This is a genomic window from Streptomyces sp. NPDC047002 (assembly GCF_040704505.1).
Classification (GTDB): domain Bacteria; phylum Actinomycetota; class Actinomycetes; order Streptomycetales; family Streptomycetaceae; genus Streptomyces.
Genome location: NZ_JBEYWC010000021.1, coordinates 1 through 57,391, shown reverse-complemented (window position 1 = coordinate 57,391; position 57,391 = coordinate 1). Strand labels below are relative to the sequence as shown.

Genomic DNA, 57,391 nt, shown 5'->3' with positions numbered 1-57,391 from the left:
ACCATCTTCCTGGAGTGGACCGGGTGCTGGACGCGGTCGCGCGGCTCCAGTGGGAGGCGGAGAGCCGATGAGCGAGGTACGGGAGTTCAGGCTGCCCGACCTCGGCGAGGGACTGACCGAGGCGGAGATCGTGGGCTGGCTCGTCGCGGTGGGCGACGTGGTCGCCGTAGACCAGCCGGTGGTGGAGGTCGAGACCGCGAAGGCACGGGTGGAGGTGCCCTGCCCGTACGGCGGGGTGGTGACGGCCCGCTTCGGCGAGGAGGGCACGGAACTCCCGGTCGGCGCGCCCCTGATGACGGTCGCGGTCGGTGACCCGGCCGCTCCGGAGGGCGCGTCCCCCGCCGAGGCGGGCGCGGGCGCCACGTCGGGGAACGTGCTGGTCGGATACGGCACGGCGCCGCCCGCCACCCGCCGCCGCAGGGTCGCCCCGCGGGGTCTCCTCGACGGCGCGGGCCCCGGTGCGGCAGGCGGGCGGTCCGGGCAGCGCCCGGAGCGTGAAGGACACGCCGCCTTCGACGGGAACGGGCGGCCGGGGGCCGGGAACGGTTCGGGGCCCGGCCGCCGCGGCTCCGGAGCAGCCGGGCACGAGCCCGGTACGGACGGGACCGGGGCGGACGGCGCCGAGCCGGATGCCTCAGGGCCGGACGGCGCCGAGCGGAGTGGCTTCAGCGTCGGTGCGGACGGGCACGGTGCCGGGGCGGGGTACGGCGCGCGGGTGGGCGCGGGGCCTGTGCCCGTGGTGTCGCCGCTCGTGCGGCGGCTCGCCCGGCAGCACGGGCTCGATCTGCGGCAGCTCGACGGCTCGGGTCGCGAGGGGCTGATACTCCGCGTCGACGTGGAGCGGGCGATCGAGCGGGCTGCCGGGGGCGCCGCGCAGGCTCCGGCGGCGGACTCCGCCGCCGGCCGGGACGTGGCGGCGGAGACGGCGCGCGAGGGGGCCACGGCGGTGCCCGACGGTGCCGTGCGGGTGCCGCTGCGGGGCGTGCGGGGCGCGGTCGCGGAGAAGCTGTCCCGCAGCAGGCGCGAGATCCCCGAGGCCACCTGCTGGGTCGACGCGGACGCCACCGAACTGCTCGCGGCCCGCGCCGCGATGAACGCGGCGGGCGGCCGGAAGATCTCCGTACTCGCGCTGTTCGCCCGGATCTGCACGGCCGCGCTCGACCGCTTCCCCGAGCTGAACGCCACGGTCGACCAGGCGGCCAGGGAGATCGTCCGACTGCCCGCGGTCCACCTCGGCTTCGCCGCGCAGACCGACCGCGGCCTCGTCGTGCCCGTCGTACGGGAAGCGCAGGCGCGCTCCGCCGAGTCGCTCACTGAGGAGTTCGCGCGCCTCACCGGCCTGGCGAGGGAGGGCGCGCTGACGCCGATGGACCTGACGGGCGGGACGTTCACGCTCAACAACTACGGCGTGTTCGGCGTGGACGGGTCCACCCCGATCATCAACCACCCGGAGGCCGCCATGCTCGGCGTCGGCAGGATCGCGCCCAAGCCGTGGGTGCACCAGGGCGAGCTCGCGGTGCGGCAGGTCGTGCAGCTCTCCCTGACGTTCGACCACCGGGTCTGCGACGGGGGCGTCGCGGGCGGCTTCCTGCGGTACGTGGCGGACTGCGTGGAGCAGCCCGCCGTGCTGCTGCGCACGCTCTGAAGCGCCGCGGCCCGCGCGGCCCGGTCGCCCGGAGCCGCGCGGGCCGGGGGAGCGCGCACCCGGCGTGCGTGGGGCGGTCGGCCACGGACGATACTTCAGCCATGGAAGCCGCGAGCCACGCCCACGCCGCCCGCGCGCCGCGGCCGGCGCCCGGCTACGACGCCGTGGTGCTCGCGGGCGGCGCGGCCAGGCGCCTCGGCGGCGCCGACAAGCCGGGCGTGCGCGTCGGCGGCCGCACCCTCATCGACCGGGTGCTCGCTGCCTGCGCGGACGCCGGGCGCACGGTCGTCGTGGGTGGCAGGCGGCCCACCGCGCGGCCGGTCCAGTGGACGCGGGAGCAGCCGCCGGGCGGCGGGCCCGTGGCCGCGCTCGGCGCGGGCGTGCGCGAGGTCGCGGCGGATACCGTCGTGGTGCTCTCCGCCGACCTGCCGTTCCTTGACACCGAGGCCGTGCGCCGCCTGCGGGAGGGGCTCGCGGCGGGCCCGGCTGAGGCCGCGTTCCTCGTCGACGCCGACGGCCGCGACCAGCCGCTGGTCGCCGCCTACCGCACCGAGCCGCTGCGCCGGGGCCTCGGCCTGCTCGCCGCCGAGTACGGCGGCCTCGCGGGCCTGCCGCTGCGCCTGCTCGCGCACGAACTCGACCTTGTCCGGGTGGATTCCGGTCCCCTCGCCGCCTTCGACTGCGACACCTGGGACGACATCTCCACAGCCCGGACGCGCATCAGGGAGCATGGGACCGTGTTGGACGAATGGATCACCGCAGTCAAGGACGAGCTCGGCATCGAGCTGGACGTCGACACCACACTGCTCCTGGACCTGGCGAGCGACGCCGCGCACGGCGTCGCACGGCCGGCGGCCCCGCTGACGACCTTCCTGGTCGGCTACGCGGCGGCCCGCGCCTCCGGGCAGGGCGAGCAGGCGGTCGCCGAGGCGGCTGCCAAGGCGTCGGCGCTCGCCCGCCGTTGGGAAGAGGAGGGGGCGGGCGGCCCCGGGCCGGACGCCGGATGACCACGCGGAACAGGGCGGCCGAGGGCGCCCGCGGCGCCCGCGGCGGCGAGGGCCGCCCCGGCGGCACGAACGGCGCAGGCGCCGCGCGCGTCGGCGGGTCCGGCCCGGCCGACGGGCCGGGGGGCTCGGGCAGGGACGGCGGCGCGGACGCGGACGGCGGGCCCGACGGCTTCGACGACGCCCTCGCGCTGGTCAGGGAGTTGCCGGCGCGCGGCTCTTCCGACGCGCCCGCACACCCGCACCGCCCGGTCTCCTGGGCCGAGGCGCGTGCGCGCGCGGCGCGTGCGGGCCGGGCGGCCCGTGGCGCCCGCTCCCACCGGGTGCCGGGCGGCCGCGCTCTCGGCGAGGCCCTCGCGGAGCCGCTGACCGCCCTCACCGACCTGCCCTCCTTCGACACCTCGGCCATGGACGGCTGGGCCGTCTCGGGCCCCGGCCCCTGGACGGTCCCGGCCGAGGGGTCGGTGCTCGCGGGGCGCGCCCACCCGGGCCGCCTCGCGGACGGCACGGCCGTACGGATCGCGACCGGCGCGCGCGTGCCCGCCGAGGCCACCGCCGTCATCCGCAGCGAGCACGCGCGCACCGACGAGGCCGGGCGGCTCCACGCGGAGCAGCGCGTCACCCAGGGCCAGGACATCAGGCCCCGGGGTCAGGAGTGCCGCGCGGGCGACCAACTGCTGGCCGCGGGCGCCACGGTCACGCCCGCCGTGCTCGGCCTCGCCGCGGCGGCCGGGTACGACACCCTGCACACCGTGCCGCGCCCGAGCGTCGAGGTGCTGGTGCTCGGCGACGAACTCCTGACGGAGGGGCTCCCGCACGACGGCCTGATCCGGGACGCGCTCGGGCCGATGGTCGCGCCCTGGCTGCGCTCGTTGGGCGCCGAGGTGCTCGCCACGCACCGGATCCGCGACGACGCCGACACCCTGCACGCCGCGATCACCGCGTCACGGGCCGACCTGATCGTCACCACCGGCGGCACCGCCGGGGGCCCCGTCGACCATGTGCACCCGGTGCTGCGCGCGGCGGGCGCCGCGCTGCTGGTGGACGGGGTCGCCGTGCGCCCCGGCCATCCGATGCTGCTGGCGGAGCTGGACGCGGGGCGCCATCTGGTCGGGCTGCCCGGCAACCCGCTGGCCGCCGTGTCCGGGCTCCTCACGCTCGTCGAACCGCTGCTGCGCGAGCTCGCGGGGCGCCGCGCGCTCGCGCCGTACCATGCGCCGGTCGGAGAGGACCTGCGCGGGCATCCGCACCACACCCGCCTGGTGCCGTTCGTGCACCGGGACGACGTGCTGGAGCCGGTGCACTTCAACGGCCCGGCGATGCTCCGGGGCATCGCGATCGCGGACGGACTCGCGGTGGTGCCCCCCGGCGGCGTGGATCCGGGAGAACTGCTCGAAGTGCTCGACCTGCCGTGGACGGCGCCGGTCGAGGGAGGGTGTTTCACGTGAAACTTCCCGGCCATGACGCCATAGCGCGCAACGCCGAAGAACATCTGATCAGCGCCCGGGTGAGCCTGCCGCGGAGGACGGTCCAGGGGCCCCTGCGGCAGGTGCTGCGCCGGCTGGCCATGGCGCTCGCCGTGCTGTTCCTGACGGTCCTGATCGTCTGGATCGACCGGAGCGGCTACCACGACAACGCCGACGGCGCCGTGGACTTCCTTGACGCCGTCTACTACTCCACCGTGACGCTCTCCACCACGGGATACGGTGACATCGTCCCGTACAGCGACGGTGCGCGGCTGGCGAACGTGCTGCTCGTGACGCCGCTGCGCGTGCTGTTCCTGATCATCCTGGTCGGCACGACTCTCGAGGTCCTCACGGAACGCACCCGGGAGGAGTGGCGGCAGAACCGCTGGAGGTCCACCTTGCGCGACCACACCGTGGTCATCGGCTACGGCACCAAGGGCAGGTCGGCGGCGCAGACGCTGTGCGCCACCGGGCTGCGCAAGGAGCAGCTCGTCATCGTCGACCCGTCGGGCAAGGTGATCGAGGCGGCCAACGCGGAGGGCCTCACGGGCGTCATCGGCGACGCGACCCGCAGCGACGTGCTGGTACGGGCGGAGGTCCAGCGCGCCCGGCAGATCGTCATCGCCACGCAGCGCGACGACACCGCGGTCCTGGTGACGCTGACCGCCCGCCAGCTGAACAAGAAGGCGAAGATCGTCACCGCGGTCCGCGAGGAGGAGAACGCGCCGCTGCTGCGCCAGTCGGGCGCCGACTCGGTGATCACCAGCGCCAGCGCCGCCGGGCGGATGCTCGGCCTCTCCGTGCTCAGCCCCTGGGCGGGCACCGTGATGGACGATCTGATCCAGCAGGGCAGCGGGCTCGACATGGTCGAGCGGCCGGTGACCAAGGCCGAGGTGGGCCGGGGCGTGCGCGAGACGGACGACCTGGTCGTCAGCGTGGTCCGGGGCCACCGCCTGCTCGGCTACGACGACCCCGAGGCGAGCCCGCTCCAGCCCACCGACCGGGTGATCTCCATCGTCCGCGCCCGCACCGAGCCCCCCCTCGGCCCGGGCAAGGGCATCTCGCTCACCTAGCCGGTGTCGCCGCCACCGCCCCGTCCGGGGCGGTGGCGGCGCGGCTCAGGGTGCGGCCGGGCCGGTCAGCAACCGCCTGCGTTCCACGGCCCTTTTGTGTGTGCGGGTCACCCGGAAGCCCGTCCGACGGCCAAGAGGTGTGAGCTGCTCGCCAGAAGTTCCGGGTACGGCTCTGCCATCCTGGCGGCCGTCAGTACCGACTCGAAGAGCTCCTCGCTGGGGTCCGGCCCCGCATGCTGCTCCACCGCCTTCAGAAGGGACCAGGCCGGTCCCTCCACCCCGAAGACCTGCACCTCGACCAGTCCGGCTGCGCGCATTTCGTCTGCGAGCTCTTCGGCGCGGTGGAAATAGGCCAGGGTGAAGCCGCGCTTGCCGTCGTGGACGGCCGTGCGAAGGATCGTCGAAATGGACGCCTGCATCCGCTCGGTGTGCAGGTGGGCCAATGATGTGTGCTCGAAGAGCGACGAATAGCGGTTGATGGCGGCCGCCGCGACGAGCCCGCCGGGCCGCACGACGCGTCGTGCCTCGGCGAGCGCCCGGCGTCGGTCCGAAGGATCAGGGAGGTGGTACAGCGGTCCGAGCAGCTGCACGACGTCGAAGCTGGCATCCGCTGCCGGCAGGGCGCGAGCGTCGCCGACGGAGGCCGGACAGACGAGTGCCGCCTTGTCGACGTGCCGGGCAATGGGGTCGATCAGCTCGACCTTGTAGCCGTCCTCGACCAGCCATCGGGCATGGACACCGGGCCCGCCTCCCACATCCAGCACGCAGGCGGGGGCCGGCGGGAGGAAGCGCCGCATGATCTCCTGCGTGCGGATCAGTTCGAGGCGTCCGTCCGCCGACAGGCTCAGCCGGCCGTCCTCGTCGATGATCTCGGAGTAGAAGCGTTCGATCTCGGGCGCTAGCTCAGGGCTCTCCATGACCGCAGTATGGTGTGTACCGGTGGACCAGTCCAGCAGAGCGCCCTTCAAGAGGAGCCATGGCACTGCTCAAGTACGAAGAGATCGCGGAGTCCCTGCGCGCTCGCGTCGCCGCAGGGGAATTCGAGCCGGGAGACGTCGTTCCCTCGGGGCGGGACCTGGCGGAACAGTGGTCCGTGTCGCGAGCCACCGTCATCAAGGCGATGGACGTCCTGCGGAACGACGGCGTGGTGGAGGCCCGGCAAGGAACGGGTTTCGTCGTCACGCAAACGCCTGTCGCACGGCCCGCGGGAGGCCGGCGAGCCGGGTCGAGCCGCGTCACCGGTGGCATGCCGTTCCTCCGCGTGGGGACGCCCGACTGGGCCGTCCCGCCGACGCACGTCGCCGCGGTCCTGAAGCTGGATGAAGGGGCGGAGGCTCTGCGCCGGGTACGCGTCATGCAGCTTCCGGACGGCAGCGCGTACAGCTATGTGGTGGCCTGGTTCCCTCCGGATGTCGCCACTGCCGCCGCACGGCTCGCGCGCACTGCCCCGATCGAGGAGGGGACCACGCGCTACGTCCGTCGCACGACGGGCCGCTTCCCCGTGGAGGGGCTGGACGTGACGACGGTCCGCCTGGCGACGGACGAGGAGGGGCGGCACCTGGGCCTGGCTGGGCCCACCGCCGTGGCCGTGGTCCTCCACGCGGCGTACGACCGGGAGCGGCGGCCGCTTGTATGCGAGGAAGGCGTGACCCCCTCCGCGTACTACGAGCAGGCCGACACGTACGAGATGTAGCGCCCCGACGCCTTTGAGGCCGGACCGGTCCACTGGTCCGGGCCTTTTCTCCCCGCGCACCCGGGCATCCATCTGCGGATATCCCTGCCGCTCGACGTCAAGACGCCGCAGCGGGACTTGACTGGACCGGTCCACCGGTCCAGTCTCTTGGGTGTGGCAACAGCCCAAAGACGAGAACGCGCGTGCCGGCGGGCGGCAGCCACCCGGTACCGGTGAGGAAGACCGACATGGCAGCCCCCGAGTTGCATGCCCTGGTCGCGCCGCGCGTCGGCCCCGTGAGCCCGGTTGCGTGCTCCGTCTGCAGAGAGCTGAAAGTGCGCGTGACGAGTGTCAGGACGCCTGAGGAGCTGAGGCCGGTGTTTGCTGCGATGCTCACCCACAAAGAGTTCGGGCACCCCGACGATCCCCGTGGTCCCTGAGTCATCTCCTTCCCGACTCGGGGGCGGCGTCAACGTTCTGTGGGGGCGGGAGCTGGTGGGGCGTGGGTGGGGTCTGGGGGCGGGAGTAGCCTCACCGCCATGCATGCGATCACGATCCCGGAACCCGGTGGACCCGAAGCACTGGTGTGGTCGGAGGTGCCCGACCCTGTGCCCGGCGAGGGGGAGGTGGTGGTGGACGTCGTCGCGAGCGCCGTCAACCGCGCCGATGTGCTCCAGCGCCAGGGCTTCTACGACCCGCCGCCCGGCGCCTCCCCCTATCCGGGCCTGGAGTGCGCGGGCCGGATCTCGGCGGTCGGCCCCGGAGTGGCGGGGTGGGCCGTGGGCGACGAGGTGTGCGCGCTGCTGGGCGGCGGCGGATACGCGGAGAAGGTGGCGGTCCCCGTGGGCCAGCTGCTGCCCGTGCCCGCCGCGATGGAGCTGGTGGACGCGGCCGGGCTGCCCGAGGTGGTCGCCACGGTCTGGTCGAACGTCTTCATGATCGCCCATCTCCGGCCGGGCGAGACGCTGTTGGTGCACGGCGGCGCGAGCGGCATCGGCACGGCCGCGATCCAGATGGCCGCCTCGGCGGGAGCGCGGGTCGCGGTGACGGCGGGCGGCGCGGACAAGCTCACGCGCTGCCAGGAGCTGGGCGCCGAGATCCTGATCAACTACCGCGAGCAGGACTTCGTGGAGGAGATCAAGGCGGCGACGGACGGGCGCGGCGCGGACGTCATCCTCGACATCATGGGCGCCAAGTACCTGGAGCGGAACGTGGACGCGCTTGCCGTCAACGGCAGGCTCGCCGTGATCGGGATGCAGGGCGGCGTGAAGGGCGAGCTGAACCTCGGCGCGCTGCTGGCCAAGCGGGGCGCCATCACCGCGACCTCGCTGCGGGCCCGCCCGGCGAGCGAGAAGGCCACGATCGTCTCGGCCGTGCGCGAGCACGTGTGGCCGCTGGTCGTCTCGGGCGACCTGCGGCCGGTGATCGACCAGCGGCTCGCGATGTCGGACGCCGCCGAGGCGCACCGGGCACTCGACGCGGGCAGCCACGTGGGCAAGATCCTCCTCCTGACCTGAGCCCGCACGCCGCACGCCGAAAGGCCCCGGCCGGTGCCCCCTCGTGATCGAGGCGGCACCGGACGGGGCCGTCGGGCCCCCGGGGGCTAGAGGTACGGGCCCGAGCGGACCGCGCCGTGGCCCGGGGCGCCTTCGGCCTCGTCGTCGGGGACGGCGCCGGGCGGCAGCGCCCTGCGCATCTGCTCCAGCTGCGCCCTCGCCGCCATCTGCTGCGCGAACAGGGCGGTCTGGATCCCGTGGAACAGGCCTTCGAGCCAGCCGACGAGCTGGGCCTGGGCGATCCTCAGCTCCGCCTCCGACGGCACCGCCTCCTCCGTGAAGGGCAGCGAGAGCCGTTCGAGCTCCTCCACCAGCTCGGGCGCGAGACCGTCCTCCAGCTCCTTCACGGAACCGGCGTGGATCTCCTTGAGCCGCACCCGGCTCGCCTCGTCCAGAGGAGCAGCGCGTACCTCTTCGAGCAGCTGCTTGATCATGCTGCCGATCCGCATGACCTTCGCGGGCTGTTCGACCATCTCCGTCACCGGGCTCTCGCGCGGTGCGTCCTGCGCGTCACCGCCACCGAGAGCCATCCCGTCCTGCCCCACCACGAGAACGTGGGGGCTCTCCTGCGACCGTTCGTTGCTCGGCATCTCCATGTGCCCAGTGTCTCGCACGCCGAGCGGAGCCGGTCAGGTAGCCGCCCTTCTGGACAGGGAGCGCTGCGAGCGGGTGACCGCAGCCGCGAGGAGCGCGGCGCCGACGGGCACCGCCACGAGCAGCAGCGCGAGGGTCCCCCAGGGGACGACGATCGGCACGTGCGGCAGCGTCCCGTCGCCGAGGCCCTGCGCGAGGTCGCGTCGGTATCCGGCCAGTGCGGTGCGCCGCTCGGTCAGCCGCAGGCCGATCGACGGCAGCACGCCGGCGAGCGACCCGAGCACCACCCCCATCGCCGCGACCACCCCGCACTGGAACCCGCTGAGGGTCCTGCGCACCCGGTCGGGCGCGCCGACCGCGGCCAGCGTCTTCAGGTCGGCCTCCGCGTCGGTCTGTGCGAGGCCGGTGGCGATGCCCGCGGCGCCCAGGGTGATCAGCCCGGCGAACAGCCCGAGGGAGAGCAGCACGATGCCGTAGTGGCTGGTGTAGCCCTTCTCGATGTGCAGCGTGACCGAGCTGCCGAGGTCGGCGACGGCCGCGTCGGCGCGCTGCTGCTGTGCGCCGGTCGGCGGGGAACTCGTCGTGTAGTAGCCCCCGTACGGCACGGTGCCCAGGTGCGCGGCGCGCGCGGCCGCCGGGCTCATCAGCAGCTGCACGCCGTAGGTGGCCGGGTGCCCCGCGACCTCCGTGGCGGGCAGCCTGACCAGGGTGCTCTCCGGCGTCTCCCCCTTGTCGAGTGCCGCCTGCGTCTTCGCCATGTCGGCGTAGACCCGCAGGACGACCGTGGTGCCGCCGTCCGCGGAGAGGTTCCGCCGCGTCAGCGAGACGGCGCGCCCCGCGGCGAGCGCGTGCTCGGCCGCCGGGTCGCGGATGCCGAGGACCCGCAGCAGGTTCGCGTCGCCGACCAGGATGCCGCCCGCCACGTCGCTGCCCGCCTCGTCCTCGCACCGCGGGTCGGAGGCGTAGGCGCGGCGCTGCGCCGTGGTGAGCCGGACCTCGGGGGCGGATTCCCCGTAGGTCCACATCGGGCACCTGTGGGCCTTCGGCACGTCGATCTCGACGTGTCCGCAGCCGGGCTCGTAGGAGTACTCGTCGCACGACCTCGCGCCGATCTGGACGCGGTCGACGTCGGCGCGCAGCCGCACGGGCAGCGACTTCACCACGGCGGTGCGGGCCGCGGCCGCGTCCCGGCCGCCGCCCGAGCCGGTGAGGACGGAGACCGCGCCGTGGGGCAGGGCCGGCTGGTACGCGGCCCGCTCCTGGGCGTCGCTGCTCGCCGCGTACGTGGAGACGGCGACGGTGCCGGCGACCGCGGCGAGCACCGCCGCGACGGCGGGCGCCGTACGGCCCCGGTTGCGCACGGCGTCACGCAGCGCGAGCCGCGGCGACAGCGGCAGCAGGCGGCCGAGCCGGCCGAACAGGCCGACCAGCGCGGGCGTCAGCGCCACGCAGCCCAGTTCGGCGAGGGCGCTCCCGGCGACCACGACGGCGGGTTGGCTCGACACGGCGGAGCCGTACACCGCCACCGCGGCGCCGAGCGCCACGGCGGCCAGACCGAGCACCGGCAGGACCCGGCTGCTCCTGCGCACCCCGCGGCGGCCGGTGAGCGAGGAGAGGACCGTCTGCCGGGACGCGGTGACCGCGGGCACGATCGCCGCGAGCACCCCGGTGAGCACGGCGAGCCCCGCGATGGCCAGCAACTCGGCAGGGTGGACGGAGAAGTGGCCGAACCGCTGCCCGATGGCGCCTTCGAGCACCGGGCGCAGCGCGAAGGTGAGGGCGACGCCGGCGAGGGTGCCGACGACGGCCGAGGCCGCGCCGATCACCACGCCGCCGCCGAGGACGACGGCGCGGATGTGCCTGCGGTCGCCGCCGTTGGCGCCGACCAGGCCCAGCTGGCGGCGGGAGCGCCGCGCGCCTACCGCGAAGGCGGGCCCGGCCAGCAGGCAGATCTCCAGCATGGCGAGGCCGACCACGGTCACCAGGATCGAGGTCACGACCACCCCGTCGCCGCCGGAGGACGGGCTGTTGTGCCGGTAGTACGGCACGTCGGCGCGGGCGGGCGGGTGCAGCACCACGGCGCGGGAGAGCGCGGAGAAGCCGTGCGCGTTGGCGCCCCGCACCATGTTCCACGTGAAACCTCGCCCGCCCGGCACGCCGACCAGACGGGAGGTGTCCGGGGTGAACGGCGGCAGCCCCTTGGCCGCGAGCGCCGCGCGCAGCGGCGCAAGCAGGGCGCCGGGCCGCAGGTCGACCTGGTCGGCGCCGAGCGTGTCGGGCAGCTCGTACGAGCCGACGATGCGGTACTTCGTGCCCAGGTCGCGCGCGGTCAGCTCCGAGCCCACCCTGAGCCCACTGGCCTTCAGGAAGTGCGTGGTCGCCGCGACCTCGTGCGCCGTGGCGGGGAAGCGGCCGTCGACGGGCCGCAGGATGCCCTTGGCCAGCGGATCGTCCGCCGCCACCTCCCGTACCTCGGTGTCCAGGATGCCGTGCGTGGTCCGCAGGCTGACCCGTGCCGACGTGTCGGGGATCGTACGGGCCCCGGCGGGCAGCGCCTTCGCGAGGTCGCCCGCGCCCGAGGGCCACGCCCCGTCGCCGTAGTCCTTCGCCGTCGTGTAGGACTGGGCGTCCGCGGGGTCCTGGAGGACCGGGACGCCGCCCAGGTCGAGGTCCTTGACCCGGGCGTCGGCCCCGCCGATCTGCCGCGTCAGGGACTCGGCGGGCGAGAGCTGGGCGCTGCGCAGCGTCAGGTCGGCGGCGCTGACGCCGAGGATGGGCAGCGCGATCATCGCGAGGACCAGGAAGCTGCGGCCCTTGAAGCGCCACGCGTCGCGGCGGGCGATGCGCAGCGCCACGCGCCAGGAGCGGTACCAGGCCCTCACCGCTCGGCCACCCCGCCGCCCAGCAGGGACTCGGCCCCGGTGCGTGCGGTCTGGTCCACGACGGTGCCGTCCCGCAGGAAGACCACGCGGTCGGCCCAGGCGGCGAAGCGCGGCTCGTGGGTGACGAGGATGCCGGCGGCGCCCGCGTCGCACCGGGTGCGCAGCAGCGCGAGCACGGACTCGCCGGTCTCGGAGTCGAGGGCGCCGGTGGGCTCGTCGGCGAGGACGAGACGGCGGTCGCCTACGAGGGCGCGGGCGATGGCCACGCGCTGCTGCTGGCCGCCGGACATCTCGTCGGGGAACCGGTCGGCGTGCTGGTCGAGCCGCATCTCGGCGAGGGCCGCCCGGGCCTCGGCGCGTGCCGCGCGGGCGGAGACGCCGTCCAGCTCGCGGGGGAGTGCGATGTTCTCGACGGCGGTGAGCGCGGGCACCAGGTTGTAGTCCTGGAAGACGTAGCCGATGCTGCGGCGGCGCATGGCGGCGAGCCGCTTGCGGCTGATCGCGGTGAGGTCCGTGCCCTCCACGATCACCTGGCCCGACGTGGGGGTGTCGAGGCCGCCCGCGAGGCTGAGCAGGGTCGACTTGCCGGAGCCCGAGGGGCCCATCACGGCGACGAGTTCGCCGGGGAGCACGTCGAGGTCGACGCCGCGCAGGGCGTTCACCTCGGTGGCGCCCGCGCCGTGCACGCGGGTCAGCTCGACCAGGCGCAGGACGGGCTCTGCGGACGGGTGCCCGCCGGGCGCGGGCGGCGGGCCCGGCTGGGGTATGGCGTGGGGCATGGGGCGGTCTTCTCCTCGGGACAGGGGTGGCTGCGGGTGGGCGGGCCCGGCGGCGGGCCGGGGGCGGCTCAGGGCGCGGAGGGGCCACGGCGGGGGCGCGCCCGCGGTGCCGTCCCGGCGTCGGCCGCGTACGGGTCACGGGCGGCGGACGGGTGCCCCTCGGCCGGGGGCAGCGGCAGCGCGGAGAGCCGCACGAGGCGGGCCTCGCAGTGGTCGAGCCAGCGCGCCTCGGCCTCGGTCTGGAAGATGAGCTGTTCGAGCACGAGAAGCCAGGCGATCTCCTCGCGGGCCCGCGGCGGCGGCTCCAGGGCCTGCGCCTTCAGCCGTGTGTAGTCCTGCATGGCCTGGAGGGTGTGGTGGCGTTGGGCCTGGATGACCTCGCGGATGTCCACGCCGGGTGCGCCCACGGCCATCGCGAGCTTGATCGCGAGCTCGTCGCGCGGCGGGTTGGTCCGGTCGACCGGCCTGCGGAACCAGGAGGCCAGCTCGTCCCGGCCCGGTCCTGTGATCGTGTAGAGCGTGTGGCCGGCGTCGTCGGAACCCTCGTGGGCGACCATCCCGTCCCGTTCGAGGCGGTTGAGGGTCGTATAGACCTGCCCGACGTTGAGGGGCCAGGTGGCACCCGTGCGGCTCTCGAAGTCCGAGCGCAGCTGCGAGCCGTAGCGCGGGCCCTCTTCGAGCAGGGCAAGAAGCCCGTGGCGAATCGACATACTCAGTATGTATACCCGGTATGTTGGTGGCCGCAAGCGACTGTGGACGGACCTCCTGGGTCCCCCTCACGTCGTACGGGCGCGGTGAATGCGCAGGTCAGAGGCGTCGCGTGGGGGTGAGTGGGCGGGCCGTCACCTGCGGCGCAGGCGCAGCGCGAGGAAGGCGAGACCGAGGCCGAGCAGCATGATCCCGGCGCCGAGCGTCGCCACGGAGGGGCGCGGGGGCTCGTGCGTGCGCCCGGAGGCGACCCGGCGGTCGCCCGGCGGTCGCCCCGCGTCCTCCGCCGTGCCCGCCGTCGCCGAGCCGCTCTCCCGGGTGCCGGTGGCGCGCGGCGCGGTGGAGGTGCCGGTCCCGCCCCGCGTGGCGGAGGGGTGCGGCGCGGGGCTGCCGGTGGACGGCGGGTCGGAGAGCCGGGCGGGCGCCGGGCCGGACGGCGCGGGCCCGGACGGCTCCTGCGGCCGTCCCGGGCGCTCCCTGCCCTCGCCCGCCGGCCGCCCGGCGAGCCCCGAGCCGACGTGCGGCGAGGGCGGATCGCTGACCGGCGCGCCGGGGCCGTCGGCCCGCGCGGCGGGCGCGGCGAGCAGCAGCGAAGCGACGGCGAGAGCACAGGGGGTGCGCAGCCTCGGGATCACCGCCCCAGCGTCACACGCCGGAACAATCCCGGCATCCCCACCAAACCCACCCGAAGCACGCCGGCCGCTCTGAGCGCCCCACGGGCGACCGGCCCCCGCCACGCGCCCCCGGCAACGCAGCCCGCGCAGTCCCGGAGGGCGCCCCGGCCACGCAACCCCCAGCCGAACGGCCCCGGCAACGCAGCCCCCGGCCGAACAGTGCCGCCGCACGGCCCCGGCGGCGCCGGCCGCGCCGCCCCCGCCGAGCGGTTCCGGGCAGCGGCTCCAGCTGCGCGGCCCCCGCCACGCGCCTCCGGCAACGCGGCCCGCGCAGTCCCCGCCGCCGGAGGCGGTTATTCCGAGCGGCCTGTCGATACCTTCAGGTCGAAGACCTGGTCCTTCGGGTCGACCGGGTCGCCGGGGGCCGGGTACTGCTCCAGGATCTGGCCGTCCGCGAAGGCGCCGTTGTCGACGTCCGTCTCCTTCACCGACCAGCCGACCTTGTTCATGCACGCCTTCACCGAGCGGATGTCCTTGTAGCGGAAGTCCGGGGCGTCGACCTTCTTCGGGTCGTCGTAGTCCTTGTAGGCGTCCGTGCAGGCGTCGGCCTGCATGGTGCGGTTGGGGTCGGGCGGCCGGTAGCTCGCCGTGGACGGGCTCTCCTTGGCGGTGGGCGACGCGTGGTGGCCGGGGTCGCCGCCGCCCGACCGGATCGCGGCGACCGTCCCGCCGACCGCCGCGAGCACCACGACCGCGCCCACCACGATCAGCGGGGTGCGCCTGCGGCGCCCGCCCCCGCCCGCGGCGCCCCCGCCCTGCCCCGGCGCGATGGTGTACGGGGGCGGCGTGGGCGGCAGGCCGCCCTGCGGGTAGCCGTACCCCTGCGGCGGGGTGGCGGCCGGGGGGCCGGTCACGGGCCCCGGGCCCGAGCCGTAGGGCCCCGGCTGCCCGTAGGGCGCGGGAGTGCCGTAAGGGCCTGGTGCGTGGCCCGTCGCGGGCGGCGCGGGCTGGGCCTGGTCGACCGGAGGGAAGACGGCGGAGCCCACCCCCGAGCCGCTGGCCTGCGGCGGCGCGCCCTGCACGAGGGCAGGCGCGGCCGCCTGCCCTGCGGCCGGCATCACCCGCAGGCACTCCTCGCGCATCGCGGCGGCGCTGGGGAAGCGCTCGTTAGGGTTCTTCCGCAGGGCGCGCGCGACCAGCGCGTCGGCGCCGGGACCCACCGACCTGTTGATGCCGGAGGGGACCGGCGGCTCCTCCTGGACGTGCGCGTACGCGATCGCGAGCGGCGAGTCGGCGTCGAACGGCAGCCGGCCGGTGAGCAGTTGGAAGAGCATGATCCCGACCGAGTACAGGTCGGAGCGCGCGTCGACGCCCCGCCCGAGCGCCTGCTCGGGCGAGAGGTACTGCGGGGTGCCGACGACCATGCCGGTCTGCGTCATCGACGTGACGCCCGACTGCATGGCCCGCGCGATGCCGAAGTCCATGACCTTGACGACACCGCGGCGCGTGACCATCACATTGCCCGGCTTGATGTCCCGGTGGACGAGCCCCATCTCGTGGCTCGCGTCGAGCGCGGCGAGGACGTCGGCGGTGATCGTGAGGGCCTTCTGCGCCGGCATTGCCCCGTACTGCGCGATGTCGGCCTGGAGCACGGAGCCGAGCGGCTGCCCCTCCACGTACTCCATGACGATGTACGGCATCACGGTGCCGTCGCGCTCCTCCTCGCCGGTGTCGAAGACGGAGACGATGTTCGGGTGCGAGAGCTTCGCCACGGACTGGGCCTCGCGCCGGAAGCGCTCACGGAACGACTGCTCGCGGCCGAGCTCGGAGTGGAGTGTCTTGATCGCGACCTGCCGGTCGAGCGAGGCGTCGTGGGCGAGATGGACGGACGCCATGCCGCCCTGCCCGAGCAGCCCGCGCAGCTGGTACCGGCCGCCCGCCAGGGACGCCCCCACTTCACGGCCCCGTGCGCCGTCCCCGTCCTGGCTCATGGCTGTGCTTCCCCCTAGACGGCGGCGGCCGCCCCGGCCCCCGCGCGGTGCAGAACATTCCTGACAACACGGGCCCGGCGGCCGTCCACGCGACACCGTGCTCGCGGAAATCGGCCATCCGATCCCCTTATTACGGGCCAAGTCTGCCGGAGGGCACAGACACGTCAAGCGGGCATCCCCGTTCCGTGACCGTACGCACAGCAACCGTCTCGCAAGCGTTACACGGGCGGCCGGGAATGTGCCTCGCGCAGGCCGCAGCGGGTTGGATGGCCGGTCCGCCCGGGACAGGCGGGTCGCACGGACCCTGTAGCGTGACGGGCACACAGCCCCTTGGGACATTCTCCCTTCCACCACCCCCGTGATGCGCGCGGCGGACGACCCGTGGCGACCCGCGGACAGAAGACGACGGCGAGGACTGATGGCACCCGAATCCGGAGCAGGCGGCGGCGGAACGCCGGATGCTGGGGACTCCTGGGGCATCGGCGGGCTGGTCGGCGACGGCCGGTACCGCATGACCCACCGCCTCGGGCGCGGCGGCATGGCGGAGGTGTTCGCGGCCGAGGACGTACGGCTCGGCCGCACCGTGGCCGTCAAGCTGCTGCGCTCCGATCTGGCCGAGGACCCGGTGGCGAAGGCGCGCTTCACGCGCGAGGCGCAGTCGGTGGCCGGGCTCAACCACCACGCCGTCGTCGCGGTGTACGACTCGGGCGAGGACGTCGTGGGCGGCAGGACCGTCCCCTACATCGTGATGGAGCTCGTCGAGGGCCGCACCATCCGCGACCTGCTCCTCAACGCGGAGGCCCCGCCGCCGGAGCAGGCGCTGATCATCGTCTCCGGCGTCCTCGAAGCGCTCGCCTACTCGCACCAGCACGGCATCGTGCACCGCGACATCAAGCCCGCCAATGTGATCATCACGGACACCGGCGCCGTCAAGGTCATGGACTTCGGCATCGCCCGCGCCCTGCACGGCGCGCAGTCGACCATGACGCAGACCGGCATGGTCATGGGCACGCCGCAGTACCTCTCCCCCGAGCAGGCGCTCGGCAAGGCCGTCGACCACCGCAGCGACCTGTACGCGACCGGCTGCCTGCTGTACGAACTGCTCGCGCAGCGCCCGCCGTTCGTCGGTGAGACGCCGCTCTCCGTCGTCTACCAGCACGTCCAGGACACCCCGGTGCCGCCGTCCGAGATGACGGCGAACTGCCCGCCCGAACTGGACGGCCTGGTGATGCGGTCGCTGGCGAAGGACCCCGACGACCGCTTTCAGAGCGCGGAGGAGATGCGCGGGCTCGTCCAGTACGGCCTCCAGATGCTCCAGCAGCAGGGCGGCTGGACCGGCTCGTGGAACACCGGCGCGGTCGCCGCAGGCCCCGCCGCGACCGCCGCGCTCGGCGCGACAGGCGCGACGGCGGCGATGGGCCAGGGCGGCGGCTACGGGGCGTACGGCGACACGGCGCAGCGCCCGATGCTGCCGCCGCTCAACCCCAACGACGGCGGCTACTCAGGCTACGACGAGGGCGGCGCGGGCCGCTCACGCGGCCGCGGCAGGATGGCGCTGTTCGTGGCGCTCGCGCTCGTCGCGATCGTCGGCGGCGTGGCCTTCGCGCTGAGCAGCATGAACACGGGCACCAAGAAGCCCGACGACAAGAGCCCCGCGCCCACCGTCTCGCACTCGCGGACCACGGACTCGCCCTCCCCGGGGGACGAGGACACCGCGGGCGACGGCCAGTCGGACGAGTCCACGGACGGCGGCGAGCAGAACGGCTCCGGCTACACCTCGTCGGGCGACCAGCCCTACCCCTCGCAGACGGACGACGAGAGCCCGTCGGGCCGCCCCTCGCAGCCCAGCGACTCCGGCACGACGGGCGGCGGCTCCGGCGGCAGCTCGTCGGGCGGCACCTCGTCCCCGCCGTCCGGCGGCGACGGCGGCTCGTCCGACTCGGGCGGCTCGTCGAGCACCGGCGGAGGCTCCGGCTCGTCGGGCGGCGGCTCGGACGACGGCGGTACGGGCGACAACGGCGGTACGAACACGGGCGGCGGCTCGGGCACCGACGGCGGCGGGAACGGCGGCGGCGACACCGGCGGCGACGGCGCGGGCGGCACCACCCAGGGCGGCGCGCTGGGTGGCTCGCTCCCCAGCGGCGGCTGACGCGGCCGGCGGCGGGGCGCGGTCAGCAGGTGAAGGCCGCGCGGACCGCCTCGTACTCCTTCGTCCACCACACCGCGAGCGCGGAGACCGCGGCGAACTGCGGGTCGGCCCTGCGGTCGTGGCGCACGTAGCGCCAGCGCAGCGTCCAGAAGTCGTTGAGGCGCTCCCACCACACCCGGTGGACGGCGGCGGCGAGCTCGCGGGCGTCGGCGCCCGCCGCGCGCCGGTACGCGGTCGCGTAGGCGCGCACCTTGGGGAGTTCGAGCTCGCCCGTCGGGCCGACGAAGAAGATCGCGGCGGCCCGTACGGCCTCCTCGGCGCGCGGCTGGACCGCGAGCCGGTCCCAGTCGACGATCGCCGCGGGCTCGATGCCCCGGTAGAGCAGGTTCAGCGGGTGGAAGTCGCCGTGCACCCAGCCGGGCGCGGGCTCGGCGCCCGGCGGCGGCCTGCGGTGCGCGTGCCGTTCGAGCAGCGCGCGCCGCTCGGTGAGGCGGTAGGCGGCCAGCTCGTCGAAGGAGTCGCCCGGGCCCTGGCCGCGGGCGAGGGCGAGCAGCTCGGAGATCTCGCGCAGGGTCAGGGCCGGGTCCCGGCTCTCGTAGCGCGGGGCGGCGGCGCCCGCGGCCCCGGGGTCCATCACATGGTCGAGGCAGGTGTGGACGAGCCCGAGCAGCCCGCCGAGGTGCCGGGAGGCGCGGACGGTCAGCTGGGCGCCGTCCCGGTGCCTGCCGTCGACCCAGGGGTGCAGCGCGTAGCAGCGGCCGCCGACGACCGCCACGGTGGCGCCGTCCGCGCCCTCGACGGCGGGGGCGACGGGCACGCCGAGCTCCTGGAGGCGCCGGGTCGCGCGGTGCTGGCGGACGATCGCCTCGCGGTCGCCGTCGAGGTGGTGCTTGAGGAAGTACGTGCCGCGGGTCGTCGTGACCCGGTAGCCGCGGTTGAGCAGCCCCTGGGTGACCGGCTCGCAGGACAGGGCCTCGCCCGCGCTGCCGAAGTGCCGTAACAGGGCGCCGAGCGGGACGTCGGCGAGCGGGCCGGGGTCCTGCGGGGGGTCAGGGGCCCGGTCGTGGGCGGGGTCTGCGGGGCGTACGACGGCGGGCGGGGCGAGGACAGATGAGCGCTGCACTCGTCAGATGGTAGATGACGCTGCGTGTCGATCCGGTCGCGCAGTGGAGGCGGTGGGCGCAGCGGGTGCCCCGGTCCCGTGCCCGGGCAGCAGGTGGTGCACGGTGGTGAGTTCGGGCACGAGCCGCAGGTAGACGGGGTCGAACGGCTCGCCGTCCACGACGCCGCCCGCCTCCCCGAAGAGGGCCTCCTCTGCCTGGGGCGGCCGCACGATCGAGGCGGTCCCGATGCACTGCACGGACCACCGGTCGGAGTCGCCTGGCCGTGGCGCCAGGTCGTCCGCGCCGTACGCCACGACGGTGCCTGCGCAGGCGCGGTGGTAGCCGAGCCCCCGGTGCATGCGCAGCAGCAGCGCGTCCGGCAGGACGACATGGCGGGCGGGGGCGACGAACGGAAGGGCGCGCAGGGTCGCGGCGAGCTTTCCGTACGGTACGCGGGCCAGGAGGGCGGTCGCCTCGGCCGTCAGGGGTGCGTCGGTGGACATACCACGACTCTGCGTCACCGCCACGCCCCGGCGACAGAGCAGACCGCCCCCACATGAGGGGCCCTAGGTCCCGGTTGAACCGGGCCCCGGCGGAACCGCCCCGGTCGAACCGGTCCGAGCTGAACCGGGTCCCGGCGGAACCGCCCGGTCGAAGGGGGTCTCGGCGGAACCGTCCGATCGAACCGGGTCTCGGCGGACCCGCCCGGCCGGGATCCCGCCCGCGCCGTGGCGGCGTCAGCGCTTCTCCGCCTGGAGGCGCGCCACATACGCCGCCGCCTGGGAGCGCCGCTCCATGCCCAGCTTCGACAGCAGGCCGGAGACGTAGTTCTTGATGGTCTTCTCCGCGAGGTGCAGCCGCTCGCCGATCGCACGGTTGGTCAGGCCCTCGCCGATCAGGTCGAGGATCCTGCGCTCCTGGTCGGTCAGGTTCGCCAGTTTGTCGTCCGCCCGGGGGCCCGCGCCGCCCCGCAGCCGCTCGAGCACCCGGGCGGTCGCCACCGGGTCGAGCAGCGAGCGGCCCGCCGCGACGTCGCGCACCGCGGCGAGCAGCTCGCTGCCGCGGATCGCCTTGAGCACATAGCCGGAGGCCCCGGCCATGATCGCGTCGAACAGCGCCTCGTCGTCCGCGAACGACGTCAGCATCAGGCACTTGATGTTCTCGTCGCGCGACCTGATCTCCCGGCACACCTCGACCCCGCTGCCGTCCGGCAGCCGCACGTCGAGCACCGCCACGTCCGGATGGGTCGCCGGCACCCGCACCAGCGCGTCGGCGGCCGTGCCCGCCTCGCCCACGACCTCGATGTCCTCCTCGACGGACAGCAGCTCGTGCACCCCCCGCCGGACGACCTCGTGATCATCCAGCAGGAAAACGGTAATTTTGTCAGTTTTATCCATTTCTCCCACAGTCGCAGTGTCACACATCCACCCCTTCCGCGCCGCCGAGGGCCCGGGATAACGTGCCGTTGTCCCGGCGGCCTGCGAGGCTGTTGCCGAAGCCCTGACCAGCGGCTGTGCCCCCGTCCCGCCGATTTACTTGGAAATCCAAGGAAAATCGCAGGTCAAGCGGGGTTTCACAGTCACGCTGCACTCTGGGTAACGTGCCTTTTCGAAGGTGCTCGCCGGGGCACCTGTCACGTCCGGGGCCTTCGCGTTCCCGCACACACCCCGTGCGGCCGGAGGAACCGGGCGGAACCGCACTGGTACCCGGCAGATCCCGGGTGGCCGGACAGACGGAGGGACACGCACGTGACCGTGGAGAGCACCACCGCGCGGAAACCGCGAGGCGCCGACAAGGCGCCGAGCGCCTCGGCGAGCGCGAAGACGCCCCGGGCGACCGGAGCGGCGAAGACGGCGAAGACCGGCAGGTCGGGCGGCCAGGGCAGGACCGCGGCGCGCGGCACCGGCCGCACCCGCGCCACCGCGGCCCGCAAGGACGCGAACCCCGCGGAGCGCCCCGACGACGACCTCGTCCAGCTGCTCAGCCCCGAGGGTGAACGCGTCGCCCGTCCGGACTACGACGGCTACGTCGCCGACCTGACGCCCGAGTCGCTGCGCGGCCTCTACCGCGACATGGTGCTCACCCGCCGCTTCGACGGCGAGGCCACCCAGCTCCAGCGCCAGGGCGAGCTCGGCCTGTGGGCCTCCCTGCTCGGCCAGGAGGCCGCCCAGATCGGCTCGGGCCGCGCGCTGCGCGACGACGACTACGTCTTCCCGACCTACCGCGAGCACGGCGTCGCCTGGTGCCGCGGTGTCGACCCGGTGAACCTGCTGGGGATGTTCCGCGGCGTCAACAACGGCGGCTGGGACCCCAACAGCAACAACTTCCACCTGTACACGATCGTCATCGGCTCGCAGACCCTGCACGCCACCGGCTACGCCATGGGCGTCGCCATGGACGGCACGGACTCCTCCGTCATCGCGTACTTCGGCGACGGCGCGTCCAGCCAGGGCGACGTGGCCGAGTCCTTCACCTTCTCCGCCGTCTACAACGCGCCGGTCGTCTTCTTCTGCCAGAACAACCAGTGGGCCATCTCCGAGCCCACGGAGCGCCAGACCCGCGTCCCGCTCTACCAGCGCGCCCGCGGCTACGGCTTCCCCGGCGTGCGCGTCGACGGCAACGACGTGCTCGCCTGCCTCGCCGTCACCCGCGCCGCCCTTGAGCACACCCGCGGCGGCGCGGGCCCGATGCTGGTCGAGGCGTTCACGTACCGCATGGGCGCCCACACCACCTCCGACGACCCGACGAAGTACCGCTCCGAGGAGGAGCGGGAGGCGTGGGCCGCGAAGGACCCGATCCTGCGGCTGCGCCGCCACCTGGAGCGCGAGGGGCACGCGGACGAGGCGTTCTTCGCCGCACTCGAAGAGGAGAGCGAGGCGCTCGGCCGGCGCGTGCGCGACGCCGTGCGCTCGATGCCCGACCCGGACCCGATGGCGGTCTTCGACCACGTCTACGCGGACGGCAGCGCCCAGGTGGACGAGGAGCGCAGGGAGTTCGCCGCGTACCAGGCGTCGTTCGACGACGCCCCGGCCCACGCCGAGGGAGGCAACTGACATGAGCGCCCGCAAGCTCCCCCTCGCCAAGGCGGTCAACGAGTCGCTGCGCACGGCTCTGGAGAACGACCCGAAGGTCCTCGTCATGGGCGAGGACGTCGGCAAGCTCGGCGGCGTCTTCCGCGTCACCGACGGCCTCCAGAAGGACTTCGGCGAGAAGCGGGTCATCGACACCCCGCTCGCCGAGTCCGGCATCGTCGGCACGGCGATCGGCCTCGCGCTGCGCGGCTACCGGCCCGTGGTGGAGATCCAGTTCGACGGATTCGTCTTCCCCGCGTACGACCAGATCGTCACGCAGCTCGCGAAGATGCACGCCCGCTCGCTCGGCACGGTGAAGATGCCGATCGTCGTGCGGATCCCGTACGGCGGCGGCATCGGCGCCGTCGAGCACCACAGCGAGTCCCCCGAGGCGCTGTTCGCGCACGTCGCCGGGTTGAAGGTCGTCTCCCCCTCGAACGCCTCCGACGCGTACTGGATGATGCAGCAGGCCATCCAGACCGACGACCCGGTGATCTTCTTCGAGCCGAAGCGCCGCTACTGGGACAAGGGCGAGGTCGACACCGACGCGATCCCCGCGCCGCTGCACGGCGCGAAGGTGGTGCGCCCCGGCGAGCACCTGACGCTCGCCGCGTACGGCCCGATGGTGAAGGTCTGCCTCGAGGCGGCCGACGCCGCGGCGGAGGAGGGCAAGTCGCTCGAGGTCGTGGACCTGCGGTCGATGTCGCCCATCGACTTCGACACCCTGCAGGCGTCGGTCGAGCGCACCCGGCACCTCGTCGTGGTGCACGAGGCGCCCGTCTTCTACGGTTCGGGCGCGGAGATCGCCGCCCGGATCACGGAGCGGTGCTTCTACCACCTGGAGGCGCCGGTGCTGCGCGTCGGCGGCTTCCACGCGCCGTACCCGCCGGCCCGCATCGAGGACGAGTACCTGCCCGGCCTCGACCGGGTGCTCGACTCCGTCGACCGCTCGCTGGCGTACTGAGGAGCCGCACCATGACGACTGACATGTCCGCCGCCCCCGCGCGCGAGTTCAAGATGCCCGACGTCGGCGAGGGGCTCACCGAGGCGGAGATCCTCAAGTGGTACGTGCAGCCCGGCGACACCGTCACGGACGGCCAGGTGGTCTGCGAGGTGGAGACGGCCAAGGCGGCCGTCGAGCTGCCGATCCCCTACGACGGCGTCGTACGCGAGCTGCGGTTCGAGGAGGGCGCGACCGTCGACGTCGGCGTCCCGATCATCACGGTCGACGCGCCGGGCGCCGCGCCCGCGGAGCCCGCGCAGGAGACCGGGGCGGAGGACGCGGAGCAGACGGCCGCGCCCGCGCGCACCCCCGTCCTGGTCGGCTACGGCGTCGCCGAGTCCTCCACCAAGCGCCGCCCGCGGCGGGGCGGCCCGGGGGTACCCGGCCAGTCCGCGCCCGCGGCGCCCGAGCCCGCGCCCCGCGCCGAGCCGGCGCCCGCCGCCGACCGGCCGCTGGCCAAGCCGCCGGTGCGCAAGCTGGCGAAGGACCTCGGCGTGGACCTGGCGGCGATCGCGCCGAGCGGGCCCGACGGGGTCATCACCCGCGAGGACGTGCACGCGGCGGCCCCGGCGGCCGCACAGCCGCAAACGCCCGTCAACGGCACCGCGGCCGCGCGGCCGCAGCCGGAGCAGCAGCCCGGCGCGCGCGAGACCCGCACCCCCGTCAAGGGCGTGCGGAAGGCCACCGCGGCCGCCATGGTGGGCAGCGCCTTCACCGCGCCGCACGTCACGGAGTTCGTCACGGTCGACGTGACGCGCACCGTGAAGCTGGTCGAGGAGCTGAAGGCGGACCCGGAACTCGCGGGCCTGCGGGTCGGCCCGCTGCTGCTGATCGCGCGGGCGCTGCTCGTCGCGATCCGCCGCCACCCCGCCGTCAACGCCGCGTGGGACGAGGCGAACCAGGAGATCGTCACCAAGCACTATGTGAACCTGGGCATCGCGGCGGCCACCCCGCGCGGCCTGATCGTGCCGAACATCAAGGACGCGCAGGACAAGACGCTGCCCGAGCTGGCGGCGGCGCTCGCCGAGCTGGTGTCCACCGCGCGCGAGGGCCGTACGGCGCCCGGCGCGATGCAGGGCGGCACGGTCACGATCACCAACGTCGGCGTCTTCGGCGTCGACACCGGCACGCCCATCCTCAATCCGGGCGAGGCGGCGATCCTCGCGGTGGGCACGATCAAGCCCCAGCCGTGGGTCCACAAGGGCAAGGTCAAGCCGCGTCAGGTCACCACGCTCGCGCTCTCCTTCGACCACCGCCTGGTCGACGGCGAACTCGGCTCCCGGGTCCTCGCGGACGTCGCCGCGATCCTCGAACAGCCGAAGCGTCTGATCACCTGGGCCTGAAGGACCGGCGCGCGCACGGCCCCCGCCCCCTGACCTGCGAGCCGGGTCCCGCGAGGGGACGGGGGCCGTCCGCGTGCCCCGGGCGCAGCGCCGTCGAAATCCGGTGGCGGCCCGGCGGACCGGGTCAGCACACTCGTCCCTGCGGGGGCGTGCCGCAGCCGGGCGGCACGGCGCGCACCGCCAGGAGGGGGCGGCCGCTTCGAGCGCGCGCAGGCGCGGGCCGCTCCCTCGCCCAGCTCCTCGGGGCCGAGCGCCTTGCTCCCTGCGGCCGAGCGCCCAGCCGCTCCCGGCCCGGCTCAGGCCGCGGGGGCGAGCAGGCGCTCCAGCACGAGCGCGATGCCGTCGTCCTCGTTGGACGCGGTGACCTCGTCGGCGGCGGCGAGCAGCTCGGGGTGGGCGTTGGCCATCGCGACGCCGTGCCCGGCCCAGGCGAACATCGGCAGGTCGTTGGGCATGTCCCCGAAGGCGATGGTGTCCCTGGCCGCGAGGCCGAGGCGCCGGACAGCGAGCGAGAGGCCGCGCGCCTTGGTCAGGCCCACCGGCACCAGCTCCACCGTGCCGGGGCCCGCCATCACCACGTCCGTGAGACCGGCGACCACCGGGCGGGCCGCCGCGACCAGGGCGTCGTCGTCGAGCTGCGGGTGCTGCAAGTAGACCTTGTTGACGGGCGCCGTCCAGAACGCGTCCGCCTCGGTGACCACGGCGGCCCGGTCGGACGTGCTGCCGCCCAGCGCGTAGCGCTCGTCGGTCAGCACCCGCCCTTCGGTGCCGTCCTGGCTGACGGCGAGCGCGAGCGGGCCGAGCTCGGCCTCGATCTTGGCGACCGCCAGCCGTGCGACCTGCCGGTCGAGCGTCAACGAGGTGAGCAGCCTGCGCTCGCCCGCGTGGTAGAGCTGCGAGCCCTGCCCGCACACGGCGAGGCCCTCGTAGGACAGGTCGGCGAGCACGCCCCTGGCCCACGGCACGGACCTGCCGGTGACGACGATGTGCGCGGCCCCGGCCGCCGCCGTGGCGCCGAGCGCCGCGCGCGTACGGTCCGAGACCGTGCCGTCGCCGCGCAGCAGCGTCCCGTCCAGGTCGGTCGCGACGAGCCGGTACGGGAAGCCCGCGGCGCCCGCGGTGTGGCGCACGTCCGCGCTCACTTGGCGACCGGCTCCAGCAGCTCGCGGCCGCCCAGGTAGGGGCGCAGCACCTCGGGCACCCACACCGAGCCGTCGGGCTGCTGGTGGTTCTCGAGGAGCGCCACGATGGTGCGGGTGACCGCGCACAGCGTGCCGTTGAGCGTGGCGAGCGGCCTGACCTGCTTGCCGTCGCGCATGCGCACGGAGAGCCTGCGCGCCTGGAAGCCGTCGCAGTTGGAGGTGGAGGTCAGCTCGCGGTACTTGCCCTGGGTGGGGATCCACGCCTCGCAGTCGTACTTGCGGGACGCCGAGGCGCCCAGGTCGCCCGAGGCCACGTCGATCACCTGGAAGGGCAGGCCGAGGCCGAGCAGCCACTCCTTCTCCCACTCCAGCAGCCGCAGGTGCTCCGCCTGGGCGTCCTCGGGCGCCACGTACGAGAACATCTCGACCTTCTCGAACTGGTGGACGCGGAAGATGCCCCGGGTGTCCTTCCCGTACGTGCCGGCCTCGCGGCGGAAGCACGAGGAGTAGCCCGCGTACCGCAGCGGCAGCCGGTCGGCCTCGATGATCTCGTCCATGTGGTACGCGGCGAGCGGCACCTCGGACGTGCCCACCAGGTAGGCGTCGTCCTGCTCCAGGTGGTACACGTCGGCGGCGGCCTGGCCGAGGAAGCCGGTGCCCTCCATGGCCTGCGGGCGCACCAGCGCGGGCGTGATCATCGGGGTGAACCCGGCGGCGGTGGCCTGCGCGACCGCCGCGTTGACCAGGGCGAGCTCCAGCAGCGCGCCGACGCCCCTGAGGTAGTAGAAGCGCGAGCCCGACACCTTCGCGCCGCGCTCCATGTCGATCGCGCCGAGCGCCTCGCCGAGCTCCAGGTGGTCCTTGGGCTCGAAGCCCTCGGCGCCGAAGTCGCGGATCGTGCCGTGCGTCTCCAGGACGACGAAGTCCTCCTCGCCGCCGACCGGGACGTCCTCGTGCACGACGTTGCCGAGCTGGAGGAGGAGCTTCCGCGCCTCTTCGTCGGCCTCGTGCTGCGCGGCGTCCGCGGCCTTCACATCGGCCTTCAGCCGCTCCGCGCGCGCCAGCAGCTCCGCCTTCTCCTCGGGGGACGCCTTCGGGATCAGCTTGCCGAGCGACTTCTGCTCGGAGCGCAGTTCGTCGAAGCGGACGCCGGACGACCTGCGGCGCTCGTCGGCGGAGAGCAGGGCGTCGACGAGGCCGACGTCCTCTCCACGGGCGCGCTGGGAGGCGCGGACACGGTCGGGGTCCTCACGGAGCAGGCGAAGGTCAATCACCCGGCCAAGGCTACCGGTGCGCGCGCCCGTGGCTCACCCCGTATCCGCGGCGTATCCATGGCGCAGGACCGCCAGGTGATTGTTCCTCTTTGCCCTAATTGGCGTTATTGGGGCAATTGGCAATAATGCCGGAATGTGATCACGGGTGGGTCCGGTGGAACCGGGCCGGGGAGAGCGCCGCCCATTGCGTCGGCCTTACTCCTGCGCCATGTCAACCGGCCACCCGGAATTCCCCGGCAGGAGGTGTGCGCGCCACCTCACCTTGACTCACATCCCTTGCATGGAGCGGTACTTGGCGCGCCTTGTCCACAGTGGGGAAAGGCCCCGGGGGTAGTTATCCACAGGTCGGCGCGTGACGCTGTGGACAATGGGCTTGATCATTTTTCCGGAAGGGCGGCCGCCGGACAAATCTGCTGCTAAACCTGCAATTCCCACTCCTTCGAGTGGGAATTGGCCCTCCTGCATGGACGATCACCGCGGGTGAGGGTCATGTGAGGGCTTGGCAACGCCCCACACCCTGTGGACAGCGAACGAGTGACTCGGGAGATTTGTCGATGTATCGGACTCGCCTTGTCGACTTGTCCTCAGGTCGAGATCTATTCCTGTGGATAACTTGCATAGTTATCCACAGGCTGAGTGGAACTGTGCACAAAGGAGCCGGGCACCCAGCGGGCGAGCGGCTCAGGAGCGTCCGTCCTGGCTCCGCGCGAGCCACTCGGCCGCCGCGATGAAGTCGGCGTCCGACGTGCCGGGCCGCGGCGGCGGCACGTCCGAAGGCGCCACCCCCGCACGCGGGTACGAGCCGAGGAAGCGCACCTTCGGGCAGATCCGCTTGAGCCCCATCAGCGCCTCCGCCACCCGGCGCTCCGCGACATGGCCCTCCGCGTCCACGGCGAAGCAGTACCTGCCCATGCCGGCGCCGGTCGGCCTCGACTGGATCTGGATCAGGTTGACCCCCCGCACGGCGAACTCCTGGAGCAGGCCGAGCAGCGCACCCGGGTGGTCGTCGCCGAGCCAGATCACCAGCGACGTCTTGTCGGCGCCCGTGGGCGCCGCGGGCCGTCCCGGGCGCCCGACGAGGACGAAGCGCGTCACCGCGTTCGCCGCGTCGTGGATGTCGGTGACCAGCGGTTCCAGGCCGTACGTCACCGCGGCGAACACCCCGGCGAACGCGCCGTCGTACTTGCCCTCGCGCACCAGCCGCGCGCCGTCGGCGTTCGAGGCGGCCGACTCCCACACCGCCTCGGGCAGCCGCTCCCGCAGCCAGTCGCGCACCTGCGGCTGCGCCACCGGGTGCCCGGTCACCGTCCGCACGTCGGTGAGCGCGGTGCCCGGCCGTACGAGCAGGGCGAAGGTGATCGGCAGCAGCACCTCGCGGTAGATCATCAGCGGTTCCCCGCCGGTGAGTTCGTCGATGGTGGCGGTCACACCGCCCTCCACCGAGTTCTCGATCGCGGCGAACGCGCCCGCAGCCTGCCCCGACCGGACGGCGTCGAAGGCCGCGGGCACCGACACCATCGGCGTCAGCTCTCTGGTGGCGGCTTCCGGCAGGGTGCGCAGGGCGGCTTCCGTGAAGGTGCCCTCGGGCCCGAGATACGTATAGCGCGTGGCCGACATGCGGCCCACCCTAGCGGCCCCGCGATAGGGCGGCGGCGGGGCCGCCGTCCCCTCAGGACTCCACGTGCGCGGCCGGGCGCGGGCGGTCAGGACTCCAGCAGCCGCTGCCCCACGTACTCCCCTTCTGCGGCCCCGCCGGGCACCGCGAACAGGCCGCTCGCCTCGTGCCTGATGAACGCCGAGAGCGCGTCGCCGCGGTCGAGCTTGCGCTGCACCGGCACGAACCCCTTCAGCGGGTCGGCCTGCCAGGCGACGAACAGCAGGCCCGCGTCAGGGGCGCCGTCCGCACCGATCCCGTCCTGGTAGGAGAACGCCCTGCGCAGCATCGCCGCCCCGCCGTTCGCGCTCGGCTGCGCGATCCGCGCGTGCGCGTCCGCGGGGATGACGAGCTTCCCTTCGGGTCCTGTCTTCGTCAGGTTCATCGCCGTGCGCTCGGTGCCGCCGGTCAGCGGGGCGCCGTCCGACTTGCGGCGCCCGATGACCTTCTCCTGCGCGTCGACGGAGAGCTTCTCCCAGTCGTCGAGCAGCATCCTGATCCGCCGCACCACCGCGTACGAGCCGTTCGCCATCCACGCAGGACTGGCGAGCGGGCCGCCGCCCGCCGACGGCTCGGCGGGCACGAAGACCTGCTCGTCGAAGCGGGGCGCCGACTGCTGCGGGTTGCCCGTGCCGTCGATCTGGCCCATCAGGTTGCGCATGGTCATGGGGTGCGCGGTGGCGCCGGGGGAGCGGTTGAAGCCGCTCATCTGCCACCGCACGCGCGCCGTCGCGCCCGCCGCCTTCTGCAGGGCACGCAGCGCGTGGAAGGCGACGAGCGCGTCGTCCGCCCCGACCTGCACCCACAGGTCGCCTTCGCTGCGGGCCGGGTCGAGGTGGTCGGAGGAGAACGCGGGCAGCGGGTCGAGCTGCACGGGGCGCTGCTTCACCAGGCCCGTGCGGTCGAAGAAGCTGCGGCCGAAGCCGAAGGTGACGGTGAGCGAGGAGGGGCCCGCGTCGAGCGCGACGCCCGTGTCGTGGTCGGGCGCGGGCCGCCCCTCGGCCATCGCGGCGGCGCAGGCGGTCCAGCGGCGCAGCAGCGCCACCGCCTGCGCGCGGCCCGCGCCAGGCGCCAGGTCGAAGGCGGCGAGGTGGCCCGCGGCCTGCAGCGGGGTCGCGATCCCCGCCTGGTGGGTGCCGTGGAAGGGGACGGCCCGCGCGCCGAGCCCGGTCAGCGGCGTGGGCGCGGCGGGCCGGGTCGCCGCGTAGGCGCCCGCGCCCCCGGCCGCGCCGACGACGAGACCGCCGGCGCCCGCGGCCCCCGCGGCACCGAGCAGCCGCCGCCGGGAGACGCCGCCCCCCGCGGCGTCCGCCGCCGGGGGCGGGGTGGTGCGCGCGCCGTTCTTCGTGGGGTGCTTGGAGGTGTCGGTCACTGGCTCAGCCGATCGTGATGTTCTTGTAGACGGTCGTCTCGTCGATGTCGGACGTGCGGACGGTCAGCGCGAGCTGCCAGGTGCCGGGCAGCGGGATCTGCACGTGCTCCGCCGCCCAGTGGCCGGGCGCGAACCGCTCGGGGGTGATCGCGAGCGGCCCGATGCCGCGCGACTTCAGGGTGAGGCTCGCCTTCACCTCGGGGACGTCGAGGGGCCGGTTGTCGGGGCCGTTGACATAGAGGTGCATCAGGTTCTGGCCGCCCGCACGCGCGGGCTCCAGGTAGAACTCCGCCACGCCCTTGCCCTGCCGGCCGCCCGTGTCGAACGGCAGCGACAGGTCGACGGGGCCGCCCTTCGGCACCGCGGCCGCCGCGGCGCCCGCCGGGGTGTGCGCGGCCGCCTGCGCGGTACGCGCCGGCTCCGTGTCGGAGAGGATCACGGCGAACACCAGCACCACGACCGCCACCGCGGCCTCGGCAAGCACCGACCTGCGCAGGCCGCCGCGCGCCGGGTCCGCGTCGCGCACCCGCTTGGTGCGCGCCGTGTCCACCGCCGCCCGCTGCCGCGCCAACTGCACGGCCCGCGCCTTTGCGCCCGCGCCGGAAGCATCGGTGTCTGTGCCGGACCCGGCACCCGCGCCGGCCCCGCCGTCCCCCGCAGGGGACTCCGCTCCTGACGCCGCGCCCCCCTCGGGCCGCGTGCCCGCAGCACCCGAGCCCGCACGGGACTTCACACCGGACCCGGCGCCCGCACCGGAAGTCCCCGCACCCGCTGCGGATCCCGCGGCGGCCGCCCCCACCGGGAGCGGCTCGGCCGCTCCCGCCTCCGCGGCAGCGGCGGACGCGGACGCGTGCGGCGCCTGCGCGAGCCGCGCCGTCCAGCGGCGGGAGAAGTACGCGATCACCACGATCACCACGACCAGGCCGACCTTGATCATCAGCAGCCGCCCGTACGAGGTCGACGCCAGTGCGGAGAACGTGCCGACCTGCCGCCACGCCTGGTAGAGGCCGCTCGCCACGAGAGCGGCCACGCTCCAGAACGCCAGCGCCGAGAACCGCCGTACCGCCGCCGCGTCCACGGACGGCGCCCGGTACAGCGCGGTGAGCAGCGCCGCGAGCCCGCCGAGCCAGCACGCCATCGCCAACAAGTGCACCATGTCGACCGGCATGGCGAGCCCGGTCTGGATGCCCGTCGAGGCATGCTCGCTCAGCGACCAGGTCGCCGCGAGCCCCGCGGCGACGACCGCGCCGCCGACGCCGAGCCCGAACGCCAGGTCGCGCCGGTCGGCGCGGTCCTCCCCGTCCCCGCCGCGCCGCGCGTACGCCCCGAACAGCACCGCGACGAACACCGCGGCGGCGCCGAGCAGCAGCAGCCGCGACACGAGCGCCGCGCCCTCCTTCGTACCGAGCACGTCGCGCAGCCCGTCCAGGTCGAAGACGTCGGCGAGCTTCCCCGAGCCGGTGTAGGGGCCGCGGAGCAGCAGCAGCGCGAGCGTCGCCGCGGTGAAGGCCGTCCAGGCGCGCACCACGAGCCGCTGGAGCGGCCGCACGGACGCCCCGCGCGGCCAGCAGACCAGGACGAACGCGGCGCCGCCGACGAGGACGGTGAAGCCCGCGTACGAGACGTACCTGGCGATCCCGTACAGCACGCCGACCGGCCCGCCGCCCGCGTTCTGGCCGGTGACGCTCGCCGCGGTCTTCGACGGCGCGCCGACGGAGAAGGTGAACGCGCCGGCCACCGGGTGGGTGTCGGCCGAGACCGCCTGCCAGGCGACGGTGTACGTGCCGTCGCCGATGCCGGGGCGCAGCGCCATCCGGTAGCTCGCGGCCGACTTGGTGCTGACGTCGGTGATCTTCCCGGTGTCCACGCGCTTGTTGCCGGGCGAGAGCACCCGTATCGCGTTCTTGCCGAGCGAGACCTGCTCGGAGAAGGTCAGGGTGACCGCCTTGGGCGCCGTGGCCACCACCGCCCCGTCCTTCGGGTCGCTGCCGGTCAGGGCCGCGTGCGCAAAGGCGCTGCCCGCGAACACGGTCAGCACGGACAGCACGGCGGCGACGACGACGCCCGCGGCCGCCAGGAGCCGGGCGATCCTGGCGCGGGGCGGCCCGTCGGGCGGCCCGGGCCGTCGGCGCGGGCGCGGTCCTGCCGGTACGGGGTACGGGGCGGTGGCAGCTGTCATGGCGTCTGGTGTCCCTCACTCACGGCGTGGCGGGCGGCTGGTAGTTGGCCGCCTTGACGGGAACGGTGACCTTGATCGTGCCGGTCTTCCTGAAGTGCAGGTCCAGTTCGACGCGCTGGCCCTGCTTCGGCGGGTGCTCGATGCCCATGAGCATGATGTGGTTGCCGCCGCGCGCGAGGTCGAGCGTGCCGCCCGGCGGGACGTCGAAGGACGCCACCTCGACCATCCGGTTGTCGACGGTCCTGTGGATGGAGACGCTGTCGGAGAGCGGGCTGGTGACGGAGGTCAGCCGGTCGTCGCCCCGGCCCGCGTTGTGCACGACGAGGAAGCCCGCGGCGAGGTCGCCCACCGGCTGCGGCATGTACGCGCCGGAGACCGCGAGCTTCGGTGCACCCCCGCCCGCGGGCTTCGCCGCGGCGTCCGAGCCGCCGCCCGAGCACGCGGTCAGGGCGAGCCCGGCCGCGAGGAGCGCCGCGGGCAGCAGGGCGGCGCGGCGGGTCACGGCCGCTTCCCTTCGATGATTTTCGGCAGGTCCTTGGCGTAGTCCTGGGCCGTCGTGTTGTCCCCGTACAGCAGGTAGCCGTCGTTGGTCTTCGGGGAGAAGGCGATCACCTCGGCGCCGTGCGTGGAGACGATGGTGCCGTCCTTCTGCTTGACCGGCGGGTCGATGCCGATGCCGAGCTTCTTGGCGCCTGCCTGGATGGTCTTGAAGTCGCCGGTGAGGCCGATGAAGGAGGGGTCGCCCGCGGCCGGCAGCCACTTGCCGAGCTCGGCCGGGGTGTCGCGCTCGGGGTCGGTGGTGACGAAGACGACCTGGAGCTTGTCCTGCTCCGCCTTGGTCAGCGCCTTCCGCGCGATGGCGAGGTTGCTCATCGTCAGCGGGCAGACGTCGGGGCAGTGGGTGTAGCCGAAGTAGAGCAGCGTCGGCTTGTTCTTCGTCTCCGCGCGGAGGTCGAAGGTCTTGCCGTGGGTGTCCTTCAGCACCAGGTCGGGCTTCTGGAACGCCGGGTCGAGCACGGTCGCCGCGCCGGGCCGCTGCCCGCCGGAGACGTCGGCCACGGCCTTCGGCTTGGTGCTGTCGTCGCCGCAGGCGGTGAGGGTGAGGGCCGCGGCCGCCGTGAGGGCGGCCGCCGCGATGAGCGTCTTCTTGCGCATGAGATCTTTCCTGTGGACGAGCGGGGTTTCGGGGCCGGGGCCGGGCAGGGGGGGGTGCGTGCCCCCTCCCCGGCCCACTGGCGCGGGATCAGGCGGCGGTGCGGCGGCGGCCGACGAACAGCCCGTACGCGACGCCCGCGGCGCCGACCACGATGCCGACGATGCCCAGTACCCGCGCGACGGTGTCGGTGTCCGAGCCTCCGGAATCGCCGGCCGCCCGCGCGTTCTTGGCGGAGGTCTCGGCCGCGGCGTGCCCGGTGCCGCCCTGCGCGGCGCCGTCCGCGGCGGACGCCGCGGTCAGCTTGAGGACGGGCGCCGGGTCCTCAGGCTCGGGGGCGCCGGGCTGCTGCGGCTCGATCCAGCGGACGACCTCCTTGTTGGAGTACGTCTGGAGGGCCTTGAAGGTGACCTGGTCGGCGTCGGAGGGCAGCGTGCTCAGCGAGACCGGGAACAGCTGGAACTGCCCCACGGGGATGCCGTCGCCCTGCGCGGTCCAGGTCACCTTGGACACCGCCTCTGTGACCTTGCTGCCGTGCAGCTCCACCGGCTTGGCCAGCTTCGACGTGGTGACGTCGATCTTCCAGCCGGGCACCGGCTCGGGCATCACGGAGGCGAGCGGGTGGTCGGAGGGGAAGGCCACTTCGAGTTTGGTGGTGGTGGCGTTGTCGCGCTCGTTGGGGACCTTGAAGTCGACGACGGCCGAGCCGCCCTTGGCCGCGTCGCCGTGCGGCTGCACGGTCACGTGCGCGGACGCGGGGCCTGCGAGCAGCAGCACGGCGGAGCCTGCGACACCGCCGGCGACGCTGAGCCTGGCGAGACGGGTGCGCGCGCGGGACCCGGCGCGCGGGGGCCGCCAGGCGGAACCGGCGGACTCAGAGGACACAGCAGGCTTGGAGGACACAGCAGACACAGAGAACACAGAGAACACAGAACACTCCCCAGGGGGTGAGGTGGTGGCGGGAGCCGCGTGCGGTCGCACGGCGGCAGCACGACGCCGCCTCTCCCGTCTCCCGGGTGCCGAGGGCGTCGTGTCAGGCGGCGAGCGCGACCGCCGCGGGCGGCCCGCGCCTGACCACCGTGTGCTGGAGTGCCACCGCGGAGGGTGCGGCGGGTATGCGGTGCGCGAGCGGCGGCCCGGGCGGCAGCACGCGCGCACCCGGAAGACCGGCGAGCAGGTGCCGTACGAGGGTGAGCGCGGCGCGCAGGGAGCGCAGCCGCGCGGCGTCGGTCAGTGTCTCGCGGACCTCGCCGAGGCCCTCGGCGCCCTGTTCGGAGAGCTCGCACAGCCGCAGCAGCGCGAGGTCGCCGCGGCGCAGCAGCCAGCCGGCGGCGAGCGCCGCGAGCAGGTGGGCGAGGAGCATCGGCAGCGAGGGCAGCAGCCCGGCGAGCCAGGACCAGCCGGCCGCCGACCCCGTCCCGCCCCCCATGCCGGGCATGCCGGCCATACCTGGCATAGGGGGCATGGCTGACGCCGTGTCGGACACGGTGCCCGCCGCCCCGCCCGACGCGGCGGTCACGCTCTCGGGGCTGATGTGCGCCCGGGTGAGGACCCGCAGCGCCTGCGCGTGGCTGAGGCCGTGGCCCGCGCCGCACACCAGGGTGGCGGCCGTGCGGACGACCGCGTCGCCGCCGGCGGGCGCGGGGGCCGCGGCCCGCTGCTGCGCGAGCCCGAACAGCGCGTGCAGGCCGAGTTGGCCGGCCGCCAGCGCGGCGACCGTGCCCGCGGTCGAGCGCGTACGGCCGGCGAGCGGAGCGGCCGCGGCGAGCAGCAGGAGGAATCCGGCCACCACCGACCAGCGGGGCACCGACGCACAGGCCGCCATCGCGTGGCCCACGGCGGACAGCACGGCGCAGACCGCGGCGAACACCGCGGCCCTCAGCAGCCGTGCGCCGACGGCGGCGCGCAGGGCGGGATTCATGGCGGGGCCATCATCGCACTGTGCTCCCCGCCGCGTACGGGCAGGTCCGGGACGTCACGCTCTGCCCCATACACGCAGGCACGCGCGCCCCGCGTCGGCCGAACGAGGGCCTTACCACGGGAGGCGGGCTTACGGAAGGCCGCATGCGGCAATACGTCTCCGTATGTCGAGCCATGGCCAGGAGGCTGGAGCATGAGCATCTGGTGGTCTCTGCATTTGCGGCGGGAAGCGGCGAGTGTCCCTCTCGCGCGGCGCCTGCTGCTCGGCGCCATGGACACGGCGGGGGTCGACCCCGACGTCTCCTTCGACCTGTCGGTCGCGCTCACAGAGGCGTGCGCCAACGCCGTGGAGCACGGCGGGGACGGCGCGGCGGACGGCGTCGAGGGCGGCGGCTACCGCGTGACCGCCTATCTGGACGGCGAGAAGTGCCGGATCGAAGTCGCCGACGCGGGGCCGGGGTTCCCCGCGAGACGCGTCGTCAGGAACCCGCTGCCGCCGTCCGTGGCGGAGAGCGGCCGGGGCCTCGGGCTGATCGAGCAGCTCGCCGACCACGTCCACTTCCGCAACGGCCCTGGCCACGGCGCCGTCGTCAGCTTCGACAAGATCCTGAAATGGCGCGAGGACGACCTGCTCCACGCGATCTGAGCCGCGCGGAGAGGCCGTCCTCGCGCCTCGTTCCCCGTGCCTAGTTGTTCCTCGTGCCTCGTGCCTCGTGCCTCGTGCCTCGTCATGTGTCCGTGGCGCCTGCGGTGCGCACGGGCGCGTACGGGATCAGGCGCCGCGCAGACCCGCCATCCAGCTCTCCACCTCGGCCGAGGTGCGCGGCAGCGCCGCCGAGAGGTTCCGGTTGCCGTCCTCGGTGACGACGAAGTCGTCCTCGATGCGCACGCCGATGCCCCGGTACTCCTCGGGCACGGTCAGGTCGTCGGCCTGGAAGTAGAGACCGGGCTCCACCGTCAGGCACATGCCGGGCTCCAGCGTGCCGTCCGCGTACACCTCGCGGCGCGCGGCGGCGCAGTCGTGCACGTCGAGGCCGAGCATGTGGCCCGTGCCGTGCAGCGTCCAGCGGCGCTGGAGGCCGAGTTCGAGCACCCGCTCCACCGGCCCTTCGAGCAGGCCCCACTCGACGAGGCGCTCGGCGAGCACCCGCTGCGCCGCGTCGTGGAAGTCGCGGTACTTCGCGCCGGGGCGCACCGCAGCGATGCCCGCCTCCTGCGCGTCGTACACCGCGTCGTAGATCCGGCGCTGGAGGTCGGTGAAGCGGCCGTCGACGGGCAGCGTGCGCGTGACATCCGCCGTGTAGAGGGTGTCGGTCTCGACGCCCATGTCGAGCAGGACCAGCTCGCCGGGGCGCACCCTGCCGTCGTTGCGCACCCAGTGCAGCGTGGTCGCGTGCGGGCCCGCCGCGCAGATCGAGCCGTAGCCCACGTCGTTGCCCTCGATGCGGGCGCGCAGGAAGAACGTGCCCTCGATGTAGCGCTCGCCCCGCTCGTGCGCCTCCGCCCGGTCGAGGACCTTCACCACGTCCTCGAAGCCGCGCGCCGTCGCGTCCACGGCCTTCTGCAGCTCGCCGATCTCGAACGCGTCCTTCACGGCGCGCGCCTCGGAGAGGTGGACCCGCAGCTCCTCGTCGCGCTCCGCGGTCACCTTGTCGGCCAGCGCGGCCTCGATGCCCGCGTCGTGGCCGCGCACGACCCGTACGGGCCCCGTGGCGTCGGCGAGCGCGGCGGGCAGCTTCCGCACGTCCTCGGCCGGCAGTCCGAGCAGCTGCTCGGACTCGGCGAGCGAGTGGCGGCGGCCGACCCACAGCTCGCCCTGGCCGTCGAGCCAGAACTCGCCGTTCTCCCGGTCGGAACGCGGCAGCAGGTACACCGTCGCGGTGTGGCCCGCGGCGCCCTCGGGCTCCAGCACGAGCACGCCGTCCTGCGTGCGGTCCCCGGTGAGGTACGTGTACTCGGTGGCCGCGCGGAACGGGTACTCCGTGTCGTTCGACCGGGTCCTCAGATTGCCTGCGGGCACCACGAGGCGCTCACCGGGGAACCGCTCGGAAAGGGCGGCGCGCCGCGCCGCCGTGTGCCCGGCCTCCGGCACGGGCGCGAGGCCCCGCAGCTCGGTGTCGGCCCAGCCGGCCCTCATGTTCTCCGCGAGTTCGTCGGACACGGCGGCATACAGTCCGTTCTTCCGCTGTTTGATGGGCTTCTCGGTGCTCTCGGCACCTTCGGCGCTCTCGGCGCTCTCCGGGGTCTCCCGGATGTCCAGGGTCTCCGGGGATCCCGGGGTTTCCGCTTCCGCCTCGGCGCCGGGGTTCTCCCGGCCGCTCCCGTCGGCCACGTCTTCTCCTCGCTACGACCACCGGCTCCCGGTACGGCACCGGCCGCGTCCATCGTAAGGAGCCGCGCGCGCGGGCGGCACCGGCCGGACCCCGGCTGTGAGAAATCCGTCGAAACCGCGCGGCCGCCTTCGCACGCCCCTCAGTCCACGCGACGGCGCTCAGCCCTCGAAGCGGACCGCGAGCAGCACCACGTCGTCCGTACCACCGTCACCGCCGTGGCCCCCGCTCCTGGCGGCCCCCGAGTCGGCCAGCACGGTGCGCACCACATGGTCGGCGACGGCCTGCGGGTCGTCCCGCACGGCCGCCGGCACGCTCGCCGCCGCCGCGTGCAGCCGCGCGTACGCCCGGTCCACCGGGTCGCCGGTGCGCCGCAGCAGCCCGTCGGTGTACAGCAGCACCGTTTCTCCGGGCTCGGGAACCACCTCCACGCTGGGCGCCTCCCAGCACGCCAGCATGCCGAGCGGCGCCGAGAGGGTCGTCTCCACGTACTCGCACCGCCGGTCGCCGACGATCAGCGGCGGCGCGTGCCCCGCGCCCGCGAGCAGGACGCGGCCCGCCGCAGGCTCCGCGTACGCGAACAGCGCGGTGGCCGTGCGGCCCGGCTCGGTGAGGGTGAGCAGCAGTTCGAGGTCGGACAGGACCGCGACCGGGTCCTCGCCCTCCATCACCGCGTACGCGCGCAGCGACGCCCGCAGCCTGCCCATCGCGGCCACAGCGGCGGGGCCCGCGCCGTCGACCGCGCCGACCGCGAGGCCGAGGCAGTCGTCGGGCAGCGGCAGCGCGTCGTACCAGTGGCCGCCGCCGCGCGGCCCGCTGTGGTGGCACAGGCCGAGCCGCACGCCGGGCACGTGCGGCAGCCGCGCGGGCAGCAGCCCCTCGGCGAGGGCGGCCACCCGGGAGCGTGCCCGTTCCAGTTCGACGAGGCGCGCCAGGTGCTCGCCCGCACAGCGGGAGTAGAGGCCGACGAGGTGGCGGCTGCGCTCATCGGGCTCCGCCGGCTCGTCGTACAGCCAGACGGCGGCGCCGAGCCGGCGCGGGCGGCGGCCCGCCGGTTCGCCCGCGGTGTTGGCGTCCGGGTCGCTGAGCAGCGGCACCGCGTACGTGGCGCCGTAGCCGATGCGCAGGGCGACGTCCCGGTGGCGCGGGTCGGTCGCCGGGTCCGCGAGCAGGTCGGGGGCGGCGACGGCCGCGGGCCGCGCTGCCGTGCCGCCGCCCGCGCCGTCGAGCGGGCCCGCGCCGTCGAGCAGCGCGCCGAACGCGGTGGCGGCGTGCGGCACGGTCTCCAGGTGGCCGATGTCGGACCGCGAGAGGCCGAGGCCGACCGTGGTGCGGGGGCCCTCGTCGTCGGCGGGGTCGAGGACGACGAGGCCGCGCCGCGCGCCGACGAGTGCGGCACCTGCGCGCAGCAGTTCGGCCAGCGCGGACTCCAGGCGGTCGGTGCGCGCCAGGCGCTCGGTCAGCTCGTGGAGCGTGGTGAGGTCGGAGACCCAGCCGGCGAGCCGGTCCTGGATGAGGACGACGGGCGGCGCCTGCAGGTCGTCGAGCGGAGGGGGTGTTTGGGCAGGCGAGGGAACCAAGGGACTGATTCCGGCCACTTTCCGCACCTGTGGAGCACTCACGGCAACCGACCTTCCGGGCGGTGCGTTTCGCTGAATAGCATCGCAAAACCCCCATATCATTCTGCGCGGTCGGCAATGTACCCACATGTACACGCACAACTCGGGCAATGTCCAGCGTGAAGCCGGTGCCCCGGCCGATCTCCTGCTCCGTAGCGAAGTTGACCGAAAAAAGTACCCCCTCTGTGGTTTTTGCGATCGACTGAGCGCGCTCAAGAAGGTTTTTTCCGGGGTCCACGGGAAGTCCACGGCCCCGCGGAAGCGTTCTCCCGAGCGTCATTCCGTACGCGATGGGTACGTAAAAGGTGACGGACAGGGGCAGTTGGGGCCCCGCGGAACCCGGCGGCAGCGGCCCGGCGTCACACAGGCCGGGGCCCGACCGCCGCCCGTCTCCCCGTCTCCCCGGAGTGGCGAGCACCACGCACAGCACAGCGGGACAGCAGCAGGGCGCCCGCGCGCCACCGCCCGCAGGACGCCCGGAGCCGTACGGCGCACCGGCGCGTACCGGATGCGGGACCGGGCAACCCCGGCAGCGCGACGCTGAACGACTGAATGGCTGAATGTACGCACGGCTGTATGCGCGACGGTATGCACGACGAAGTGATGCACCGCAGATGGTGTCAGTCAGTGTTCATGTGGACTCGGCGTTCAACGGAAAGGAACGAGCGCTCATGCGCGAGATCCTCGGAAGGCGACGCAGGCTCCGGCTCCGGCGCAAGGGGATGCCTGCCCCACTCGATGCGGCGCTCACCTTCTCCGCGTGGAGATGGCCCGTGGTCCCCGGTGCCGCGCTGAAGGCGACCGGCGGCCGCGGCACCCGCGGCACGGGCTGCTCGTGCCCCGACCCGGAGTGCGCGGTGCCGGGCGCGCACCCCTTCGACCCCGGCCTGCTCGCGGCCACGTGCGACGAGCGGATGGTCCGCTGGTGGTGGACGAACCGGCCGACCGCCCCCGTCGTCCTCGCGACCGGCGGCTCCGCGCCCTGCGCGATCAGCCTGCCGGCCGTCGCAGGCGCGCAGGCACTCGCCGCGCTCGACCGCGCGGACGTACGGCTCGGCCCGGTGGTGGCGACGCCGACCCGCTGGTCGATCCTGGTCGCCCCGTACGGCCTCGAACGCCTCGGCGACCTCCTGTACGCGAAGCCGTGGGTGCCGAGCTCCCTCCGCTTCCACAGCGGCGGCGGTTACCTGGTGCTACCGCCGTCCGAGGCCGCGGGCGGTCAGGTGCGGTGGGAACGCGGCCCGCTGCCGGGTTCCGCGGCGCCCTGGCTGCCCGATGTCGAGGCCGTCGTGGACGCGTTGGTGCGGGCCAGTACGAGCGCGCCCGACGAGGGCAGCAGACTCGCGTACTGAGATGTTCTGAGATGTACTGAACAAAATTCAATTCCCCGCCTATGGCCCGACGGGCAGGGTGTGCGCGGAAATTCACCGAAAGCCGCGCCGTGCGCGTCCGCGGTGCGCCGGGTCAGGCCCGGCGCCGCGGCGCCCGGAGCCCCTGGCGATCGCGCAGGTCAGCGCCGTACAGGGGGAGTTGGGGCCGCCGTGTCCCCTTGTCCCTGGTCGGCCCTGCCGCCCCTCACCACCCCGGAAACCGCAGGTAAACGGCGGTCGAAGCGGGCGGAGGCCGGGAAATCGGAGCAATGCCACGACCTCGGCAGGGGCGTCCTGAGAACGCAAAGGCCCGGTCGCTGGCGACGGGGGATGCACCAGCGACCGGGCTTCTAGAACGGTAACAAGAGATCGGCCGTTAGCAAATTCGATCAGAGATTTCGGGCCGCTCATTACCCGGAAGTACGGGCCTCACGGCAAAACCGTGTGACGGGTATCACTTCGGATCCGCCGCTCGGGCCCGTCGTCGTCGCTCTCCGTCAGCTCAGCGTCACCTGGCGGTTCGTCAGGCCGCCGCGCGCCCTGCGCTGTTCCGCCGTCAGCGGGGCCGTCTCGGCGAGCGCCGAGGCGAGCCGCTCGGCGAACGCGGCCGCCGGCTTCTCGCACTCCTCGGCGCCCATCGCGCTCGGCAGGTCCCACACCGGCACGGTGAGGCCGTGGGCGCGGAAGGAGCCCACTAGCCTGGTGCCCTCGCCGAGCGAGGACTCGCCCGCCGCGTGCAGCCTCGCCAGCGCGTCGAGCAGCGCCTCCTCGGCGTGCGGCATCACCCACCGCAGGTGGTTCTTCTCCGGTGTCTCGCACCAGTACGCCGCGTCGGCGCCGGACAGCAGCACGGTCGGGATCGCCGCGGCGTTCGCCCGCTCCAGCGACGCGGCGACCTCGGGCGACGCGTTCTCCGCGTCCGGCACCCAGAACTCGAAGCCCGGGTGCACGACCGGCGCGAAGTCCGCGGAGAGGTCGAGCAGGTCCTGGAGCCTCGGCCCCTCGCCCTCGACCCGGCGCGCGGGCACCGGGTTGCCCGGCTCCGCCGTCAGGGCGCGCACCAGGGTGTCGGCGAGGTCGCGGCTGAGGTCCCCGGAGGCCGTGTCGTTCTGCAGCGCGAGCAGCACGGAGTCGTCGTCGCGGCGCAGCGCGGGCCAGGCCATCGGCAGCACCGTCGCCAGCGTCACCGACGGCACGCCCTCGGGCAGCCCGTCCTTGAGCGTCAGCGCGGCCGTCGCCGCGGGCACCAGCTCCCGCATCGCCACCCAGTGCGGCTCCCCGGCGAGCCCCTCGAACGGGCGATGCACGAGCTCCGTCACCGCGTGCGCCGCGGCGCGTCCGTGGCACGCCTTGTAGCGGCGGCCCGAACCGCACGGGCAGGGCTCCCGGGCCCCGACCACCGGGATCGGTCCATCCGTGAGCTGCGCCTTCTTCTGCTTCTTGGCCATCGTGGGGTGTCTCCCGGTCGCTGCGGCGATGCGTCGTGCGCGCATGCAGACGGCGAGCCTAGCCCCTGCGCCCCGCCCGAACCGCGCCCCCGCGGAAGCGCACACCCGCGCCTCGCGGCGCCCGGCCCTGTGCGCGTGCTGCCCGTGCGTGGCCCTCGGCGCGTGGGCGCGCCGCCCGCGCGGGCGGCGGGCGGGGCCCGGTGCGCGTGCGCGAACGCGGCGCGTGGGCGCGGCACGCGGCCAGGCGGTGGGGGGCCCGGGAGGGCGCGGGCGCCGCGGTCGGCTCACGGCCATTTGCCGCGGCGTCAGGGCCCACGGGGCCGGGCTACAGGGCCCCCCGGCCCGTAGGCCACGGGCCGGGGCCTACGGGGCCAGAGGCCACGCCGCCGGGGGCCGGACGCGGCCGGCGGAGCCATGGGCAGGGCGCCGCGCGCCCAAGGGGGACACGGGCCGAGCGGCCAGGGGGCACGGGGGGCGTGGCCACACGGCCAGAGGGCGAGAGGGCGCGGGCCGGACCACAGGGCTGGGCCTTCGCCACGCTGCCGGGGAGCCGGGGAGCCGGGGAGCCGGGGAGCCGGGGGCCGGCGGGTTACGGGCCGAGTGGCCTCGCGGGCCAAGCGGGCCCGGGGAGCCGGGCCAGTGGGCCCAGGGGGCGGGGACAGCGGCCGAGGGGCACGGGCCGTGTCACAGAGCCGGGGCCTTCAGGCCGAGCGGCCACACTGCCGGGGGAGCCGGAGGAACCAGTGGGTCACGGGCCAGTGCGCCGCGCGGCCGAGGGGCCACGGGCCGGCCGCCGCGTGGCCGGTGGGTCAGTGGGCCGGGTCAGGGGCAGAGAGGTGGGCCCAGACGGTGACCTCGCCTGAGGCGCTGTCGCGGATGCCCCAGTCCTTCGCGAGCGCCGAGATGATGGTGAGTCCGCGGCCGCCGCGCGCCGTCAGGGACGGCCGCGCGGGCGCGGGCCTCGTGGGGCCCCCGCCGTCGGTCACCTCGACCGTCAGGCCGCCCGCTGGGTCGACGCTCCACGCCGCTCTTATGCCGCCGTCCGGATCCGCGTCGCCGCGGCCCGCGCGCCGCAGCGGCCTCGCGTACCTGCAGGCGTTGCTCAACAGCTCGGAGAGGACCAGCTCGGCGTCCTCGACGACCGTGTCCGAAACGCCGCTGCGGCTGAGCTGCGCGCGCATCCTGTGCCGTGCCTCGCCGACGCCGGCCGGACCGTGGGCCACGGCCACGCTCGACGACGCAGGCGCTTCCTGTGCCACCAAAATCGCCACCCCCGAGACCTCCTTCGCCCAAGCCACGGTGTGGATGCCCCAATGGCCTGGACCGGAAACCGGCCACCAACCAGCCTTTGACGCACTCGTGACATTCGGACACGCAGCGAGCGCGCCGGTGCACTCCCCGCCGAACGGTTCAGGTGCGACCTGTGGCGGTTCCTCCGGATATGCCACGTTTTCATCAAGTACGACCGAGTTGGGAGAGGACTTGTTTCGGCCTGTTCGTGATGATCGCGTCGACCCCGAGCCGTACGCACAGCTCGACGTCCTCCGGCTCGTCCACCGTCCACACGTGCACCCGGTGCCCCGCGCGGCGCAGCCGGGCGACGTACCCCGGGTGGCTGCGGACGATCCGCACCCCGGGCCCCGCGATCCGCGCGCCCGCAGGCAGCCGCCCGTCCCGCAGCCGCGGCGAGACGTACTGCATCAGATAGACCGTCGGCAGCTGCGGCGCCGCCCGCGCGACGCGGTGCAGCGAGCGCGCGGAGAAGCTCATGACGCGCACCGTCGGCTCCCCCGGCCCCGCGGGCTCCGCGAGGCCGAACCTGCGCAGCGTCTCGACCAGCCGCTCCTCCACCTGCCCCGCCCAACGGGTCGGGTGCTTGGTCTCCACGGCGAGCTGCACCGGCCTGCCCGCGTCCCGCACCAGTTCGAGCAGCCGCTCCAGCGTCAGCACCGAGGTGTACCCGGGATCGCGCCACTCCGGCCCCTCCTCGCTCTCCGCGTACGCCGGGCTGTTCTTCCACCCGCCGAAGTCGAGCGCGGCGAGATCCGCGAGTTCGAGCGCCGACACCGCGCCGCGGCCGTTGGAGGTACGGTTCACCCGGCGGTCGTGCACGCATACGAGATGACCGTCGGCCGTGAGCCGCACGTCGCACTCCAGGGCGTCGGCGCCGTCCTCCAGGGCCTTCACGTACGCGGCGAGCGTGTGCTCGGGCGCGTCCTCGGAGGCCCCGCGGTGGGCGACGACCTGAATGCTGTGCTGACGTGCGTGGGTCACGGCGTCATGGTCCCATCCCCGCGGGGCGGCCGGGTGAACGGCGGGCCTCTCCGGCCGGTCGGCGGGGGAGCGGCGCGCATCCCGGCGGGCCGCCTCGGGATGCGCCCGGATTGTCCGAAGTAAAAGATGGCCAAATGATGCACAGGTCCCGCTTACCGTGGCCCGACGTGCCGTGGGTAAGGGTTAACCACGACACTTGCACAGCGGGACGCTTGCCGACGACAGCCGTGGAACCGTGGAACCGAGGAGTAGAAGAGCTGTGAGCACCGAGAACGAGGGCACTGCGGGCGAGGGCACGGAGCGCCCCGCCACCCAGTCCGTACCTCCCGGGCCGGACGCCGCTCCTGAGGGGACCTCCGCTCCCGAGGGCGCGCCCCCGCATGCCGCGCCGCCCGAGCGCCCGGCCGCGGCCCCCGGCGAGCCGTCCACGTTCCCGGTCGGCACCCCGGCCGCAGCGCCCGCCCCCTCAGGACACGCGGACCCCCGCGACCGCACCCCGTACGGCGCGCCCCCGCCGCCCGAGCAGCCGCCGCACCACCACGCGGCGACCCACGGCGCGCACGCCGCCCATCCGGCCCACGCCGCAGGCGCCACCCCGCCCCCGCCGAGCGGCCCCCCTGCGGGCGGCTGGCCGCCGCCCCAGTACCCGGCGTACGGCGCGCCCTCCGAGGGCTACGGCGGCCAGGGCTACGGCGGCGCAGGCGAGGGCCCCGGCGGACCCGTCTGGGGCGCGCCGGGCGCGCAGCACCCGGAGCGCGGCGGCCGGATAAAGGGCGGCCTGATCGCCGCCGTCATCGTCGCCGCGCTCGTCGCGGGCGGCATCGGCGGCGGCATCGGCTACTGGGCCGCGTCGAGCGGCGACGACGGCGGCATCGGCTCCACCACGGTCTCCGCCGCCGACCTGCCCAAGGGCAAGGCGGCAGGCGGCTCGGTCTCCGCGGTCGCCGCCACCTCGCTGCCCAGCGTCGTCACCATCGACGCCACCAGCGGCAACGGCAGCGGCGACACCGGCACCGGCTTCGTCTTCGACAAGCAGGGCCACATCCTGACCAACAACCACGTGGTCGCGGAGGCCGCGAGCGGCGGCAAGCTGTCGGCGACGTTCTCCAACGGCAAGAAGTACGCGGCCCAGGTCGTCGGCCGCGCCGAGGGCTACGACGTCGCCGTCATCAAGCTGACGAACGCCCCCTCGGGCCTCAAGCCCCTGCCGCTCGGCAACTCCGACAAGGTCCAGGTCGGCGACTCGACCATCGCGATCGGCGCCCCCTTCGGCCTGTCCAACACGGTGACGACCGGCATCATCAGCGCCGAGCACCGCCCGGTGGTCTCGGGCGACGAGAGCGGCAACAGCACCTCGTACATGAGCGCGCTGCAGACCGACGCGTCCATCAACCCGGGCAACTCCGGCGGCCCGCTGCTCGATGCGCGCGGCGCCGTCGTCGGCATCAACTCGGCGATCCAGCCGGGCGGCAGCGGCGGTGGCGGCGGCCTCGGCGGCGGCAGCAGCCAGCCGGGCTCCGTCGGCCTCGGCTTCGCCATCCCGATCAACCAGGCGGCCACCGTCGCCCAGCAGCTGATCAAGACGGGCCAGCCGGTCTACCCGATCATCGGCGCCACGGTCACCATGGACGACAGCCAGCAGCAGGGCGACCAGGGCGGCAACGGCGCGGTGATCGCCTCCCAGGGCGTGAACGGCAGCCAGGCCGTCACCCCGAACGGCCCCGCCGCCAAGGCGGGCCTGCGCTCGGGCGACGTCATCACGAAGTTCGGTGACACCCCGATCGACAGCGGTCCCACCCTGATCAGCGAGATCTGGACCCACAAGCCCAACGACAAGGTCAGCCTGACCTACCAGCGCGACGGCCAGAGCCACACGGCCGAGGTCACCCTCGGCGCCCGCAAGGGCGACAGCAGCAACTGACCCCCGCCGCACGCTCCCCGTCTGCCCCCGGCGCCGAACAGGCACCGGGGGCAGACGCGTCGAGGGGCGGGTGGCCCGGCAGGCGTCACCCGAAGGTGAAGGAGTACGCGCTGAGCCCGGGCGAGAGCTTCACGTCGAGGATGCCGCTCGTCGGGTTGTCCCCGTGGACGAGGGTGTAGATGTCCGGCGCGCCGGAGACCTTGTACGTGGTGGTCCTGCCGCCGACCGTAGCGGTGAGCGTGCCCGTGCCGCCGACGTCCAGGTACACGTCGTCGGCCGAGTACGCGAGCCGCAGGTCCGCGTCCTTGCGCGCGGTCAGCGACTCCTTGCCGACGGACCAGGTGCCGCCGAGCGCGAACGCGTCCGCGGGCAGCGTGCCCGGGACGGTGAACTCGTGGACACCGTCGGGGAGTCGACCGCCCGCGAACGACCCGGCGCGCTCCGAGCCGAGATACGTCTCGGGCGTCTGGCCCTCGTCGGTCGGCGTGGTGTCGGCGACATGCGTAGGCGGCGGCAGGTGCACGCCCGGACGCGCGGCCGTCAGCAGCTGCCGGATCAGCGACTCGCTGGTGTCGTACTCGCCCTCGCCGACGGCCACATGGCGCACCTGCCCCTCCGCGTCGATCAGGTACTCGGCGGGCCAGGAGTCGTTGCCGAAGGCGTTCCAGGTCGTGAAGTCGTTGTCCAGCGCGATCGGATAGGTCATGTGGAGCCGCTCGGCGCCGGCCTTCACGTTCGCCGGCACGTGCTCGAAGGCGTACTCGGGCGCGTGCACGCCGACGACGACGAGGCCGTCCTTCGCGTACGCGCGGTTCCAGGCGTTGAGGTGCGGGATGGCGCGCTGGCAGTTGATGCAGGAGTACGCCCAGAAGTCGACGAGCACGACCTTGCCCTTGAGCGCGCTCGCCGGGAGCGGCCTGTCGCCCGGGGTGTCGAACCACTGCTGGATGCCCGAAATGGCGGGCGCCTTCCCGCAGTCGGCGAGCTGCGGGCTCGGCAGCTGCGCGCAGTGCTGGAGCCCCGCGGCCTGCTCGGAGCCGAGCGCGCCCACGGCGCCGCTCTTGTCGAGCGCCTGGTTCAGCGTCGAGGTGTAGTCGGGGACGGCGCGCTGGAGCACGTCCGTCACATTGAATGTCAGCGCGACCGCCAGCCCGATCACCACGAGGCCCGCCACGAACCGCACCCCGCGCTGCCGTTCCCTGAAGGCCCGCACGCGTTCGGCGACACCGCGCCCGGCGAGCGCGAAGAACAGCAGCGGCGCGGCCGTGCCCACGGCGAACGCCAGCGTCAGCGCGACCGTGCCCACACCGATCCGGTGCGTGGCGCCCGCGACGGTGATCGCGGCGAGCACCGGCCCCGCGCACGGCACGTACACCGCGCCGAGCGCGAGCCCGAGCACGAAGTCCCCGCGCTCCCCGCCGACCCGCCGCCGCCCGATCCGCGCGAACGGCCGCTCCAGCAGGTCCTGCACGGCAGGGAACATCATGGCGACGCCCAGCACGAGCAGCACCACGAGCCCCGCCCAGCGGATGATGTCCTGCGGCACGGGCAGGGCGCTGACGACCAGCGTCCCGAGCAGCGTGAACACGCTGAAGCTCAGCGCGAGCCCCACGACGACGAGATACGGCCGCCGCCGCACGCCGCCCGTCATGAAGACGACAGGCAGCACAGGCAGGACGCACGGGGATATCCCCGTGATGAACCCGCCGACAAGTCCGATCAGCACCAAGGTGAGCACGCCCTCACGCTAGCCCGCCCACCTGCGCCCGAAGCCCCACAACCCCCCGCAGAACCCCCCCTTCACGGAACCGTAAGAACTACCGCCACCCACCCCCACCCCCACCCAGCCGGTAGGCTGTCGCCTGCCCCACCCGCCCACGGCGGAGGGCCCAGGTGGGTTGCCCGAGCGGCCTAAGGGAACGGTCTTGAAAACCGTCGTGGCAGCAATGTCACCGTGGGTTCAAATCCCACACCCACCGCAGCTCAACGGCCCCTGACCAGGCACGTCGGTCAGGGGCCGTCGCGCTTGCGATGCCCCGCCGGCCCCCGCCCCTTCCCCGTGTTTCCCGCTCGATGGGGCACGGATGGGGCACGAAATATCCTGATCTGTAGCTGCAGAGAGGCCGGTCAGTACGGCTCGTATCGGCTGCAGCCGAGGGGCAGATGAACACGATGGGCGCGGAAAGCCTCTATGCTCGGCATCTCAATGGGGAAAACGGTTCGGCTGGATTTTGGGCTGCTGCCGGCTATCTGTCTACCTGGACTTCATTTTGAGATCGAAACCGGTTCTATCGCAGGAGTTTCTATGACGCGACAGTCTGGTCGGCCGCAGGAGCATCTGTCTCTTGTGGAGGCGCGGCAGATTGCCATCCATGGCGCGGGCATCTGCTGCGGGAATCGCTCCGTCACGCAGTCACTGGAACACCTGGGCGTGGTCCAACTCGATGCGATCAACGTGGTAGGCCGAGCTCACCAACTCACCCTGGGTGCCCGTGCTCCGGGAATTACTCACAAGGAGATCGATGTCCAGCTGTGGGGGCAGGGTGCCCCCGTCGCGTTTGAATACATGGCTCACGCCGCGTCTCTTCTGCCGATCGCGGATTGGCCTCTATGGTCCTTCCGGCGTCGATCCACCCGATCAGCGAACCTGGATTGGCGGCCAGATAATTCTTTGCAAAAGCGGCTGCTGAAGACCGTCGAGGAGAACGGACCGCTCAGCATGCGCGAATTGCGAGGAAATGAACGTGCGGGGCAAGGGTGGGACTGGGGTCCCACGAAGACAGCCATTGAGTATCTCCTGTGGGTCGGGGATCTCATCTGCGTGCGAAGAGAGGGGTGGCAACGTCGTTTCGATATGGCTGAGAGAGTCGTTCCACCGCACCACTTCACGGACGATATCGAAGACCAGGCCGCGATCGCTCACTTGCTGACAAAAGCAGGAGCCGTATTGGGGGTGGCGACTGCAGACGACCTCGCTGACTACCTGCGTATCAGCAAAGAACGCGTCCTGGCCGCCTTGCCGGACACCCCTCTGGAGGCCGTGCTCGTCGAAGGGTGGAACGAGACGGCATGGCTCACGCCTGACTCGCCAAAAGAAACTTGCCCACCCGTTGACGCGCAATTTATTGGTCCATTCGACAATCTCATCTGGTATCGACCGCGCCTGCGGCGTCTCTTTTCCGTTGAGCATTCTCTGGAAGCGTACAAGCCAGCGGCCAAGCGCAAATATGGATATTACGCCATGCTGCTTTTGGTCGGAAGTGACTTTGTCGCCCGCGCTGACATGAAGATTGAGGCGAAGGCTCTGCGCCTCCTTTCAATGCATCGGGAAGGTGAGAGGGAAGTGGCCCAGGGGGACCTGGAGCGGGCGCTTGAGCGCTTGACTCGGCTGGCCGGCCTGCCGAGCGCCAGCGTAATTGATCTAAGAGTTTCCCAGTAAGAACGGCTGATATAAGGGCTGCTTTTGTCGATGGGTGATGAGGTGGCAGACCAGTTTGAGGAGCGCTTCGTGGATGTCGGGTCAGCGTTCGTACCGGACGCAAATTACTTCTCCGACTGCGCCGCCGGGTAGTTCCATCGCACGTGCGCGAGGGCCCGCGGCCTCGCCTGCACCACGGCCATCCGGGCGTCTCGTTCTGCCGGGTCCGTGTGGGCGGCCTGGCCGGGCCACTCGCGGTAGGGCAGGCCCACGTCCGCGGTGAACCAGCCGGAGTTCACCGCGTTCAGGGCGAGCAGCCGGCTGTCGCGGAGGTCGCCCCCTCCCTCCCCGGGGGGTGGGCGGGTTGCTCGGGATCCTCGACGCGGCGGGGCGGGTGCGGTGGGCTGATTCTGGTGATTCGGGGAAGACGCCTGCATCGCTGTGGGATCAGGGGTGTGCCTGAGGCTTATTTCCCTCGCCTGGCCAAGGTTCCCGTGGTGCTCGTTGAGGCTCGGGAGTCCTGCTCGGTATCAACTCACGCAGCAAGGCTTGCGTTTCCTGGTCCACGGAGAAGAGTGCGGTGCCGACCAGGCCTCGGGTCAGCAGCACCTTGTACCTGTTCAGTGTGAGACGGAGGAACTCTTCGGGCCCCGCGCTGTCCATGCTGCCGTCCTTGCACTCTGCCCGTACGGCCTGCCACCGTCCGTTGCGCCAGACGAGATCTCCTCCGAGGATCAAGCCGTTCCATGCGTACTCGAATCCTTGAGCAGTGTAAATGCACCCGATCTGGCCGAAGCCGGCCGATTCGGTGGCCCAGAGAGACGACGCCGGGGCTCCGTTGACCGGGCGGTCGCCCCTGACGTTCCATGGCCGGCGCCAGTTTCCGATGACCACGTCGTCGACGAGAGTGCCGTCGCTGCGCGGATAGCTCCATTTCCAGCAGAACCCTGCCGTCATCCGCGCCGTGTGATGGGCTTCTTGCTGCGCGAGAAGGTGGTCCTCCATCTGCTGCGGCGAATCCGCTGTCAGCAGCTCGAAGTTCGGTTCCGGTTTCCAGACCACCGGACCGCCGGGTTCGATCCCCAACAGGCGCCGTACCCAGTGCTCGTAGGCGCGGCTTCCGCCGCAACGGAACTGCTCGTCCAACCTGACATGGCGGACGAGACACCCTCGTTGCTGCGCGGCTGCTGTGATCGACGCGACACTGCCCATCTCGCCGGGACGCACGACTTGGTGCTCGTCCAACAGGAAGACGGGAACTCTGGCCGCGTCGATGAGCTCCTCGGCCTGGGTCCTTCTCTGCCGGTAGGTCGCCGAAGAGCCCTGTCCTCGTGCGTGGTCCCGGATGCGATGAGCCTCGTCGCAGATGAGCACGTCGAGCTCGTTGCGGTCGACGGCTCCGAAGTTGAGGAAGTACCGGAAGAGTTCATCGACGTCCTGGCGCTTCTTGCCGACTACATGGTGAAGCGTCATGGTGAAGGATCTCGAGCCGGTGGCATGGACGACCTTCCGCCCGGTTCTGGCGAGGTGGCCCATCAAGTGCAGCGCGATCAGGCTCTTCCCGGAACCGGGTCCGCCTGACACGACGATCACCTCTTTCTGATCCTGAGTCCTTGAAAGCGCTGCGGCGCGCTTCACCAGGGACACGGCTGTCTGCTGTTCGTCCATGAGCACGAACTCGTCGCCGTAGAGGATCTCGTCGGCCGCCGCTGCCATGAGTTCGCGCGCCGGGGCGTGAGGGCTTTCCAGAAGGGCGTCGGCCTCGAGGGATCCTTCGAGCGGGGAAAGCAGAGTCTGCAGGTGTTGTATCAGCGCCCCGCGAGTTGTGGCGGAGTAGAGGTGGGCCGAGGCGTCGGACAGTGCGAACAGATCCAGGATGTCCCGGTTATCGGCATTGTGCAGGTAGGCAAGTCCCGTAATGCTGTCTCGCCTGCCGTCCAGGACGGCAGTGAAATTCGCCAGGTAGTCGCAGTACCTGCGCACTTGGGCCACGGGGTGCGGCCTGGCCCGGTTCCCCGTTCTGGGGACCAGGCACTGGTCCTCCGCGCCGGGCACCAGCCTCGCCGCACTCCACTGCTTGAGCTCGACGACGACGTAGGACGGTCTGCCCGTCTCGGGATGCGAACCAGCAAGTACTACATCCGCACGCAGACTGCTGAGGGGCAGTTGGTGCTCGATGAGGACTTGGACTTCATCGAGGCCGGCGTCGCAGAGTACCTCGGCGAGGGCGGGCAGACTGTTCTGCCAGGATCTGCGTTCCTGTTCCGAGGGGTCCTGCAGTAGAGCCGACCGGAAGTTGCGAGTGAGGCGCTCCACCAGCGCGGTGCCGCTGGTACGTTCCTGCAGGGCACGTGCGGACATACGAAGAAGGGCCACGGCCGTCTCCAAACGAGCTGACTGGATGTGGGGGGGGCGAGGGTTCTCGCGCCGGCTCGGGAAACGGCAGTTCACCGTGTGCGGGGCAGGCTGTAGTCGAGGTTCCGGGGCCTCAGGTCACCGTCTGCCGGAGACCAGTCCAGCAGGTGCAGCACCCGGCCTCCATGCGTGGCGTACGACTTGTTGCGGACGTCCACCTTGATATCGCTCACCACGTACAGGTCCACTGTGTGCCGTGGATCCCTGGCGTGCTGGACCTCGTTGATCGTGAGGTCCACGCTTGCGGCCGCCCCCGTCGTCCCCTTCACCTCGACGTGCCTTTCCTCGCTCTTGCGAGTGCAGTGGAGGTCGTAGGGCCGCCCCATGCGTGTGACCGTCCAGCCCTGGCCCTTGTAGTGGGCCACGGCGAGGTCTTCGGCGTGCAGTTCGACGGCCTTGCGTATCTTCGGGTCGGAGACGAAGCCGGTACCCCGGGGCCGGTGTTCCTTTGCCGTGGGCGCGACCACCTGGTCGGGCGTGAAGCCAGGAGTGAGCTTCAGCGGAACTGCCTGCTGCTTTTCCCAGTCCACCGGTATGCCCGCGGCGTCCAGCAGCGGCTGCGGATCGAGGTCCAAGAGCTTGCCGATGCCCCGGTCCTGGCCGGAGCGCCGTACGGCGTCACTGCCGGCGAGACCCAGCGGCCCCTCCTCGCTCAAGGGGACATCGTGAAGCACGGCCAACGGGTCCATTCCGAACCGCACCGGGTATTTGATCGTGCCGTCGGTCTGCTCGTCCGGCCAGTGGAGCGCCGATCCTCGGTAGAAGCCCTCGCGGACCGCGAAGAGGCAGACCGTGATCATTTTGTGGACCCAGACGTCGAGAGGCACACGAGGGGCTGCCCCGATCGCCAGGATGGCGAACTGAGCGTGCGCGGACGAGAACTCAGCCGACCATTCGGGGAATCCCCAGGTCCGGGTATTGATCCCGTGGCAAAGGTTGCGCTGGGATTCCATGCTCTGGCCGACATGCACCATGACGAAAGAAGCGGTCCGCATGCAGCTGATCGTATTAAAGCGTCTATGGGTGTCTGCTCGGAGGGCCTGTTCTGGCGGCCGTAGGTGGCTGCCCGTGCCCTTCCCGTATGCGGGAGCGCGGACTGGGCTCGGGGAAAGGACGGCGTGCGGCCCCGGGGGTGGGGCCGCACGGTGGGGTGGGGTTACTTGCCCGCGCCGACCGGGTCGACCGTGATGCCGGGGCCCGGGGTGGTGCCGTCGGTGACGGGGATGTTGATGGCCTGCGCCAGGGTGTGGGAGTGGGTCTCGTCGGGCGGGGTGACGATCAGGGCGGTGAAGGTGACGCCCGAACCGCCGGAGTGGTTCGGCGGGTAGTGCAGGGTGAAGCGGGTCTCCTGGCCGGGGGCCAGGCTCACCGAGGGCGCGGCGGCCCTGCTGCGGGACGCGCTGATCGTGCCGTCGCGGCCCTTGAGGTCCACGCCGGGGAAGCCGTGCAGGGTGCAGGCCGAGGGGCCGGTGTTGCGCAGGTTGACCAGGAGTTCGCCCTCCGCCATGGCGCCCGAGGTGGAGAAGGCGAGGTTCGCCGTGCGGCAGGTGCCGCCCGATGCGGAACCGGAGGCCGTGCCCGAGGCCGCGCCGGAACCGGACGCCGAGCGCGAGCCCGGGCCGGACGCCGCGCCCGGGTGGCCGGAGAGCGTGCTCGCGTTCGCCGTGCCGCTGCCCGAGCCGTTCGCGGAGTCGTCGGCGCCGCTCGAGACGCCGGCGGAGGAGGCGGGCGCGCTCGCGGACGAGTCGCTGTCGCCCGCCGCGGAGCCGGCCTTCGTCGAGGAGCCGCCGCCGCAGGCGGTGAGCGAGACGCTGGCGGCCAGGGCGACGAGCGTGAGGGCCGAGATCTTCCTGATGTGCATCGCTACTCCCTGAGGTCGGTCGTGAGGTCGGCCGTGAGTTCGGGGCCGGTCGTGACGGTGTGCCGGGCGGGTCCGTGACGCCCCGGCGGGGCCCCGCCGGTGTGCTGTTCCGACTGTTCCGATCCCCGCGGCACCGGCCGGGTTCACGGGCAGGACCCGCCGGGACGTGCCCGTGACACTTCGGTCGGCGGGCCGTGACATCGGGCGGCCGACCCCGGGAGGGAGGGGACGGGGGTGGTGGGGGCGCTTCCGGGAGCACCTCTCTGACCTGCGGTCTTGCAAGGTATGGCCAGGCCGGGGAGAGATTTATGGCGATTTACTCGGTTCTGGTGGTATTTGCGGCGCGATGTGGATACCCGGTACTCGAACCGCGAACCAAGGAGGAATCGCGATGATCACACAGGAACAGATCCCCGCGGTCCTGGACCACCCCGTCTACGACGCCGACGGGAACAAGATCGGTAGTGCGAAGCACGTCTTCTACGACGACGCCACGGGGAATCCCGAGTGGGTCACCGTGAAGACGGGGATGTTCGGTTCGAGCGAGTCGTTCATCCCCGTGCACGACGCCAATCTGGTGCAGGACCACCTGGAGGTCCCCTACGACAGGGACCAGGTCAAGGACGCGCCGAACGTGGACATCGACGCGGGCGGCCACCTCTCCGAGCAGGAGGAGCACCGGCTGTACCGGTACTACGGCCTCGACGGCGGCGGCGCGGGCGACCAGCGGCAGGCCGGCAGGCACGCCACGACCGACGCCGGCCCCGACGCCAGGGGCGGCGCGGCGGCGATGGGCGGCGCGGGCGCGGTGGGCGCCGGCACCCGGGGCGACAGCGCCGCGCTGCGGCAGTCGCGTACGGGCGGCACCTCGGCCCTCGGCAAGGAGGGCGCGGGCCGCGGGGACGCCGCGGCCGAGGACGTGGCGATGACCCGCTCCGAGGAGCGGATGCACGTCACCACGGAGCGCCGCGACGCGGGCCAGGCACGTCTCCACAAGTACGTGGTGACGGAGGAGCAGCAGCAGACCGTGCCCGTGCGCCACGAGGAGGTGCGCGTCGTACGGGAGCCCATCACGGAGGAGAACCGTGACGCGGCGCTGCACGGCGACGACATCTCCGAGGCCGACCACGTGGTGACGCTGCACGAGGAGCGCCCGGTGGTGGAGATGCACACCGAGCCCGTCGAGCGGGTCCGGCTGACGACCGAGGAGAAGGTCGAGCAGCAGACGGTCAAGGGCACGGTCCGCAAGGAGCGCATCGAGGCCGAGACCACGACCGAGGACGGCAAGAAGGGCCACATACCGGGCCGCGGGGACACGCCGCCCCGCTCCTGAAGCTCCTGAACCCCGTCACGCACGCGGGTCGGGGGTCAGGGGGGGCAGGGCACGGGTTCCGGTACGGCGTCCGCGGACGCGGCCGCGAGTGCACAGGGCGCACGCGGCCGCGTCCCGCCCTCACCGCTCCCGCGTCAGCCGCTGCGCCGAGGCGATCGTGGCGCGTGCCTCGCGTTCGGTGAGGCCGGTGTGGAGGGCGGCCTCGACGAGGGTGTCGGCGAGCGCCTCCCCGAAGCCGTGCTCGTACGCGCGGCACGCGGCCCAGAACAGGCGGGTGTTGCGCTGCCCCTCGTGCGAGGCGAGGACGAACTGCACCAGGCCCTCGCCCTGGCGGGCCGGGCGGCCCTGTCCCGGGCGCGCGGTGTGCCCGGCGTGCGCCGCGGGCGCGAGGAGGCGCAGCAGGGCGCGCGGGCAGGGTGCGGGCGCGCTGAGGTCGGCCGTACCGGGGGCGAGGCGGTACGCGCCGCGCGTGGCGACCGATCCAGGCCCGACCAGATAGCCGCCGCTGCCCCGCACGTCGATGCCGGGCGCGAGGCGGCCGGCGGAGTTGGGGACGACGACGTGGGCGGGGCCCCTGAGCCAGATGTGCCGGCCGCCGCTCGGCGTGAGGACGGTGACCGTCTCCGGCAGCGTGAAGAGGTGTTCGAACGCGAGCTGCTGGAGCGCCGCCACGGAGTCGGGCGTGGTGCCCGCGGCCGGCTCGTGGCCGCTGATGTCGAGGTCGATGCCGATCAGGTGGTACGGGGGCCGCCCGCAGGCGATCCCGTACCCCGTGGCCCAGGGCGCCGCGTCGAAGAGGGCGCGGACGGCGACGGGGTCGGTGGTCGCGTCGTACACCCCGTGACCGGGCAGGCCGCATTCGCCGCGGCAGCTGACGTGCCCCGGTTGGCCGCGGTGGGGCGAGCGGAGGGCGGGGAGCTTGGCGGGGGACAGGGGGAAGACGGGCAGCCCGCGCTCGGCGGCGGAGAGCGCGTGCGCGAGAGCCAGGGTTGCGGCGTGCCGGGCGGTGGTGGCCATGCGTTCATTTTCGCACAGTCGTTCGATCGAGTGGAAGAGGGATTCGATTGCTTGTTCGGGTCCGGGTCGCTCGGCGGCCGTGCGACGCGCCGGGGTGCGCCCGGCGCGCCGGTCGGCTGCCGGAACGGTTCACCCCTTGCGCGCACAGGGGTCCGGTGTCCGGACTCGTACCGGAACGCCCCCTTGAGGTCAGGAAAGGGGTTTATCGACAAGTCCTCACGCTTGCGAGGGAATAGATCCCTCCGGTCTGGTTCGCCGGGGATTCGGTGGGCAATTCTGATCTCGCGACGTCGAGAGCAGAACCGGGGCGGTCGGCCAACTGCCCCGGAAAAAGCCGAAGTTCACGCTGAATCCCGCAGTATGCGGTCCCGTGGTCCCACCGCAGGCGCGGGGCCCGCAGGACCCGCCGCATCCGCGGCAACCGCTGTACATCTGGTTCTCTGGAGGAACAAGACATGGCAAGCATCCGCACCGCCCGCGTCATCGCCGCTTTCGCCGCGCTCCCCCTCGCCGCCGCGCTGTTCACGGGGGTCGCCTCGGCCGACAACGGCAGCGTCGCGGACGACGGATCGAACGCGACCGTGGCGACCCTCGCCGGCAGCGGCGTCGGGCACAACAACTACGGCAACTCCACCACCACGCAGCAGGTGGCGACCGGTGCCGGTGCGTCGAACCAGAACAACACGGCCAATGTGATCGGCTCCGCCTTCACGGCCATCGACCAGCACAACGACAACGTGACGGTGGCCTTCCACCACCTGTGGTGAGCGGTCCCGGCCGGGGGGCCGGGGGACTGACCGAGTGGTGACAGCGGCGGTCCGCGCGAAGGGTGTGGGAGCACTCGTCGGGTGCGAGAGCACCCCGCGCGGACCGCCGCGCTCGTGTGCCCGCGGCCGGCGGCGCACCCCCCCCGCACCCCCCGCACCCCGCGCCGCCGCGGCGCACGGCCGGGCCCGCTCACCACAGGTGGTGGAAGGCCCCCGTCACGTTGTCGTTGTGCTGGGCGATGGCCGTGAAGGCGGAGCCGATCACATTGGC

42 protein-coding genes, 1 tRNA gene and 5 pseudogenes (1 of these 48 cut by a window edge) are annotated in these 57,391 nt (G+C 73.3%); 18 read left to right on the top strand and 30 right to left on the bottom strand.

Annotated elements, in window-relative coordinates; genetic code table 11:
* The 5 genes and pseudogenes from AB0910_RS20115 to AB0910_RS20095 all read left to right on the top strand — a co-directional run.
* Nucleotides 1–71: the end of an alpha-ketoacid dehydrogenase subunit beta gene (locus AB0910_RS20115; RefSeq protein WP_366745949.1), read on the top strand. It extends 937 nt beyond the left edge of the window; 71 of the gene's 1,008 nt are visible here — the last part of the coding sequence; its start codon lies beyond the left edge, outside the window; the stop codon is at nt 69–71.
* The gene (locus AB0910_RS20110; protein ID WP_366745948.1) at nt 68–1,645 is read left to right on the top strand and encodes a dihydrolipoamide acetyltransferase family protein; all 1,578 of its coding nucleotides are present in this window, start codon (nt 68–70) and stop codon (nt 1,643–1,645) included. The genes AB0910_RS20115 and AB0910_RS20110 overlap by 4 nt, the downstream gene beginning before the upstream one ends.
* 101 nt (nt 1,646–1,746) lie before the next feature.
* Nucleotides 1,747–2,187 (top strand): annotated as a pseudogene (locus AB0910_RS20105) (molybdenum cofactor guanylyltransferase); the annotation flags it as partial.
* Nucleotides 2,188–2,393: 206 nt separating this feature from the next.
* Nucleotides 2,394–4,097, top strand: a pseudogene (locus AB0910_RS20100) (molybdopterin-binding protein); the annotation flags it as partial.
* The gene (locus AB0910_RS20095) at nt 4,094–5,188 is read left to right on the top strand and encodes a potassium channel family protein (protein ID WP_366745947.1); all 1,095 of its coding nucleotides are present in this window, start codon (nt 4,094–4,096) and stop codon (nt 5,186–5,188) included. The pseudogene AB0910_RS20100 and the gene AB0910_RS20095, both read left to right, overlap by 4 nt.
* 107 nt (nt 5,189–5,295) lie before the next feature.
* Here the strand turns inward: AB0910_RS20095 and AB0910_RS20090 are convergent, their stop codons facing one another.
* Nucleotides 5,296–6,105: a methyltransferase domain-containing protein gene (locus AB0910_RS20090; protein WP_366745946.1), complete on the bottom strand. Its 810-nt coding sequence runs from the start codon at nt 6,103–6,105 to the stop codon at nt 5,296–5,298.
* A 59-nt stretch (nt 6,106–6,164) separates the two neighbouring features.
* Between AB0910_RS20090 and AB0910_RS20085 the strand changes: the two genes are divergently transcribed.
* Nucleotides 6,165–6,881: a GntR family transcriptional regulator gene (locus tag AB0910_RS20085; RefSeq protein WP_366745945.1), complete on the top strand. Its 717-nt coding sequence runs from the start codon at nt 6,165–6,167 to the stop codon at nt 6,879–6,881.
* Nucleotides 6,882–7,399: 518 nt separating this feature from the next.
* Nucleotides 7,400–8,377: an NAD(P)H-quinone oxidoreductase gene (locus AB0910_RS20080; protein WP_366745944.1), complete on the top strand. Its 978-nt coding sequence runs from the start codon at nt 7,400–7,402 to the stop codon at nt 8,375–8,377.
* A gap of 86 nt (nt 8,378–8,463) precedes the next feature.
* On the opposite strand, the gene AB0910_RS20075 is transcribed toward AB0910_RS20080, so the two are convergent.
* The 6 genes from AB0910_RS20075 to AB0910_RS20050 form a co-directional block, all read right to left on the bottom strand.
* A complete protein-coding gene (locus tag AB0910_RS20075; protein ID WP_366746011.1) occupies nt 8,464–8,946 on the bottom strand; it encodes a bacterial proteasome activator family protein in 483 nt (160 codons plus the stop codon).
* A gap of 99 nt (nt 8,947–9,045) precedes the next feature.
* Nucleotides 9,046–11,892 (bottom strand): ABC transporter permease, encoded by a 2,847-nt coding sequence (locus tag AB0910_RS20070; protein WP_366745943.1) that lies wholly within the window; start codon nt 11,890–11,892, stop codon nt 9,046–9,048.
* Nucleotides 11,889–12,671: an ABC transporter ATP-binding protein gene (locus AB0910_RS20065; protein ID WP_366745942.1), complete on the bottom strand. Its 783-nt coding sequence runs from the start codon at nt 12,669–12,671 to the stop codon at nt 11,889–11,891. Before AB0910_RS20065 ends, AB0910_RS20070 begins: the two co-directional genes overlap by 4 nt.
* 68 nt (nt 12,672–12,739) lie before the next feature.
* Nucleotides 12,740–13,381 carry a PadR family transcriptional regulator gene (locus tag AB0910_RS20060; protein WP_366745941.1) on the bottom strand — a complete coding sequence of 214 codons (642 nt, stop codon included), beginning with the start codon at nt 13,379–13,381 and terminating at the stop codon, nt 12,740–12,742.
* A gap of 132 nt (nt 13,382–13,513) precedes the next feature.
* Complete coding sequence (locus tag AB0910_RS20055; RefSeq protein ID WP_366745940.1) at nt 13,514–14,014, bottom strand: hypothetical protein; 501 nt, start codon at nt 14,012–14,014, stop codon at nt 13,514–13,516.
* Between the two features lie 332 nt (nt 14,015–14,346).
* Nucleotides 14,347–15,984 carry a protein kinase gene (locus tag AB0910_RS20050; RefSeq protein WP_366745939.1) on the bottom strand — a complete coding sequence of 546 codons (1,638 nt, stop codon included), beginning with the start codon at nt 15,982–15,984 and terminating at the stop codon, nt 14,347–14,349.
* Between the two features lie 418 nt (nt 15,985–16,402).
* On the opposite strand from AB0910_RS20050, the gene AB0910_RS20045 reads away from it, so the two are divergent.
* Complete coding sequence (locus AB0910_RS20045) at nt 16,403–18,133, top strand: protein kinase (protein WP_366745938.1); 1,731 nt, start codon at nt 16,403–16,405, stop codon at nt 18,131–18,133.
* A gap of 22 nt (nt 18,134–18,155) precedes the next feature.
* Here the strand turns inward: AB0910_RS20045 and AB0910_RS20040 are convergent, their stop codons facing one another.
* The 3 genes from AB0910_RS20040 to AB0910_RS20030 all read right to left on the bottom strand — a co-directional run bounded on the left by AB0910_RS20040 (nt 18,156) and on the right by AB0910_RS20030 (nt 20,633).
* Nucleotides 18,156–19,136, bottom strand: coding sequence for a phosphotransferase (locus AB0910_RS20040; RefSeq protein WP_366746010.1), 981 nt, complete (start codon nt 19,134–19,136; stop codon nt 18,156–18,158).
* Between the two features lie 123 nt (nt 19,137–19,259).
* Nucleotides 19,260–19,739 (bottom strand): pyridoxamine 5'-phosphate oxidase family protein, encoded by a 480-nt coding sequence (locus AB0910_RS20035; RefSeq protein WP_366745937.1) that lies wholly within the window; start codon nt 19,737–19,739, stop codon nt 19,260–19,262.
* A gap of 234 nt (nt 19,740–19,973) precedes the next feature.
* Complete coding sequence (locus AB0910_RS20030; protein WP_366745936.1) at nt 19,974–20,633, bottom strand: response regulator transcription factor; 660 nt, start codon at nt 20,631–20,633, stop codon at nt 19,974–19,976.
* 351 nt (nt 20,634–20,984) lie between these two features.
* Between AB0910_RS20030 and pdhA the strand changes: the two genes are divergently transcribed.
* The 3 genes from pdhA to AB0910_RS20015 are packed head-to-tail and all read left to right on the top strand — an operon-like array spanning nt 20,985 to nt 24,653.
* On the top strand, nt 20,985–22,289 hold the full coding sequence (gene pdhA / locus AB0910_RS20025; RefSeq protein WP_366745935.1) for a pyruvate dehydrogenase (acetyl-transferring) E1 component subunit alpha: 1,305 nt from the start codon (nt 20,985–20,987) through the stop codon (nt 22,287–22,289).
* A 1-nt stretch (nt 22,290) separates the two neighbouring features.
* On the top strand, nt 22,291–23,271 hold the full coding sequence (locus tag AB0910_RS20020) for an alpha-ketoacid dehydrogenase subunit beta (protein ID WP_366745934.1): 981 nt from the start codon (nt 22,291–22,293) through the stop codon (nt 23,269–23,271).
* An 11-nt stretch (nt 23,272–23,282) separates the two neighbouring features.
* Nucleotides 23,283–24,653: a dihydrolipoamide acetyltransferase family protein gene (locus AB0910_RS20015; RefSeq protein ID WP_366745933.1), complete on the top strand. Its 1,371-nt coding sequence runs from the start codon at nt 23,283–23,285 to the stop codon at nt 24,651–24,653.
* 296 nt (nt 24,654–24,949) lie between these two features.
* On the opposite strand, the gene AB0910_RS20010 is transcribed toward AB0910_RS20015, so the two are convergent.
* From AB0910_RS20010 to AB0910_RS19970, 9 genes are all read right to left on the bottom strand, one after another.
* Nucleotides 24,950–25,795: an HAD family hydrolase gene (locus AB0910_RS20010; protein ID WP_366745932.1), complete on the bottom strand. Its 846-nt coding sequence runs from the start codon at nt 25,793–25,795 to the stop codon at nt 24,950–24,952.
* Nucleotides 25,792–27,069 (bottom strand): serine--tRNA ligase, encoded by a 1,278-nt coding sequence (gene serS, locus AB0910_RS20005; RefSeq protein WP_366745931.1) that lies wholly within the window; start codon nt 27,067–27,069, stop codon nt 25,792–25,794. Before serS ends, AB0910_RS20010 begins: the two co-directional genes overlap by 4 nt.
* 681 nt (nt 27,070–27,750) lie before the next feature.
* The gene (gene pheA, locus AB0910_RS20000) at nt 27,751–28,686 is read right to left on the bottom strand and encodes a prephenate dehydratase (RefSeq protein ID WP_366745930.1); all 936 of its coding nucleotides are present in this window, start codon (nt 28,684–28,686) and stop codon (nt 27,751–27,753) included.
* Nucleotides 28,687–28,772: 86 nt separating this feature from the next.
* Entirely contained in the window at nt 28,773–30,095 is a 1,323-nt protein-coding gene (gene efeB / locus AB0910_RS19995) for an iron uptake transporter deferrochelatase/peroxidase subunit (protein ID WP_366745929.1), read from the bottom strand.
* Between the two features lie 4 nt (nt 30,096–30,099).
* A complete protein-coding gene (locus AB0910_RS19990) occupies nt 30,100–32,274 on the bottom strand; it encodes a copper resistance protein CopC (protein ID WP_366745928.1) in 2,175 nt (724 codons plus the stop codon).
* Between the two features lie 19 nt (nt 32,275–32,293).
* Nucleotides 32,294–32,722 (bottom strand): copper chaperone PCu(A)C, encoded by a 429-nt coding sequence (locus AB0910_RS19985; protein WP_366746009.1) that lies wholly within the window; start codon nt 32,720–32,722, stop codon nt 32,294–32,296.
* A gap of 50 nt (nt 32,723–32,772) precedes the next feature.
* Complete coding sequence (locus tag AB0910_RS19980) at nt 32,773–33,429, bottom strand: SCO family protein (protein WP_366745927.1); 657 nt, start codon at nt 33,427–33,429, stop codon at nt 32,773–32,775.
* An 88-nt stretch (nt 33,430–33,517) separates the two neighbouring features.
* The gene (locus AB0910_RS19975) at nt 33,518–34,204 is read right to left on the bottom strand and encodes a YcnI family protein (protein WP_366746008.1); all 687 of its coding nucleotides are present in this window, start codon (nt 34,202–34,204) and stop codon (nt 33,518–33,520) included.
* 256 nt (nt 34,205–34,460) lie between these two features.
* Nucleotides 34,461–35,348, bottom strand: coding sequence for a hypothetical protein (locus AB0910_RS19970; RefSeq protein WP_366745926.1), 888 nt, complete (start codon nt 35,346–35,348; stop codon nt 34,461–34,463).
* Nucleotides 35,349–35,540: 192 nt separating this feature from the next.
* Here AB0910_RS19970 and AB0910_RS19965 point away from each other — a divergent pair, with 192 nt between their 5' ends.
* The gene (locus tag AB0910_RS19965) at nt 35,541–35,993 is read left to right on the top strand and encodes an ATP-binding protein (RefSeq protein ID WP_366745925.1); all 453 of its coding nucleotides are present in this window, start codon (nt 35,541–35,543) and stop codon (nt 35,991–35,993) included.
* 126 nt (nt 35,994–36,119) lie between these two features.
* On the opposite strand, the gene AB0910_RS19960 is transcribed toward AB0910_RS19965, so the two are convergent.
* Together AB0910_RS19960 and AB0910_RS19955 are read right to left on the bottom strand one after the other, a co-directional pair.
* Complete coding sequence (locus tag AB0910_RS19960; RefSeq protein WP_366746007.1) at nt 36,120–37,607, bottom strand: aminopeptidase P family protein; 1,488 nt, start codon at nt 37,605–37,607, stop codon at nt 36,120–36,122.
* A gap of 231 nt (nt 37,608–37,838) precedes the next feature.
* Nucleotides 37,839–39,545: pseudogene (locus AB0910_RS19955) on the bottom strand (PP2C family protein-serine/threonine phosphatase).
* Nucleotides 39,546–39,967: 422 nt separating this feature from the next.
* Between AB0910_RS19955 and AB0910_RS19950 the strand changes: the two are divergent.
* Nucleotides 39,968–40,648 (top strand): bifunctional DNA primase/polymerase, encoded by a 681-nt coding sequence (locus tag AB0910_RS19950; RefSeq protein WP_366745924.1) that lies wholly within the window; start codon nt 39,968–39,970, stop codon nt 40,646–40,648.
* A 515-nt stretch (nt 40,649–41,163) separates the two neighbouring features.
* Here the strand turns inward: AB0910_RS19950 and AB0910_RS19945 are convergent.
* The 3 genes and pseudogenes from AB0910_RS19945 to AB0910_RS19935 form a co-directional block, all read right to left on the bottom strand.
* On the bottom strand, nt 41,164–42,114 hold the full coding sequence (locus AB0910_RS19945) for a DUF5926 family protein (protein WP_366746006.1): 951 nt from the start codon (nt 42,112–42,114) through the stop codon (nt 41,164–41,166).
* An 842-nt stretch (nt 42,115–42,956) separates the two neighbouring features.
* A pseudogene (locus AB0910_RS19940) lies at nt 42,957–43,480 on the bottom strand (ATP-binding protein); the annotation flags it as partial.
* Nucleotides 43,481–43,569: 89 nt separating this feature from the next.
* Nucleotides 43,570–44,388: a glycerophosphodiester phosphodiesterase gene (locus tag AB0910_RS19935; protein WP_366745923.1), complete on the bottom strand. Its 819-nt coding sequence runs from the start codon at nt 44,386–44,388 to the stop codon at nt 43,570–43,572.
* Nucleotides 44,389–44,647: 259 nt separating this feature from the next.
* Between AB0910_RS19935 and AB0910_RS19930 the strand changes: the two genes are divergently transcribed.
* Nucleotides 44,648–46,309 (top strand): trypsin-like peptidase domain-containing protein, encoded by a 1,662-nt coding sequence (locus AB0910_RS19930; protein WP_366745922.1) that lies wholly within the window; start codon nt 44,648–44,650, stop codon nt 46,307–46,309.
* Nucleotides 46,310–46,394: 85 nt separating this feature from the next.
* Here the strand turns inward: AB0910_RS19930 and AB0910_RS19925 are convergent, their stop codons facing one another.
* Nucleotides 46,395–48,047 (bottom strand): cytochrome c biogenesis protein CcdA, encoded by a 1,653-nt coding sequence (locus tag AB0910_RS19925; RefSeq protein WP_366745921.1) that lies wholly within the window; start codon nt 48,045–48,047, stop codon nt 46,395–46,397.
* A gap of 154 nt (nt 48,048–48,201) precedes the next feature.
* On the opposite strand from AB0910_RS19925, the gene AB0910_RS19920 reads away from it, so the two are divergent.
* Together AB0910_RS19920 and AB0910_RS19915 are read left to right on the top strand one after the other, a co-directional pair.
* Nucleotides 48,202–48,288 (top strand) — tRNA-Ser (locus AB0910_RS19920).
* A gap of 212 nt (nt 48,289–48,500) precedes the next feature.
* Nucleotides 48,501–49,748 carry a crosslink repair DNA glycosylase YcaQ family protein gene (locus AB0910_RS19915; RefSeq protein WP_366745920.1) on the top strand — a complete coding sequence of 416 codons (1,248 nt, stop codon included), beginning with the start codon at nt 48,501–48,503 and terminating at the stop codon, nt 49,746–49,748.
* Between the two features lie 104 nt (nt 49,749–49,852).
* Here AB0910_RS19915 and AB0910_RS19910 read toward each other — a convergent pair.
* The 4 genes and pseudogenes from AB0910_RS19910 to AB0910_RS19895 all read right to left on the bottom strand — a co-directional run.
* A pseudogene (locus tag AB0910_RS19910) lies at nt 49,853–50,044 on the bottom strand (glycosyltransferase family 2 protein); the annotation flags it as partial.
* A gap of 130 nt (nt 50,045–50,174) precedes the next feature.
* Nucleotides 50,175–52,088 carry a DUF2075 domain-containing protein gene (locus AB0910_RS19905; RefSeq protein WP_366745919.1) on the bottom strand — a complete coding sequence of 638 codons (1,914 nt, stop codon included), beginning with the start codon at nt 52,086–52,088 and terminating at the stop codon, nt 50,175–50,177.
* An 86-nt stretch (nt 52,089–52,174) separates the two neighbouring features.
* Nucleotides 52,175–53,137 (bottom strand): DUF3883 domain-containing protein, encoded by a 963-nt coding sequence (locus AB0910_RS19900; RefSeq protein ID WP_366745918.1) that lies wholly within the window; start codon nt 53,135–53,137, stop codon nt 52,175–52,177.
* Between the two features lie 161 nt (nt 53,138–53,298).
* Nucleotides 53,299–54,003, bottom strand: a complete 705-nt coding sequence (locus tag AB0910_RS19895; RefSeq protein ID WP_366745917.1) for a DUF4232 domain-containing protein — start codon at nt 54,001–54,003, stop codon at nt 53,299–53,301.
* A gap of 391 nt (nt 54,004–54,394) precedes the next feature.
* Between AB0910_RS19895 and AB0910_RS19890 the strand changes: the two genes are divergently transcribed.
* Nucleotides 54,395–55,336 (top strand): PRC and DUF2382 domain-containing protein, encoded by a 942-nt coding sequence (locus AB0910_RS19890; protein ID WP_366745916.1) that lies wholly within the window; start codon nt 54,395–54,397, stop codon nt 55,334–55,336.
* Nucleotides 55,337–55,456: 120 nt separating this feature from the next.
* Here the strand turns inward: AB0910_RS19890 and AB0910_RS19885 are convergent, their stop codons facing one another.
* The gene (locus AB0910_RS19885; protein WP_366745915.1) at nt 55,457–56,353 is read right to left on the bottom strand and encodes a bifunctional DNA primase/polymerase; all 897 of its coding nucleotides are present in this window, start codon (nt 56,351–56,353) and stop codon (nt 55,457–55,459) included.
* Nucleotides 56,354–56,808: 455 nt separating this feature from the next.
* On the opposite strand from AB0910_RS19885, the gene AB0910_RS19880 reads away from it, so the two are divergent.
* Nucleotides 56,809–57,120, top strand: coding sequence for a hypothetical protein (locus AB0910_RS19880; RefSeq protein ID WP_366745914.1), 312 nt, complete (start codon nt 56,809–56,811; stop codon nt 57,118–57,120).
* The last annotated feature ends 271 nt before the right edge of the window (nt 57,121–57,391 follow it).

What these genes read in the sequence shown, in the direction of transcription:
- AB0910_RS20110 (WP_366745948.1), top strand. Translation starts at nt 68, where the DNA reads ATGAGCGAGGTACGGGAGTTCAGGCTGCCCGACCTCGGCGAGGGACTG.
- AB0910_RS20090 (WP_366745946.1), bottom strand. Translation starts at nt 6,105, where the DNA reads ATGGAGAGCCCTGAGCTAGCGCCCGAGATCGAACGCTTCTACTCCGAG.
- AB0910_RS20085 (WP_366745945.1), top strand. Translation starts at nt 6,165, where the DNA reads ATGGCACTGCTCAAGTACGAAGAGATCGCGGAGTCCCTGCGCGCTCGC.
- AB0910_RS20080 (WP_366745944.1), top strand. Translation starts at nt 7,400, where the DNA reads ATGCATGCGATCACGATCCCGGAACCCGGTGGACCCGAAGCACTGGTG.
- AB0910_RS20075 (WP_366746011.1), bottom strand. Translation starts at nt 8,946, where the DNA reads ATGGCTCTCGGTGGCGGTGACGCGCAGGACGCACCGCGCGAGAGCCCG.
- AB0910_RS20065 (WP_366745942.1), bottom strand. Translation starts at nt 12,671, where the DNA reads ATGCCCCACGCCATACCCCAGCCGGGCCCGCCGCCCGCGCCCGGCGGG.
- AB0910_RS20060 (WP_366745941.1), bottom strand. Translation starts at nt 13,381, where the DNA reads ATGTCGATTCGCCACGGGCTTCTTGCCCTGCTCGAAGAGGGCCCGCGC.
- AB0910_RS20050 (WP_366745939.1), bottom strand. Translation starts at nt 15,984, where the DNA reads ATGAGCCAGGACGGGGACGGCGCACGGGGCCGTGAAGTGGGGGCGTCC.
- AB0910_RS20045 (WP_366745938.1), top strand. Translation starts at nt 16,403, where the DNA reads ATGGCACCCGAATCCGGAGCAGGCGGCGGCGGAACGCCGGATGCTGGG.
- AB0910_RS20035 (WP_366745937.1), bottom strand. Translation starts at nt 19,739, where the DNA reads ATGTCCACCGACGCACCCCTGACGGCCGAGGCGACCGCCCTCCTGGCC.
- AB0910_RS20030 (WP_366745936.1), bottom strand. Translation starts at nt 20,633, where the DNA reads ATGGATAAAACTGACAAAATTACCGTTTTCCTGCTGGATGATCACGAG.
- AB0910_RS20020 (WP_366745934.1), top strand. Translation starts at nt 22,291, where the DNA reads ATGAGCGCCCGCAAGCTCCCCCTCGCCAAGGCGGTCAACGAGTCGCTG.
- AB0910_RS20015 (WP_366745933.1), top strand. Translation starts at nt 23,283, where the DNA reads ATGACGACTGACATGTCCGCCGCCCCCGCGCGCGAGTTCAAGATGCCC.
- pheA (WP_366745930.1), bottom strand. Translation starts at nt 28,686, where the DNA reads ATGTCGGCCACGCGCTATACGTATCTCGGGCCCGAGGGCACCTTCACG.
- AB0910_RS19990 (WP_366745928.1), bottom strand. Translation starts at nt 32,274, where the DNA reads ATGACAGCTGCCACCGCCCCGTACCCCGTACCGGCAGGACCGCGCCCG.
- AB0910_RS19980 (WP_366745927.1), bottom strand. Translation starts at nt 33,429, where the DNA reads ATGCGCAAGAAGACGCTCATCGCGGCGGCCGCCCTCACGGCGGCCGCG.
- AB0910_RS19970 (WP_366745926.1), bottom strand. Translation starts at nt 35,348, where the DNA reads ATGAATCCCGCCCTGCGCGCCGCCGTCGGCGCACGGCTGCTGAGGGCC.
- AB0910_RS19965 (WP_366745925.1), top strand. Translation starts at nt 35,541, where the DNA reads ATGAGCATCTGGTGGTCTCTGCATTTGCGGCGGGAAGCGGCGAGTGTC.
- AB0910_RS19950 (WP_366745924.1), top strand. Translation starts at nt 39,968, where the DNA reads ATGCGCGAGATCCTCGGAAGGCGACGCAGGCTCCGGCTCCGGCGCAAG.
- AB0910_RS19945 (WP_366746006.1), bottom strand. Translation starts at nt 42,114, where the DNA reads ATGGCCAAGAAGCAGAAGAAGGCGCAGCTCACGGATGGACCGATCCCG.
- AB0910_RS19915 (WP_366745920.1), top strand. Translation starts at nt 48,501, where the DNA reads ATGCTCGGCATCTCAATGGGGAAAACGGTTCGGCTGGATTTTGGGCTG.
- AB0910_RS19905 (WP_366745919.1), bottom strand. Translation starts at nt 52,088, where the DNA reads ATGTCCGCACGTGCCCTGCAGGAACGTACCAGCGGCACCGCGCTGGTG.
- AB0910_RS19900 (WP_366745918.1), bottom strand. Translation starts at nt 53,137, where the DNA reads ATGCGGACCGCTTCTTTCGTCATGGTGCATGTCGGCCAGAGCATGGAA.
- AB0910_RS19895 (WP_366745917.1), bottom strand. Translation starts at nt 54,003, where the DNA reads ATGCACATCAGGAAGATCTCGGCCCTCACGCTCGTCGCCCTGGCCGCC.
- AB0910_RS19890 (WP_366745916.1), top strand. Translation starts at nt 54,395, where the DNA reads ATGATCACACAGGAACAGATCCCCGCGGTCCTGGACCACCCCGTCTAC.
- AB0910_RS19885 (WP_366745915.1), bottom strand. Translation starts at nt 56,353, where the DNA reads ATGGCCACCACCGCCCGGCACGCCGCAACCCTGGCTCTCGCGCACGCG.
- AB0910_RS19880 (WP_366745914.1), top strand. Translation starts at nt 56,809, where the DNA reads ATGGCAAGCATCCGCACCGCCCGCGTCATCGCCGCTTTCGCCGCGCTC.